Source organism: Dokdonella immobilis (genome assembly GCF_900115085.1).
Classification (GTDB): Bacteria; Pseudomonadota; Gammaproteobacteria; order Xanthomonadales; family Rhodanobacteraceae; genus Dokdonella; species Dokdonella immobilis.
Map to the genome: position 1 here is coordinate 1 of NZ_FOVF01000008.1, position 56,579 is coordinate 56,579.

The window sequence follows — 56,579 nt, forward strand, 5'->3', positions numbered from 1 at the left end:
GCGCCAACCGTTCGCACCGCGCGATCACGTCGTCATCGACGGCAACGAGGGCATCATCCTTTCGATGACCTCGCGGGCGACGATCCTGATGACCCCAGGGAGGCTCTGAACAAGTGGCGCAATCGTCATGGCGTTCAGAAGGCTCGCCACAGGTGCTGCGTGGCGAAGTGAAGGCTGGTTGCCTTGACGAGCCGCGCGGTGCCTGTGGCGGGCCTTCTGGACGCCACCCTTGTTCCATCGGATCAATCGCTTGGGCGACACCTGCCTGCGCGCAGCTCTTTGTTGCGCCGCCTTGAAAGACGGCCAGTCTGTCTGCGTCGGCGCGCCGCGATCTGCACGCAGGCAGGCGCCGTGACGGTTGTGCCACTTGTTCAGAGCCTCCCTAAATGGCAATCACCTGCGCCTACCGAATGCCATGGTGTTCCGCAGCGTGAGTCTGAACTACACGCGCAATCCGAGCCGGCGCTTCGAGATCGATGTCGGCATCGGCGTCAACGAGGACCTGCTCCTGGCGCAGGAGATCGGCTGCGCCGAGCTGGCCGGGGTCGACGGCGTCATGGCCGAGCCACCTCCGCGCGCCTTGATCGTCGCCCTGGGCGATTCGAATGTGCAGATGCGTTTCCATGGCTGGGTCGATCAGCGCGCGCACGATTTCGGCCAGGTCCGCAGCGAGGCGATTCGTCGCGTCAAACTGGCTCTCGAGGCGGCCGGCATGGACATGCCCGAGCCGATCTACCGTGTCCAGCTGCGCGACGAATCGGCCCGCATTCCGGGCCCTCCGTTGCATCACACGGCGGTCGCCGCCACGGCTGAGGCCGATACCCGGATCAACACCGATCTGAGCACGCAGATCGATCGTGAGCAAGAGGAGTCGGCGAACCATGACCTGCTCGATCCGGCCGCTCCGCGCGAGCTGTGACGGAGCAGCCACCAACCGCCGGCCGGGTTGCCCCATGTCGAGAGCGCCGAATGGCTCTTTACCGGGCCATCTCCACGAGGAGAATCGGAACCCTGGCGATGATCAGGCTTCCACCCGAGCCCTGATTCGGCCCCGGCGGCACCGGAACCCCCGGAGTCCGGATCGCGACTCCACTCGACTGACTGCAGGCTCCACTCATGTCCGAACACTCCGCAACCCTCTTCTGGCAGCGAGACAATGCCGATTTTCTCGCCGATCGCTACAGCCGGGCGCACCGTTGGCGCTTCGATGGCGGCGCCGAGATCGCCGCGTCATCCTCCCCTCACGTGGTCCCGGTGCCCTTGTCGGATCCGGGCGCCGTGGACCCCGAGGAAGCCTTCGTGGCCAGCCTGTCGAGCTGCCACATGTTGTGGTTCCTGTCGATCGCACGCAAGCGCGGCTATACCGTCGAGCGCTATTGCGATGAGGCGGTCGGGCGCATGGGCAAGGATGCGCGTGGAAGGATGGCGATGCTCGAAGTGACGCTGCGTCCGCAAGTGGGCTTTTCCGGCGAGAGGCAGCCCGATGCGGATCAGCTCGACGCCCTGCACCACGCCGCCCACGAAAGTTGCTTCATCGCCAATTCGGTGCGTACCGAGGTGCGCTGCGAGCCGATGCGCGCTTCGTCAACCTGAGGAGACGGCCATGCAGGATGTATCGATCCGACTCGAGAACCGGCCCGCCGCACTGGCCGAAATGGGCGAAGCCTTGGCCCGGGCCAATGTCAGCATCGAGGGCGGTGGCGCCTGGGTCGTCGCCGGCCGCGGTACGGCGCACTTCCTGTTCGAGGATGGCGAGCGCGCACGCCGGGCCCTGGAAGCCGCCGGTATCGATGTCCTCGCGGTTCGCGATGTCGTCGTACAGCGCCTCAAGCAGGCCGTCCCTGGCCAGCTGGGTGCCCTGACCCGGCGCATGGCCGAGGCCGGGGTGAATATCGAGGTCCTCTACAGCGACCATGACAACCAGCTGATCCTCGTCGTCGACGACGTCGAACAAGCGCGCCGCATCTCAGCCGAGTGGACGAACGGGCTCTGAGGGCGCCGACCGCCCGCCGCGGTTGCGCGTGTCCTTTCGTTTCCCCCCGGCGAAGCAAAAACACCGGCCCGCAAGCCGCCCTTCAGGCAGACCGACCGGTCCGCACTCGGCATGCGTTGGCGGTGTATTTGTATTCAATGCGCGATATGGGTATCGTTCCATGGCGATTACTGTACGGAGCGTGACATGGGCGAACCGGATACTTCCGCGCTGCAGGCCGCCAGCGATCTCGACCGTGTCGCCATCACCCTCTCGACGATCGCCTATCTGGGCGTCGATGACAGCCCTCCGGATCGCTTCAAGGCGATGGCGAAGGCGCTGCAGATCCAGAGCCTGCCCACGGCCCGGCAATGGGGACTCGTGTGGGGGCCGCACGAACACGACCAGTCGCTGGTCTTCGTGTCGCAGGGGCCGGTGGTCGACGGTCGCCGGCTCTACGCCGTGGTGTTCCGCGGCACCGTGGACTCGATCTACGACTTTTTCTTCGATCTCGATGTCTGGGGCCAGTCGGTCATGCCCTGGACCGACCCGGAATTGCCCGGCGCGAAGCTCGCCGACGGCACGATCGACGATTGGGAGGACATCCGCAATCTCTACCAGAGCCCCGGCGGGCGGAAACAGACGTTGCCGGACTTCCTGCGCGGGGTCGACGCAGGCTCGCAGGTGATCGTCACCGGCCACAGTCTCGGCGGCAACATGGCGACTGCGATGGCCGACTGGCTGCGCGTCGAACTCAACGTGCCGACTCCGCACGTGCGTATCCAGCCCATTACATTTGCCGCGCCGACGTCGGGAAATGCCGCCTTCGCCGCACCGTACATTCGCGTCTTTCCAGGCAGCCGGCACTTCGTCAACGGCCTCGATGTGGTGCCACGCGCCTGGGCCTACGCGGATCTCGAGTCGATCAAGTCGCTCTACCCAGGCCTCGGCGCGCCGAAATGCGATGACCTCAACGGCTGCCACGGTCTGATCGACACCGCCCTGGCCTTCGTCGGCCACGAATACCTGCAACCGGACAAACGCATCGTCCTCAACAGCCGCCTCTACAGCGAATCGGGCCTGCTGGATTTCTACGAAGAAGCCCTGGCCCAGCACAGCAGCCTGCTCTACATGTACCTGACCGGCATACCCCTGGCCGCGATCCGCGCGCTGTATCCCAACCAACCGTGGCAACCACCACCGGGACTCTGACGCGCTTATTCGGCTGGGCGACCATTTTCGGGAGTACGAAAATGGTACCGAAAATACGAGTCAAGGCCGAGCGCCCGCTTTCGGCAAGCAGCGGACGTTCGAGCCCGCCCGAGTGATATTAAGTTTCGACAACTATAGGTTGAGCAACCGGGATCCTCTGTGCAATTGCAGTATATAGATCCACCTCGGTTTGCTGCGTGCGAATTGACACGACCAAGCTATACCGCGCAGGCAGATCGTACCTCTCCAACGCCGGGCGCGTTCGCCACCAGCCATTTGATGGATAGACGGCGACAAACCCTCGGCTGGCCAGTTCAGCGGCCGTGCCCGTCCAAGCATCCTGATGAAGCGATCCACGATGCCGCTTTAGTTCGCCCAGGTACCAGTTCGGGTCTCTTGGATTGACTGGATCGCCTTCGTCTTCGCGCTGGGCTGCCGCATTAATCCGCGCCACGAAATCGTCGGTAGAGGCATCCAGTGGACGCTGGACATCAAAGCGCAGCCGATGCGACGGGTAGTAGAACTTCGATGTCGAACCGCGAGCCGAGGGATTGGGTTCGATGAAATATGAGAGTGTCACGCGCAGCTCGACCTGCGCATTCTGCAGGGCCTCCAGCTCTTGCATGGGCCACGGCAAGGCATGCAAGTTCATGTCGCGCGTAATGATGCCCTTGTCCTTCACCTTCGCGTAGGGATGCACCATGTCTTCCACGACGAGCGTAAGGGAATTGCCTGCGCTCCACAGTGCGCGCTCCAAGTCTGGAGCGCCCCAGCCGCAATGACGGATCAGGTGGATGTAATCGCTCTTGCTGGGTGTGTGGCCAACCGGCAGGTACATCGCACGCATGGCTTCAGTCCACTCGGCCGAATGGACGATGAGCGCTCGGACAGTCTCTGGCCGCAGGTTCGGATATGCCGCCATGATCTGCGCGGCCATGCGCGCGCACAGGGCGGATGCGGCGCTGGTCGCGTTCGTAGTCGTGAACAGACGATCGAGGGGCTCGTTGTGGGCGGTCAAAAGATTCAGGCTTGCCATGCCAACGGCGCCGAAATCATCCTTGGCCGCATTCCCGCCTTCGAACATTACGTCTGGCTTCAGGGGCCATGCCCCATCCCACGTTCTAGATGTCGTGGAGAAAGGACTTGGACCGCCCTCGTCCGCGATCACCTTGAGTGAGGCGTGCCCCTCCGTATCGGTCTTGCGCGTGAACGCTCCGACTGTGAGGGCGTTCCACGCCTGACCCGGATCATGCACGAGATTGGTGGACAGGCTGTCGGGATATGCAGCCCAAGCATTCGGATCGCGGATATTCCCGGCCGACAGCACGAACAGGCGCGGGTAATGGCCGGCACCATCAGGATCGGCAGCCAGTTTGTCCACCGCCGAGGACCAAGACGAGGGGCGCCCGCGATCGCGGTAGTCCGACGCGCTCACCGCCGACGTGAAAACTCGCGCCCGATCCGGAGCGGCTATTTCGGGGCGCGCAACGCCCTCGGTGAAGAGATAGGCGTGATGACGCGTGTCTCCTCCATTCCCGCCGTCTTCATGTATCAGTTTGACGGATTCGAGCCGATGCGGAACCTCAATTGGTCCGGCCAAAGCCAGCGCATCCGTCAGGTCGCCGTAGACGGCGAGTCCGGCAAGGCCGGTGCCGTGGTTGGCGGTATCATCGACGCCCCATGCTGGTTCTACCGTGTGCAGATCCGCTTGATCCATAAAAGGCGCAAGCAGCGGGTGCCCCCGGTTTACGCCGGTGTCCAGGAAACAGATCCTCGGAGCATCACCTCGCCGTATCTGAGCGCGCTGCAATAGTTCGTCTGCCCACTCCTGCTGCTCGGCAACCGTCATCCCGTCGAAGAGCTCGGCGGTTTCCTTGGCGTAGCGGAGCTCTGCGACGCAATTCAACGTCATCACTGAGCGGGAGAATTGCTGCTGCGAGCCGTACATCAGCAGCACGGTTCGCTCGGGAAAGTCGACCTGTTTGTCGCTGACGACGCATTCGGCCAGTCTCGTCAGCTTTTTGAAGTCCTCCACGACGGCCTGACGCTGGCCGCGGACCGGAAGCCAAGCTTCCCACCAAAAAGGAACGTCAACGTCGTCCGGCAATAGGGCTGCCTCGTCAGTCCACAAAGCGCGGAGCTCGGCGGCGCGGATCGAGGCGATTGTATTGAGCAGCGCACGGTGGTCGCGCGGATTGCCGTTCTTGTCCTTCTTTTCCTCCAGATACTCGGTCACGTACTTTTCGAAATGCGCCAGCTTGCCGTCGGGCACGTAAACGTTGGCGTACGTGTATCCTCCTTCCCGGCGCACACTGAGCAGTTCGATCTTCTGGGTATCGTTCGCCAGGCTCTCGAATGCCAGTTCGACATCCGGCTGACTCACGAACTGGATCTGCAGGCCGAGACCGCTTTCCAGCCCCAGCTGCGCCTGGCTACGAACCACGTCGGTGGCGACGAGTTGCAATGCCTCGATCTGTGTGCGCAAAGCCTGTCCGTGCTGTTGCCGAGGCAAATCCGGAACAACGCTGGTTGCACCGCCTCCAGCGGGATGCGCGGTAAAGCCAACCGCCTTGGAAGTGTCTTGCAGGACTAGGTGCGGCCGCTTATCGGCTGGTTGATCCGGCATGGTTCGGGGCTGCCTTCTTCTTATCCGTTCTCAAGCTCAGTTTCCGACGATCTTCCAGGGCGCGGTTCAAAATCTCGCCGTTCACCCGCGACTCGTCATGCATGACAGCCTCCTTGATAGCCTCGTCGACCGCACGCCGTATCTCGGCATAGCTCAAGCCCTCGGCTCTTGACGCGATCGCCTTTAACGGGAATGGCTTGGGCACGAACTTCCCCAATCGCGACTTAATCAGCGTCGCCGCCTGGTCTGCCGTAGGTGGGTGGTACTCGATGACATCGTCGAAGCGGCGGAAGAGCGCGTAATCGAGTAACTCCGCGTGATTGGTGGCCGCGACGATTAGACTGTTTGACTGGTCGCTTTCGATCATCTGCAGAAAACTGTTCAGTACGCGTCTGATCTCGCCCACATCGTTTGCGAGCCCCCGCTGGGAGCCGATCGCGTCGAACTCATCGAAGAAGTACACGCCGCGAACCTCGGCCACCGCATCAAAGATCTGGCGCAACTTGGCCGCGGTCTCGCCCATGAACTTGGTGATAAGCGCGTCGAACCTCACCGTGAATTGCGGCACACCGAGTTCCGCTGCCAGCACCGATGCAGTCATCGTCTTGCCCGTTCCTGGCGGACCGACCAGAAGCAATTTGCGCCGGGGAGACAAACCGTGCTCGCGGATGCGCGAAAGCAGCCGCTGCTCCTTCAAAATGCGCTCGATCTGCGCGGCCACATGCGTATCGAGCACCATGTCGACCAGCCTGCTCTTCGGGTAAGCAACCGTCAGCAGGTTGGCAAGCTCGCCGCGAGGGCGAGCAAGGGGAACCAGCTTGCCTGGCGGCTCGCCAGCCACGGCCCGAGACTTTGCGGCGTCGATCATGTCGCGCAGATCCTCGGCCAGCCGGCCATGGCCGAGCTTGGCTTCATGCGCCGCGACCTGCATGGCAACTGAGTAGAACTGCCGATCGTCCCGGTCGATGTAAGACTTCACCAACGCCTTGAGTTGTTCGGCACTAGCCATGATGCTCGCCCGATTGCGCGGTTGCGTTGGTCGGCTTGGTCAGCGATGAATGAGCACACTGCATCAGCTTACCAGCGGTCTTGTCATCTATCGGCCCAAGGTCGTCCTTCTCCGATGCCAGGACGAATAGCAAGCCAACGGGAATCTGAAGCGCCTGCGCGACCCTGCTAAGAGTAGAAAGCGTCGGATCACGCTTGTTGTTCTCGAGCATCGACAAGTACGAGACCGAGCAGTTGGCCTGGCTTGCGACGGCGCCCTGCGAGGCTCCTCGCTTTATACGGCACAACCGAATTGCGTGTCCGACGTTCATGACTTTTCGCTTTCTCACAGGCCGCGACCACGGGCGACTTCAGAATCCGATCATGATTTTACCACCAGTGAATTATCAGCGTACCGAATCCGCCCGATCCGGGCGCCTGGCATGGCCCGCTGTGCCCGGACGCTGAAGGTCGCATTGTTGAAGTGGTGAGGCATTGGAGCGCGATCCAGCACGAACGGCCGCTTTGGGTCGAAAGCAGTCGCTCGCGAAAAATCGAGTACCACAGCAACCACTCAGTCGAGAGATTCAGCCGGTGATGCTGCGCTTGTATTCTCGGAGGCGTCGGTCTTGAGGGTGTCGGCATCGGGTAGCGGCTCGCCGCGGAAGAATGCGAGTGCGACGGCGTTGCAGGCGGCGACGGCGTCGAACGTTGTGCCGTGGTGTAAGCCGCCGACGGCGGCGCACTGGGCGCCGAAACCTTCGGCGTATTCGCGTTTTTCGGCGAGCGGGGTATAGTCGTGTTCGCCGGCGAGCAGTTCGCTCTGCAGATTGGACATGCGATCGAGCGCGCGCCACCGGGCAAGGGCGCGGGCGGTTTCGAGGTAGGGAGGGCGCCGTGTATTGTCGACGACTTCGAGCACGTCGGCGCATCGGCGCCTGGTGCGGTTCGCGGAACAGCCGCTTGGCGGGATCAGCCGAGGTAGATCGGCGGCGTCGCGTTCAATCCCTGCTTCACGTAGCGGGCCGTATCGTCCGCGAGCACTTCGGGATTGCCGGCCTCGATCGCGGCAATGACGGCTTCGGCCACGTTCTCGGGTTTCAGCTTCGGCGCGTCGACACCCTTGACCATGTCGGTGTCGATGTAGCCCGCGTGCACGGCGATGACGAGCGTGCCCTGGGCGCGCAGTTCGACGCGCAGGCCATTGGTCAGGGCCCATGCGGCGGCTTTCGAAACGGAGTAGGCGCCGCTGTTGGGCATGCTGATCCAGCTCAGGGCCGAGAGCATGTTGACGATGGCGCCGCCGCCGTTGGCCTTGAGAATCGGTGCGAATTCGCGGCTGAGCGCATGCATGCCGTGCAGGTTAGCCGCGAGCACGTCGCGTAGGGCTTCCTCGCCGCCATCGGCCAGCAAGGGCGTGCCGCCGATGATGCCGGCGTTGTTGACGAGGATGTCGAGGTCGCGGCATTGCTCGGCCGCGGCCTTGATGTCCTCTGCGCGCGTGACATCGAGCTTGAGCGGTAAGACGCCGGCCAGGGTGATCGAGGCTGGATCGCGCGCTGCGGCGTAGACCTTCTTCGCGCCGGCAGAAAGCAGGGCCTTGGCATAGGCGAGACCGAGGCCTCGATTGGCGCCGGTGACGAGCGCGGTGCGGCCGTGGATGTTCATCGAGGCTTACTTTGAGTGGGTGGAGGCGAGCGTTTCTGCGAAGCGGTGAGCGCTAGCGATCCATGACGAGCAGGGTCGAGGTGGCCGACGCGAGCAATCGGCCTTCGCCGTCGATGAGCCGGGCCTCGGAAAAGGCGACCCGACGTCCGCAGGTGATGACCTTGCCTTCCGCGCGCACGCGTCCGGTCTGTCCGGTCATGGCCTTGTGCAGGGCGATCTTGAGTTCGAGTGTCGTATAAGCCTGCGTTGCGCTGAGTTTGGTGTGCACGGCGCAGCCGCAGGCCGAGTCGAGCAGGGTCGCGAAGTAGCCGCCGTGCACAATGCCCATCGGGTTGTAGGCATGCGGCCCGGGCGTGCCTTCGAAGACGGCGAGGCCGTCGCCGACTTCGACGAGGTCGAAATCGAGCGAATCGGCGATGCCGGGACGGCGACCGGAGGCGATGAATGCCTGCAGCTGGGCGAGGCCGTCGAGACCCGCGCCGATCGTTGCGACCATGCTCATGTTTCGGTCTCCAGTTCGAGCCTGCGTATCAGGGCGTGTTTGGATGCAGCGAGGATTGCATCGGATTGCTCGTTGTCGGTTTCGATGCGCGCGATCGAAAGGGCGCCGACCAGTTCGGCCACCGTCGAACGCGCCAGCGCCGGAGCATCGCTGCGCCCCAGCGCGCGCAACTGCGCGGCGATGAAGTCGGTGAGGTGGCCGACGCCGCGCGAAAACTTCCGGCGTGCGTCCGCAGGCAAACGCGGCAGGTCGGCGGCGAGGGCGGCGATTGGACAACCGCTTTCGCAGGCATCGCGATGCGCTTTCGACAGGTAGAACGCGACATAGGCGGCGAGCACGCGGGCCGGATCCTTTCCAGCCGCGGATTCGACCAGGCGCGTGCGGGCCTGGTCGAACATGTGCTCAATGGCGTCGGCGATGAGCGCGTCCTTGGACGCGAAATGGGCGTAGAAGCCGCCATGGGTGAGCCCGGCCTCGGCCATCACGCCGGCCACGCCGATGCGATCGGGGCCCGCGGCGCGGATTGCCCTGGCCGCCACGTCGAGGACCCTTTCGCGCGTCTTCTGCTTGTGTGCCTTGTCGTATCGCATCGGCGTTCGGGCTTTGATATGACCAACATCATACTATGAAATCATTGCCCGTGGTGATTCGGTCATCCAGGCTCGATCCAGCGTCGAGGAGGCCGGGCCCAGACGGGCGCAGGCCCTTCCGGGCGGCCTCGTTCCGCCTGGATCCGATGCGATTCGGCGGATCAGCGCTCCGTGCCGGAGCGATCACGCAGCAGCGAAACCTGCAGCTCTATGCGCTTCAGTTCACGCAGCAGCCGGTTCGTTTCCATTCGATTGCCCATGAAGGTCTTGCAGAGCATGGTGACCTGGAACAGGAATAGCGCGGCGACGCCCCATCTGACTGCCGCGATCGCATCTGGAGTTGCGGACATTTGCCATAGCGCATAAAGCCCGGCGAGGAAGGCCATGCCACTGGCCAGCACCAGCACCCAGATGATCCAGGCCAGTGGGCTGCGCAACAATCCGAAGGCCTGCGCGAGATAGCCGGGCTCGGCATGGCTGGCGAGCAGGGCACGGTCTTCGTCGCTCAGGGCCTGGCCAATCAGGTCGTCGATCTTGTTCATCGGTGTTCTCCTTCCAGTAGCGCATGGACTTTGCGCCGTGCATGCATGAGCCGGGTCTTCACAGTTCCCGGTGGAACGTCGGTCGCGATGGCGATTTCCGCCACGCTGAGTTGATCGATGTAGAACAGGGCCAGGGCCGCGCGTTGCGGTCCTGGCAGCGCGTCGATCGCATCGATGACGATGGCCAGCTCGGTTTTGAACTCGCCGCCGACGCTCTCCGGTGCGGGCGAATCGACCTCTGCTGCCGACTCCTCGGCAACCAGCGGCGAGCGGTCACTGCGCCGGCATTCACGCTGGCAGCGGCGTGTCGCAATGCGGTAGGCCCAGGCCGGAAACGCGGCGACATCGTCCAGCCGCGAAAGCCCGCGCAGGATCTCGAGCCAGGCCTCCTGAACCATGTCGCGGGCGCGGTCGGCGTCACCGAGCAGGCGCCAGGCGTGGCGATGCAGGCGCGGCTGCCAGCGTGCGACGAGGCGCGACCGCGCCCTGCGATCGCCCGTCACCGCGGCGGCCACCAGGAACTCGTCATAGATGCGCTCGCTTGGCCGATTCACCGGTCTGCCTTCGAAGCTGTTGTCGTTATTCAAGGTGCGCCGAGGAAGGCATCCGGTTCAATCGAGCCGACGGCGGAGCACTCAGCCAGCATCTCACGCTCGGCCAGACAGGTTGGCCGATCCGATTCGTGCACGACGCGCCACGAGGTGCCCGCAATCGCCTGGGCTCAGTTGCTGAAGGCGGCAGGTGCGGCCAGTGGCGCGCGCTCGGGCGTATCGATCCTGAGGGTCTCCGCGGCCGGCAGCGGCTGGCCCCGAAAGAAGGCCAGGGCAACCGCATTGCAGGAGTTCACGGCATCGAACGGCGTTCCGTGGCGCGAGCCGCCGACCACGGCGAACTTCGCACCGAAGCGTTCGGCGTATTCGCGCTTTTCGGACAGGGGTGTGTAGTCGTGCTCGCCGGCCAGCATCAGCATCTCGCTTTGCAGACCCGGCAGCCGATCGAGCGCGCACCAGTGCGCCAGCGCGCGCACGGTATCGAGATAGGGCACGCGCGGCGCATTGCCGACCACTTCGAGTACACGCCGTCGCATCGGCGCTTGGTGCGGCTCGCGAAAGAGACGCCTTGCGGCGAGACTGGCCAGGCGGCGCATACCGAGGCCGCGTACGATGGCGACCTGGCTGACCAGCTCCATGCGCTTGCGCCAGCTGTCGAGCCGGTATGAAGGCAAGGTGTTGATCGTCATCAGCCGCGCCACCGCGTACGGTCGCTGCAGGGCCATTTCCATGGCCACCGCGCCGCCGAGCGAGAATCCCAGCAGATGGCTGCGCTCTATCCCGAGGTCATCGAGCAGCGCCCAGTTGTCTGCGGCGAACTGGGCGATCGAATACGGCCCCGGCGGCGCGTCACTGCGTCCCGAGCCGCGCAGGTCGGGTGCTATGAGTCGGAAGTGGTCGCCCAGTGGGGCCGCCTGGAAGGCCCAGTCTGCGCTGCTTGAACCGAGACCGTGCAACAGCACGAGGGGATCGCCACGGCCATGATCGCGATAGTGGACGCGCAACCCGCTGATCTGCTGATACGGCATGCGCCCAACTTAACAGGTTGTGATGCACCGCACCATTGGTCGCGCTGACCGGAACGCCTCGGTGACTGCCGTCGCAGGTAAACATCGGTGGCAGTGCCACGGGAAATCCGCTCGGGCCACATCCCTGTGGACGTTGTCCTTGGTCGCGGAGTCTGGCCCCCGAATGCGAACGGCCGATGACAGCTCCGGGACAAGCGTGACGTGGTCGCCATCAAACCCCGCCCTGCCGATTCACGCGGACGCGGGCGGCGCACAGAGAATCGTTGCCGGACGCTCAGCGCGGTAGCTGATAGATCTGGATCAGGTTGCCGCAGGTATCGGAAAACACCGCGATCGTGACCGGTCCGGCATCCGTCGGCTCGCGTGTGAAAGCGACGCCGAGACCATCCAGCCTGGCATGCTCCTCTTCGATGTCATCGACCTCGAAAGCGGTCGCCGGAATGCCCTGGGCAAGCAGTGCCTGTTGATAGGTTTTCGCAGCGGGATTCGCGTTCGGCTCCAGCGACAGTTCGGCATCGCCGCCTTCCGGCGAGCGCACCGTGAGCCAGCGGTATTCGCCCATCGGAATCTCGACGCTCTTCACGAACCCGAGTACCTCGGTGTAGAACTTCAGCGCCTTGTCCTGGTCGTCGACGAAAATCGAGTTGAGCCGAATCCTCATGCGGGTTCCTCGCGTGTTGGCTGGGTAAGCGAGTGTTGCAGGACCGGCGCTCGAATGCTTCTCCAGAAGTGCTCGTCGGTTCGCGCCCAGGCGGCCTCCAGCAGGCTCATGCAGCCTGGATGGAGATCGCGCTCCATGCATGGCGTCAAGGAGCCGGCCGACCAGAGGCGGCGCCGGGCGGCCTGCGGCGACTCGCCCATGCGGCGGCGGTATAGGCTGCTGAAACTGCCGAGGCTCGAATAGCCGAGCTGAAAGCAGACCTCGGTCACCGAAGCGTGCCCCCCAGCCAGCAACTCGCGCGCCCGCAGCAGGCGCTGGCGAATGCGCAGCTGGTTTGGGCTTTCCCCGGAGACGAGCTGGAACCGGCGCATGAAATGGAAGCGTGACATCTGCGCGATCTCGGCAAGCTCGGCAATCCGGGGCAGCGGGCCGTCGAGACCCAGGGCCTCCCGGGCCCGCGAAAGGCGGGTCAACTCGGAATGGGTCAGTACCGGCATCGCTGCGCTTGCCTCAGGGCTTGCCTCGAGCCTGCATCCGACACTCAGGCCCGCTCGAGCATCTGCACGGCGAACCAGTCGTTCGCGTCGGTCCAGCTGTGCACGACGCGCAGACCGGCGCGGGCGGCCATCGCGCAGAACTCGACCTGCGAATACTTGCAGCTGTATTCGACCAGCATGGCCTCTTCGGCCGCGAATGCGATCTCGCGGTTGCCGATTCGCACGCGCTGCTCGATGGTGCTGACGATGTGCGTCTCGATGCGTCCGGCCATCGGGTTGTAGTGGGCGCGATGGCGGAATCGGCGCAGGTCGAAATCGGCATCGAGTTCCCGATTGATCCGCGCCAGCAGGTTCAGGGTGAAATCGCGCGTCACCCCGGCGGCGTCGTTGTAGGCCGCTTCGAGCAGGGCCGGATCCTTCTTCAGGTCGATGCCGACGATGGCGGCACCGTTGCGGCCCATCTCGATGCACATCGTGCGCAGCAGGCCGATCGCCTCGCGCTGCTCGAAGTTGCCGAGCGTGGAGCCGGGAAAGAACACCACAGTGCGGGTCGAGGCCTGTTCCGGGCTCGGCAGCTCCACCGGCTGGGTGAAATCGGCGGTGACCGGCAGCATGTCGACGTCGGGAAATTCCTCGGCGAGATTCTCGACGCTGGCGTTGAGCGCGCTCGGCGAGATCTCGACCGGCACATAGCCGACCGGCTCCTCCATCGCATCGAGGAGCAGGCGCGTCTTGATACCGGCACCGCTGCCATACTCGACGAGCAGGGCGCGCGGTCCGATCGCGCGCGCGATGTCGGCGGCGTGGTCCTGCAGGATCGAAAGCTCGGTACGGGTCAGGTAGTACTCGGGCTGCTCGCAGATCTGCTCGAACAGTTCCGATCCACGCGCGTCGTAGAAATATTTCGAGGCGATGCGCTTGGGTGTCTGGGCCAGCCCGTGCAAGACGTCGGCGGCGAATTCGTCGACGGGCCGCTGTTGCGGTAGCGCCTGCGCAGTGCTCGCTTTGCTCATAGGTCCTTCCCGAGACGCAGCCCCATGAATTGCCAGCGATCGGCCGGGGCAAAGAAATTGCGGTAGCTGGCCCGCATGTGGCTGGCGGGCGTCGCGCATGATCCTCCGCGCAACACGAACTGGCCACACATGAACTTGCCGTTGTATTCACCCAGGGCACCGGCCGGCGGCCGATAACCCGGATAACTGACGTAAGGACTCGCGGTCCATTCCCAGACGTCGCCGAACAGCTGGCGCGGGCCCGCGCCGGCGCCGCCCGAACAGGGATGAAGCTGACCGGACTCGACGAAATTTCCTTTCGTCGGGTCGAAGGTCTGGGCACAGGCCTCCCATTCGGCCTCGGTAGGCAGGCGCGCGCCGGCCCAGCGTGCATAGGCATCGGCTTCGAAGAAGCTGACATGGCAGACCGGCGCGTTGGCATCGATTTCACGCTCGCCGGCGAGGGTGAACTCGCTGTCCAGCGACTCGGACCAGTACAGCGGTCGCGCCCAGCCGCGCTCGCAAACCGTATTCCAGCCTTCCGACAGCCACAGGGTCGGCGTGCGATAGCCGCCATCACGGATGAACGCGGCGAATTCGGCATTGTTGACCGGTCGGTTGGCGATCGCATGCGGATGAAGCAGGGTGCGATGGCGCGGCGTCTCGCAATCGAAGGCGAACCCGGAGCCATCGGCGCCGATCTCGACGATGCCTTGCCGGCCCTCGATGAATTCGAGTTTCGTCGGCCGCGAGGGCGGGCGTTCGCGCGCTGCACGAAACGCGGGGCGCAGCGGGTTCAATGAAAACAGATGCTTGATGTCGGTCAGCACAAGCTCCTGGTGCTGCTGTTCGTGGTTCAGTCCGAGCGTGGCCAGCGCCCCGAGTTCGGCATCGAATTCGCCACCGAGCAGCAGTCCCATGCGTTCGTCGATGCGCGCGCGATAGGCCAGCACCTGGGCCAGGCCGGGACGGGTCAGCAGGCCGCGTTGCGGACGCGCGTGCATCGGCCCGACCGACTGATAGTAGGAATTGAACAGGTACAGCCAGTCCGGATCGAACGGCGCATAGCTCTCGTCGCGCGCCAGCACGAACTGCTCGAAGAACCAGGTCGTATGGGCCAGATGCCACTTGACCGGACTCGTCTCCGGCATCGACTGCGGAACCGTATCCTCGGCACTGAGGTCGGCGATCAGATCCATCGACGCGTGGCGCACGCGGCGGTAGCGCTCGGCCAGCGCCTCGGCGCCGGATCCATTCACTGCCGAGGCCGGCGAGAATGAAGATGAATCGGACTCAAGCATGACGGGCCTCCGCGTGCCGGGTGGATGCATTCTCCACAGGCTGTGTTTACCGCAAGTGAAAGCGCCTCGCCCGAGGCACCCGGGCGCCGACACGTATGCACGGCCGCGAATACGTGGGGGCGTGGTTGCCTGCTTGCAACGCCTTGGGCGGTGTATGCGAACGACGATCAGTGGTCAAGGAACTCGACGACCCCGGTCTCCAGCGAGTATTCGGCGCCGACGACCCGCAGGCCATCGTCATGAATGAGTTGTTCAAGTATTTCCGAACCATGCCGGAGCTGGTTCACCGACATCCGGATATTGTTGCGCACCGATCGACGCACGAGCTCGTCGTGGTCGTGCGCGAGTTCGGTTCCCATCAGTGCCTCGACGGACGGACGCACGCGATCGACGATCGAGCGCAGGTTGCGCGATTGATCCTCGCTGGGGCGGGCGAGCTGGTCAATCGTCGCCAGTATCGCGCCGCATTGGGTGTGGCCGAGCACGACGACCAGCCGCGCGCCGTGCTGTTCCGCGGAGAATTCGACGCTGCCGACCTGCGAGGGCGCCACGATATTGCCGGCGACACGGATCACGAAGAGGTCGCCGAGCCCCTGGTCGAAGACGATTTCCGCCGGCACCCGCGAATCCGAACAGCCGAGGATGATCGCGAACGGTTGCTGGCCGGTGGCCAGCTCGCGCCTGCGCGACTGGCCGGTCAGGGCGCCGCTGCCGCCGATTTCGGCGACGAAGCGGGCGTTGCCTTCGCGCAATCGTTCCAGAGCCTCGTCTGCTGAAATCATGCGCTTCTCATCCGGACACCGGGGAAATCAGTTTGCCATTGTGCGGCATCGAAAGCATTGTAGGAAGCCGCATCGCTGGAGACGCCCTGCACCTGCGTGGAGACGGTCAAAATCAAAATGGATCCCGGCCTGCGCCGGGATGACGGTGCGGAGAGTTGGGGTTCGGCGCGCTGACGTATCGTTGAGCGAAGGAGCCTCGCGGCTGAATCAACAACGAAGCCGCAACGCGTCGAAAGCCATCGAAACCCGCGCCGTCTGTCGCGCTCTTCGTAAGAGCGCCTTCAGGCGCGATGCTTTTGAATACGATGCGAGGAAGAGCATCGCGGCTGAAGCCGCTCCTACAACGGAGCGGGCACGCGGCACCGGCGACCGAAACCCGCGCCGCCTGTCGCGCTCTTCGTAGGAGCGCCTTCAGGCGCGATGCTCTTGATCAACGCCCAGGGATCTCCAATCCGCAAACAGGACCATTGCGGCTGAAGCGGCGGCATCCGGGCGGTCTGTCAGGAAGGGCAAAGTCAAAATGGATCCCGGCCTGCGCCGGGATGACGGTGAGGGGTACCAGCGCGGCCGCGTCGGAATTCCGGCGCGGCGAATGTGCTCGACCGCGTGCCATGAACGGCTTGCGAAATCCGGCGCGAGCTTTGATGGCGTTTACGGCGTTGCCGCTACGTCATAGGCTCACGATCGGCTTGAAGCCGCCAAAGAACATGCGCTTGCCGTCGAACGGCATGGCCTTCGGATCCATCAGCGAGGCGAGTCGCGGGTCCGCCATGACGAGTTTGTTGATGCGGTCGCGCTCCTTGCGCGAGGCATAGATGATCCAGGAGAACACCACGACCTCGTCGGCCTTCAGCTTTACGCTGCGCGGAAACGAGGTGTGCTTGCCTTCGGGAACATCGTCGCCGACACATTCGGTATAGGCCAGGGCGCCGTGCTCCATCCAGACCTTGCCGGCCTTGCGCGCAATCTTCCGATACTCGCCGAGTTTGTCCTTCGGCACCGGGATGACGAATCCGTCCACGTAGCTCATGGTCGCGTCCTCACTTCAGGGAAACCTATTCCACCATCTCGTGCGGTTCCGCGCACGCGTTCATTCGCTTGCTTCGCTTTTTCGCTCTCACGCACAATCCGTCGCCGGCCACGCCGATGCCGGGCGGATTTGCTCCGCGTGGCTTTGAATCAGGCAAAGTGCCCGCATTTGCGCTGTCTGTCGCCCGAAGGCTCCCAAGGGGAACTCGAATGTCCCATTCCGCCCCACCCGTTCCGGATGCCGCTGCGTCCGATGCCATCGTTTCGATCCGCAATCTCGGCAAGACCTACGCCGGCGGATTCGAGGCCCTGCGGGATATCAACCTCGATATCCGCCGCGGTGAAATCCTCGCCCTGCTCGGTCCCAACGGCGCCGGCAAGACGACCCTGATCAGCATCATCTGCGGCATCGTCAACGCGACCCGGGGTACCGTCTACGCCGATGGCCATGACATCCGCCACGACTATCGGGCCGCGCGCGCCGCGATCGGGCTGGTTCCGCAGGAGCTGCATACCGACGCCTTCGAGTCGGTCATGGCGACGCTGAAGTTCAGCCGTGGCCTGTTCGGAAGGCCGCCGAACCCGGCCCATCTCGAGAAGGTCCTGCGCGACCTGTCGCTGTGGGACAAGCGCAACGCGAAGATCATGACCCTGTCCGGCGGCATGAAACGCCGCGTCCTGATCGCCAAGGCGCTCTCGCACGAGCCGAAGATCCTGTTCCTCGATGAGCCGAGTGCCGGCGTCGACGTCGAGTTGCGCCATGACATGTGGCAGATGGTGCGCCAGCTGCGCGAGTCGGGGACGACGATCATCCTGACCACGCACTACATCGAGGAGGCCGAGGAAATGGCCGACCGCATCGGCGTGATCAACAAGGGCGCCCTGATCGTGGTCGAAGACAAGGCCGTGCTGATGCGCAAGCTGGGCAAGAAGCAGCTGACCCTGAGCCTGCAGCAGGCCATGGAGCGGATTCCCGAGGGCCTGGCCGGGCTGCCGCTCGAGCTTTCCGAGGACGGCCTGACCCTGGTCTACACCTTCGATACACAATCGGAGGAAACCGGGATCGCCGGCCTGTTGCGGCGCCTCGGCGAACAGGGAATCGATTTCAAGGACCTGCGTTCGAGCGAGAGTTCGCTCGAGGAGATCTTCGTCAACCTCGTACGCAAGCCGAAGGGGAATCCGGCATGAACATCCATGGCATCCGCGCCATCTATCGCTTCGAGATGGCTCGCACGTTCCGCACCCTGATGCAGTCGATCGCCTCGCCCGTGCTCTCGACCTCGCTCTACTTCATCGTCTTCGGCGCCGCGATCGGCTCGCGCATGGGCGAGATCGACGGCACCAGCTACGGCGCCTTCATCATTCCGGGCCTGATCATGCTGTCGCTGCTGAACGAGAGCATCTCCAATGCATCCTTCGGCATCTACATGCCGAAATGGGCCGGCACGATCTACGAACTGCTCTCTGCGCCGGTGTCCTGGGTCGAAGTGCTGCTCGGCTATGTCGGTGCCGCGGCGACCAAGTCGGTCATGCTCGGCCTGCTGATCCTGATCACCGCACGATTCTTCGTCGCCTACGAGATCGCCCATCCGATCTGGATGTTCGCGTTCCTCGTACTGACCTCGGTCACCTTCAGCCTGTTCGGCTTCATCATCGGCCTATGGGCCGACGACTTCCAGAAACTGCAGGTGATTCCGCTGATGGTGGTGACCCCGCTGACCTTCCTCGGCGGCGCCTTCTACTCGATCAGCATGCTGCCGCCGCTTTGGCAGAAGATCACCCTGTTCAACCCGGTGGTCTACCTGATCAGCGGATTCCGCTGGAGCTTCTACGGCCACGCCGACGTGCATATCGCGGTCAGCACCGGCATGACCCTGGGCTTCCTGGCGATCTGTCTGGCCATCGTCTCGTGGATTTTCCGCACCGGCTGGAAGCTGCGCAGTTGAATGGCATGAATCACTGACGACGATCCAGGGAGGTAGCGACTGCAGCGCTCGTCTGCGCGCCGGAGGGTTCAAGATGCGCGCGCAGGAATCCGGCGATGCCGCGCCACAAGGCGTCCATGTTCGCGAGCTTCTCGATGCCGTGGCCCTCGCCTTCGAGAATGAGACCGACCGGGGGCCGACCGTCGAGTTCGAGCATGCGCTGCATGCGGCGGCTCTGTTCGGGATCGACCCGGATGTCCTCGGTCCCATGGACGAGCATGATCGGGACCTTCATGTCGCGATGGCGATAGACGGGCGAGGCGGCCACGAATGCATCGTCGTCCGCCACCGGATCGCCCCACCACTTCTTCAGCAGCTTGCGCTGCTCTGCGGTACGTCCGGCATCGCTAGCGTTGTACTGAAGGAGGCGATCGGCGACGCCGGAAACCGAAATGGCACAGCGAAAGCGGTCTGGCCAGCGTACCGTCGATATCAGCGCGGAGTAGCCGCCGTAACTGAATCCGACAACGCACATTCGCGCGGAATCGATCGGATATTCGGCCAGGACGCGCGTGAGGGCGGCGTCGATGTCGTCTTCGATCGCACTGCCGAACTGCTGATAGCCCGCCTCGCGGAACGATTTCCCGAAGCCGTCGGAGCCGCGGTAGTTGACCCTGAGCACGGCGTATCCCAACGAGGCCAGGAACTGCGTGTCCCTGTCGAATCGCAATCGGTCGCTGACTCCAACGGGACCGCCATGCGGCATGACGATCAGAGGGCGCTTCTGTGGCCGATCGGGAATCGTAAGGAATGCCTGGATCTTCAGTCCGTCCTTGCTCGTCACGTTGACGATCCGGGTTGGTGCGAATTGAACATCCTTCAACCAGGGTGCCGCATCCATGATCAGCGCGGCACGGTCGGTGTTTACATCGAGATGGTAGTACTTCGGCGCAAAATCACTACCGTCGACTTCCAGGATCAACTGGCTGCCGTCGGTACTCTGGTCGATCACGACGATGGATTTGCCCGGGAAGACTTTCTGCAATGACTGCACGCGGTTGCGCTCGGTCGCATCGAAATAGTCGCTGATGAGACGCCCCTCGGCGTAGTAGCGCACTCCGATCGGACGATGACCGGCACCGAAAATCGCCGATACGACATCGACGCCCTCCTTGCTGAACAGGGTCTTGGCAATTTTTTGCTCCGCTATGTCAAAGGCGATCAGCTCGCGCTGATTGCGCGCATCGTCGGTGATCGCATAGAGCATGCGGCCGTCGCCCGACAGGGCCAGCGGATCGAAATTCGACTCGCCTTCCAGAGTGAGGAACTCCTGCCGTTTGCGACCGTTCTTCCGCGAAAAGATGAACTTGCCGTCGCGCCAGGAGAGGGCCACGGCCAGTTCCCCGGCGCCATCGGCGAACCACCAGTGTTCGCCCTTGTCCAGTTCATTGATGGCCGCCAACGTATCCGGGTTGAATCGGGCGATTGCCTTTTCATTTGAGATGTCGACCCGATGCACGCGCAGGTTGCCGCGGATGCCGGTCGTCGCGAACAGGATGTGGTCCGGATCGTTCTCGAGCACGTCGAGTATCCGGCCTCGCTGCGGCAGCTGGGCTGCGGCGTAGGTTCGCTTGCCATTGGATCCCGAGCCCACGTGCACGATGTGGATGATCTCGTCGGAATCGCTCTGTTTGGCACCGAGAATCAGAAGTTTCGACGCATCCATGGCGAGCAGGAGGTTGCGATCGCCGGACCAGCGCAGACTTTCAAACGCAATGTCGGTGCGCGCCACCCTGTGGGATTCACCCGTCTTGAGGTCGACAAGGTCAACCGCCCACGTCTCCTTGGCATCCGCGCGCACCTGCATCGCGAGCAGGTCCCCCGCCGGATTGAGTGCAATCGACTCCAGACTTTCCCGCTGCCACAAGGTCTTCGGGCTCAAGGCCAGCTCGCCGGGATCGGGAGGCGCGAGCAACTTGCCGGACAAACTGTCGAGTGCGCCGTGGTCGGCGCGCGCCTTGAGATAGTAGGCGGGGAACGGATCCGCATAGGGGCCGGTATAGACCAGGGGCCACTGCTTGAGCAATTCGGGATAGCTCGATTCGAGCCAGTCGATTGCCAGCAGCGCGCGATCCATACGCTGAATGTACGAGCGGCTGGCCGTGATCCTTCGGACAACCAGATCGCCGGGATAATTGATCGCCCCGGCGCGCACATCGAAATACGATTCCGGATCGCTGCCGAGTCGATAGTCCCACCAGGACCAGGAGCGCGCCCAGTTGCCTATTCGCAACTTGTCCCAGCCATAGCGACCCGCAGCAACCCGGACCAGAACAGTGCTGCGCCCGGCAGCGGGGTTCTTGAGCACCCGTGAGTTCAACACGGCGCCTTCGTGCTTCATGTAGACCGCTTCGAGCGGGAATTCCGTGTCGATGGTGACAAGGAGCAGGCCTTCATCAGCGCCAAGCGCTGGCGACTCGCCCGCTTCCAGGGGGTAGATGCCAGCCGCATGGGCGTACTGATTCGCCGCAGGGCCAAAAAGCAGCGCCGCAAACACCAGAACGAATCCGATCGCGACCGCTCGCCCATCCATTCGCTTGTTCATCCAGCCTCCTCCCTTGGCTCGCGCACCAGAGTGCCGCCATCTGAGGATAGCAGCGCGAACGGTGCGGGGACCATGCATGGCAATCGCAGGCAGGTGGGGACGCCATGGCGGCTCCGGCCAGGATCAGCGAATCCATTTTCCTGCAAATGCCGCAAGGCCGGGCACAACCTGTCGTGCCCGGGTCCCGTGGCCCCGGTGCCGGGTGCAGCACGAGCCTGAGCATTTCACGACAGCCGAGCGTCTTGCAGAGAGGCCTGCCATCGTGAGTGCAAGTCGGCAATGCGCTGCATATGCGTTTTCAAGCCTGGGCAGCCCCCTCCGAGGAGGTTCTGCCGCCCGGGCTCGTCAGGCATCTTCTTCTAATCGAATCCGTTGGCGAAGATCTCGTCCGGCGGCAGCACGTAGCTGGCGAGGATGGTGTAGTTGGTCAGCGCCGTGTAGGCATCGACGATGGCCGTATAGGTGCCGGATTGCGGGGTCGGGAAATTGCACTCCTCGTCGGAGGTGCCACCTGCCGACTGGCAGAGGAACTGCGAGCCGCGCAACACGGTCAGGTCGGCATCCTGATTCGGAACGTTGCCGCTGGTTTCGAAATGCAGGTCGTAGGCGCCGATCGGAACCTCGAGCGTGTAGTAGACCTGGTCGCCCTGGGCCGCGCTCTGGTTGGTCAGGGCGATGCCGTTGACGAGGGTGATCGGGGGTGCGGCGATGCGCACGATGCGGCTGTAGCTGCCGGTCAGGCCGCCATTGTCGGTGACCGTGAGCGCCGCGGTGTAGTTGCCCGGACCGGGATAGGCATGCATCGGATCGGTCTCGACCGAAGTCGCGCTGCCGTCGCCGAAGTCCCAGAGGTGGCTGACGATCGATCCGTCGTTGTCGAGGGACTGGTCGGAGAAGCTCGCATCAAGGCCGTCGCGCTCGATGCTGAAGTCGGCGGTCGGTGGCGCGTTGCCGACGCTGCCGGCGAGGACGACACGCCAGGCGCCGCGGCTGTAGGTGCCTGCGGTCAGGACGTGCGGAAGATCGTCGATCTCCAGGTCCGAGACGACGACGCCGAGCGGCAGGCCGGCCGAGTAGGCGGAGAAGTTGTCGCCGCCGTCGGTGCTCTCGTAGACGCCGATGTCGGTGCCGACGAACAATCGATTGGTATTCAGCGGATCGATCGCGACCGCGTTGGCCGGCACGTTCGGCAGGCCGGTGCCGACTGCGGTCCAGTTGGTGCCGCCGCTGGTCGACCGATACAGGCGCGATTGGCCAAAGCCGGCGCGGGTGATGAACACGCGCTGGGCGTCGACCGGATCCATGGCGATATCGGATACACGACCGCCCGGATAATCGCCGGTGACGTTGTTGAAGACCGGAGACGGGATGCCGGCATCGGGACTGGCGTGGATCTGGCCGTTCGCGGTGCCGATATAGGCCGGGGTCATGCTGCCGTGCACCTGCGGCGTGATCACCGAGATCGTGCCGACATTGCCGCTGACCGCAGTCCAGCTGTTGCCCGTGGTATTGGCCCGGTAGAGCACGTTGGACGAAACGAACAACAGGCTGCCGGCCGAGGCCATCGGGGTCAGGAACTGGAAGGCCGAAGTCGCGACCAGTCCGCTGGTCGGCATCGTCGAATAGCTGCCTGGCGAGCCGCCATCGAATGACCGCACGATGTTCGGCAGGTTGCCCTGCGGATAGCTGGTCTGGAACACGATCGACGGCGTGTTTTCGTCGAAGGCGTTCATGAAACCGTCGCCGCTGGCGAAGGTGAGGTCCCAGACCAGGCTGGTGCGCCGCCCGGAGGAGCCGTTGTCCTGGGCGCCGCCGAGGACGATGTTGGCGTCGAGCGGATTGACGGCAATGTCATAGAACTGGGTGATATTGATGTTCGCGTTCATGTTCAGGAACGAGGTGCCGCCATCGTCGCTGCGCCAGATGCCGCCGTCGCTGCCGACCCAGAAACGGTTCGGGTTGCTGGACGAATAACGCACGACGTGGGTGTCCTGATGCACGGCCTGGGCGGTGCCCCAGGTGCTGGTCAGCGGCGTGAAGCTGACTCCGGCGTCGGTCGAGCGGGCCACGCGGATCGTGCCAAGCAGCACGGTGTCGGCCTGGGTCGGATGCACGGCGATGGTCTGGTTGTAGCCGCACTGGCCCTCGCAGGCATTGCTGTTCTGCAAGGTCCAGTTGGCACCCGCGTCGCCGCTGCGGTAGATCTTCGAACCCATCAGCACATAGAGAACGGCGCTGTTGCTCGGCGCCATGGCCAGGCGTAGGCGTGATCCGCTGACCGAGATGCCGGTATTCGCCGGGACCCAGGTCGCTCCGCCGTCGATGGACTTCTGCACGCCTACGCCGACCAGGCCGGCATAGACGGTCGCCGTGCCCGGCACGAACAGCAGGTCCTCGACGTTGTTGTTGAGGACCTTGGTCCAGCTCAGGCCCTTGTCGGTCGAGCGGTAGACGCCGGCCCCCGACAGCGTGCCGGAAGCGTTGCAGCTGCCGGCGCCACCGACCAGGACCACATTGCCGTCGGTCGGCTGCACGGCGACGGCATTGATGATCGAAAGCGGCATGGCGCCGCCGCCGCTGCCGTTGCGGGCGACCCAGCTGGCTCCGGCATCCTCGCTCAGATAGACGCCCTGACCGAAGTAGCCGGCGCAACCGCCGCCGTTCTTGTCGCCGGTGCCGACCCAGACCGTGCTGGCCAGAGAGGGATCCAGGGTGATGGCGCCGACCGGCAGGGTACCGACCTCATCGAACACGGGGGTCCAGCCTTGTCCGCCATTGGTCGTTTTCCAGACGCCGCCCGCGGCACTGCCGGCGTAGACCGTGTCGTCGTCACCCGGCAAGGGCGTGATCGCGTTGAGGCGCCCGGCCACCCGACCCATGATCCAGTCGACCATGTTCATCGAGGATGGACCGATCTGCTGCCAGGTTTCGCCACTGGCGCTGCGCACGGGATCCAGGGCCAGACGCTGCAGATTCAGCGTCGCTGCCGCATCGGCACGCAGCCGCGCGGCTTCCGGATGCTGGCGCAATCCGCGCGACTCCTCGAACCAGCGCTGGCGCTGCTCGATCTGCCAGCTTTCCTCGCGCGGATCTTCGGAGCTCGATTCGGCGGCGACCGCGAGCGTCGGCAACAGTGCGACGAGGAGCCAGCCCAGACGCCTGGCGGTGACCTTCGAATGCATTCGGTATTTCCCCTGGAGTGGCGTTGCGGTCCGAACAGGCCCTCACTCTGCGGCGAGTCCGCATGGCGGGGCTGCCACGCCAGGTCGACGGCCGTAGATTCGCCGGACCCGGGCAAATCGGCGATGGAGATTAGCCGAAATTCAACCGCGGAAGCCAGTTGCCAAGGTCAGGGACGCGCTCAGTTTCCGAAACGCTGGCCGGGCGGAACCAGCGGCGTGATGTTGCCGCTCGGCCGCGCATCGGCAGCACGGCGTTCGAGCCAGTTGAGCAGGGGCGTCCAGTCATCGCGATGGGCAAGCACGGCCTTGCTGTCATTGTCGAACACGCTCTGGCCGCGGTCGGCCAGGCCGACGTAGACCTGCGAATCGCGCACCCGGATCATGGCGGCTTCGGTCAGGCGCTCCAGCGTCGTATCGAGTTGGCGTGCCGAAATCGTGTTCGCGCGCAGCCGGTTGGCGATCATGGCGACGCGCAGGCGGCCTTTGCGCACCTCGTCGAGCTTGCGCACCATGTCGATGAAGCCCAGGGTTGCGCGCAGGTCGATCGGCGACGGGATCACCGGGATGACCAGCGCATCGGCATGCCGGGCGAACTGGGCGAACTCATGCGAGCGCAAGCCGGCCGGCGTGTCGATCAGCAGGACTTCGGTCTTCGCCGGTATGCGCAGCACCCAGCCGGAGCTGAGGCCGTAGGACGGGTCGTTGCTGGCCAGTGCATGCACCTGCGGCAGGTGCTCCGAGCGTTGCGCGCACCAGGCCGACGACGACCCCTGCGGATCGCAGTCGATCAGGGTCGTGGCCCGGCCGCTGCGGGCAAAGTAGCCGGCCAGGGTCGTTGTCAGCGTGGTCTTCCCGCACCCGCCCTTGCTGTTGGCAACCAGAACTCGAAACATGCCTTCGCCGACCCGAAACCCCTTCCCGTGCGCCACTTTACGCTAGTTCGCGCCATTTGCATTCATTCCGGATCGAATGGACGGCTGGACGTCCGGGCTGCGGGGGCATGGCAGCGGCCGACGGCGCCGCGCGCGAAGATCGGCCGTTGCGCGGCGATGGATTCGTTCAAGGTGTCGCGACCGGGCTGGCCTGGATGGTCGGCCTCGCGCTGCCTGGATCGAGGTTCCGGCGCAGGAATCCGGCAATGCCGGACCACAGGCGTTCGGTGTTGGCCATGCCCTCGATGGTATGCCCGCTTTCGTCGAAGATCAGGCCAACCGGCGGATTGCCGGCGAGCTCGAGCATGCGTTGCATGCGGCGTTCGTGCTCGATATCGACGCGCGGATCGAGGCGGCCATGGACGAGCATCACCGGCACGGTGATGTCGCGATAGCGATAGACCGGGGAGGTCTCGACCATCTGGCGCTGTTCGGTCGCCGGATCGCCGACGATCTTCTCGAGCACCTTGCGCCCGTCGGCGGTCAGGGCGGAATCGCTGGCGGTGAAGAACAGCAGGCGATCGCTGATGCCGGACACCGAAATGGCACAACGGTAGCGCTCGGGGGCGCGCGCGACGGCGATCAGGGCCGAATAGCCACCGTAGCTGAAGCCGAGCGTGCACATGCGCGCCGGATCGACCGGGTAGTGCTTCAGGGCCCCGGCCAGTGCCGCATCGATATCGTCCTCGATGAGGGTCCCGGACTTGCCGTAGCCGGCCTCGCGAAAGGCCTTGCCATAGCCGCCGGAGCCGCGGAAGTTGACGCGCAACACGGCAAATCCGAGCGAGGCGAGAAACTGCACATCGCGATCGAAATGCAGGTGGTCGCTGACACCGACCGGTCCGCCGTGCGGCATCACGATGAGCGGTCGCGGGCCATCGCTCGCCGGAAGGGTCAGGAAGGCCTCGATCGGCAATCCGTCCTTGCCGACGGCGGTGATGAGCGATGTCGGCGCAAACCGGTAGGTGCCAAGCCACGGCAGGGTGTCTTCGATCAACACAGCCCGACGGTCCGCCGTATCGAGCTGGTAGACCTTCGGCGTCTCGTCGGCCGCGTCGACCATCAGGATCAGGCGACCACCATCGAGGCTCTGGTCGATCACCGAGACGCTGCGGCCCGGAAAGGCCGCCGCCACCATCGCCGCGCGTTCGCGATCCTGACGGTCGAAGTATTCGTTGACCAGGCGCCCGCCCTGGTAGTAACGCACGCCGATCGCGTCATTGCGCGCATTGAACAGCGGCGACACGATATCGACGCCGGGCTTGCTGAACAGGGTTCGCGAGATGCGTCGTGCAGCGATGTCGAACTCGACCAGCTCGCGCTGCTCGCGATCCTCCCCGCTCAGCCCGATCAGCGACTTGCCGTCATAGGACAAGGCCGATGGGGTGAAACCGGCACCGGCGCTGAGGCGAAAGAATTCGGCGAAACGGTCGCCGTTCCGGTTCATCAGGACGCTTTCGCCATCACGGACCACGACCGCGACGCTGAGCTGTCCGGCGCCATCGGCAAACCACCAGCGTTCGTCCCTGAGGCCCATGTTCAGGCGCTCGGCCGGATCGGCGCGGAAACGGTCGAGGGCCGACTGGTTCGAGACGTCGAGCCTGTGCACGAGCAGGCCGCCGTTCTTCGCGGTCGATGCAAACAGGATGTGCGCGGGGTCTTCGGCGAGCGGATCGAGGACGCGCCCCGTGCGTTTGAAGGCGAGTTGCCGGTAGTGGTGCCTGCCGGTCGCGTCGGTATCGATATGGACCACGGCAACGCGCGGCCCGACCGTCGGTTCAGTGAACGAAAGCAGCAGGGTTTCATCGCCCGACCATTGCATGACCTCGAACGGCAGCTCCGAACGCACGATCTGCTGCGCCTCGGCGGCCTCGAGATCGAGCATGTCGATGGTCCAGTGCTTGCCGTCCGCGTCGACACGATGGATCGCCAGCAGCTTGCCGCCCGGACTCAGGCTGACGCCCTGCAACCGTTCGGACCGCCAGAGCGTCTCCACCGGCAATGGCAGCGGACCGGGGTCGGGTGGGGGCGCCAACGCCGGGCGATGACTCCGGGCATCGCCTGCGGCCCCCTCCGCCTTTCGATAGAACTCGGGGAATGGGTCGGCGTAGTGGCCGGAGTAGGCAAACGGATAGCGCCGATAAAGATCGGGATACGTCGATTCGAGCCAGTCCATGGCGGCCAGGCCACGATTGGTCGCATGGATGTAGGCGTTGTCGAATCCGACCGGCCGGAATGAAAGGTCGCCGGCATAGACGATCTGGCCCGACCTCACTTCGAAGCGGAACTCCGGATTGTCCTTGAGTTTGTAGGCCATGCCCGAGGGCGTGCGCAGGGTGTCCCAGACATAGGTGCCGGACGGCACCCGCATGAGCTGCAGGTTGCGCCCTCGCGGCGTGCGCCGCAGCACGCTGGACTTGAGCATGGCGCCGTCCCTGCGCATGTAGACCCCATCGAGCTGGATGGCCGAATCGACCACCACGAGCAGAAATCCCTCGTCGACGCCGAGCTCCGGCTGCTCACCCGGCTCGACCGGATACATGCCGCCGCCGGCGACCGCCGGCGGCACCTGCAGGATGCTCGCGGCGACCCATGCCATGACCCTGAGGACGACGGCGGTGAACGTCGATGGTCTCTTTGTGGTCCAGTGCATGCGAAGATCCCGCGCAGGCCCGGATAGGAGTCTATGCAATCGCATCGCTGCTGGCGATGCGCTGGCGACCGAGGTCCGCCCGGCCGGGACGCCTGGATTTCCGCCGCGCCGCTGCCCGACCGCTCGCCCTCAGGGAGGACACCGATGAAACGATGGATCCTGCTGTCGCTGCTGGCTTGCAGTTCGCTCCTGCCCGCCGCGCCGCCGCCGGCCGCGGTTCACGCCGAAATCGACGCGCTGTTGCAGGCGCTTTCGAATTCCGATTGCGAGTTCTACCGCAACGGCAGCTGGTATCCGGGCTCCAGGGCCGCCAGCCACCTGCAGCGCAAGCTGGACTACTTCGAGCGCAAGGGCCTGATCAGCGACGCGGCGAGCTTCGTCGATGCGGCAGCAACGCGCAGCAGCCTGAGTGGGGAGGCCTACCAGGTCCGTTGTCCGGGACATCCGGCAGAACCGAGTGCGCAGTGGCTGAATCGGAAACTCGAACAGTTTCGTGCCGGCGCGGGCGCAGCCCGCCACTGAGCTTTCCGACATTGTCCTGAGCGTGGATCATGCCCGAGGGTCGCCCATCCGCTGTGCGGCGTTCCTCCTTGCCGGCCAGCCCGCGGCGGGACGGCAAGTTCGCGGCTCGGATCAGATGGGACAATTGGGCACATGCGTATCGCCATCATCGGTAATTCGGGTTCCGGCAAATCGACCCTGGCTGGACAGCTCGCCAGACGATGCGGTCTGGCCGTGCGCGACCCCGGAAGGATCTGAAAAAGCGGCACAACCCTTCTTGAGGTCCCCTCTTTTCGAACGTGCCACGGTGCGCATAATGCGCTGGCAGCGCCCATGTGATGCGACCCTGCTCGACCTGATCCTGGAGAGCGCATGAACGATTCCACCGGGAAGGCCCTGAGCAAGGTGCCCGAAGTCACCCTGATCTTCTGGATCATCAAGGTATTCGCCACGACCCTCGGCGAGACCGGCGGCGATGCGGTGTCGATGTCGATGGGCCTTGGCTACCTGGTCGGCACCGAGCTCTTTGCTGCAGCCTTCATCGTTGCCGTGGTCGCCCAGGTTTCGGCGCGCCGCTTCCACCCCATGCTGTACTGGGTCACGATCATCGCCACCACCACGGTCGGCACGACCCTGGCCGACTACGCCACGCGCTCGCTCGGCATCGGCTACGCTGGCGGCACGGCGATCCTGTTCGGCCTGCTGCTGGCCTCGCTGTGGATCTGGTATCGCACGCTTGGATCGATCGCCGTCGACACCGTGAGTTCGCCGCGCTCCGAAGTCTACTACTGGGTCACGATCATGTTTTCGCAGACGCTTGGCACGGCCCTTGGCGACTGGACCGCCGATACGGCCGGGCTCGGCTTCGACGGCGGCGCGCTGCTCTTCGGCGCCTTGTTGATGGTGCTCGCCGGCCTTTACTGGTGGACCCGCCTCTCGCGCACGGCGCTGTTCTGGGCGGCGTTCATCCTGACCCGCCCGCTCGGCGCGGTGGTTGGCGACCTGCTCGACAAGCCGGTTGCCGAAGGTGGGCTGGCCCTGAGTCGCTACTCCGCATCGGCCGTGCTCGTCGTTTTCATCCTGGTCTGCATTCTCGTCTTCCCGCAGCGCCCGGCGGCACGCACGCATTGAGGGGACGCGCGGGGTCGCCGGCAACGATGCGTCGACATCCAGCGCGGACCGATTCGGACTCGTCGGCCATACCCGTTATGATCCCCGTTCATTTCAAGGGGAGGACCGCATGAGTCTCTTTTCCACGTTGACCCGCCACAAGACCGTCCAGCAGCTGCAGGCCGAACTCGGCCAGCGCAAGGAACTGCGCCGCGTGCTCGGCGTCTGGCAACTCACCAGCATCGGCCTCGGCGGCATCATCGGTGTCGGCATCTTCGTCCTCGCCGGCCAGCAGGCCGCGGCCAATGCCGGGCCGGCGGTCGCGCTCGCCTTCATCATCGCCGGTATCGCCAGCGGTGCCGCGGCGCTGTGCTACGCCGAGTTCGCCGGCCTCATTCCGGTTACCGGCAGCGCCTATACCTATGGCTATGCCGTGCTCGGCGAGTTTGTCGCCTGGCTGATCGGCTGGGACCTGCTGCTGGAATACGCCCTGATCGTGGCGGCGGTGGCCAGCGGCTGGTCGGGCTACATGCAGAACATCCTCGAACATTTCGGCCTTGGCCTGCCGCTCTGGGCGCAGGGCGCCATCGGCACTGGCGAAGGCCATGTGTTCAACCTGATCGCCGCGCTGGTCGCGATGGGCGTGGCCGTCCTGCTGACCGCACGCACCGAAGTCGGTGCGCGCCTGAACACGATCGTCGTCGCCGCCAAGATCGTCGGCGTCGCCCTGGTCATCATCGTCGGCGCCTTCTACATCGACCCGTCGAACTGGGTTCCGTTCGTGCCCGAGGAGGTCATCCATCCGGACGGCACCCGCCAGTATGGCTGGCATGGCGTCACCGCGGCTGCGGCGGTGGTCTTCTTCGCGGTGTTCGGTTACGACACGTTGACCACGGCGGCCGAGGAATCGCGCGACCCGCAACGCGACCTGCCACGCGCGATCCTGCTCTCACTCGGCATCTCGATGCTGCTCTACCTGACCATCTCGATGGTCCTGACCGGCGTTGCCCACTATACGACCCTGGACAACCCGGCACCGGTTGCCAATGCCTTCGGCAACCTCGGCATGGGCTGGGTCAGCGTGGCCATATCGGTGACCGCGGTGACCAGCATCATCAGCGTGATCTTCGCCTTCATGCTGGCCGCCGCACGGATCTGGTTCTCGCTCTCGCGCGATGGCCTGCTGCCGGCCTGGTTCGCCAAGGTCCATCCGAGCACCGGCACGCCGTACCGGCCGACCCTGATCCTCGGCGTGGTCACGGCCATCGCCGCCGGCCTGCTGCCACTCGACGAACTGGCCAAGCTGGTCAACATCGGTGCGCTGAGCGCGTTCGTCGTGATCTGCAGCGCCGTGCTCGTGCTGCGCTACAAGCAGCCCGACCTGCATCGCGCGTTCCGCACGCCGTTCGTGCCCTTCGTGCCGGTCATCGGCATCGGCTTCTCGATCTGGCTGCTGGCCCTGCTGCCTTGGGCGACCTGGGAGCGCTTCGTGATCTGGCTCGTGATCGGTCTGGTTGTGTATTTCGCCTACGGCATCCGCCACAGCAAGCTGGCCCGCGGCGACTGAGGACGTGGTTGGCGCAGGTCGGCGCGTCGGCCGACCTGCGCCTCGCGTGATGAGCCGTTCGGCGGTGCCGGGCTGCGGGGTGTTGCCGGCCTTGCTGTCCAAGCAAGGCCGCGGGTCAGCCTCGCGTTCGCGGCCGCGGGAAAACGCGGTCGACTCAGGGCGTGGCCGGCACCGGCTCGAAGCCGGTGCGGAAAATCGTGTTGACGATATCGCGGCCGTTGACGGTAAACGGCAGATCGACCAGGTAGGGCGAAGTGCCGTTCTCGAACAGGCGCCATTGGCCGCCGGCCTCGAAGCAATCGTTCTCCGGATCGGTGATGTTCGCAGGACACTTCTTGCGGGCGAATCCGCCGGCCGCCGTATAGGCCTGGCCGAGAATGCTGACGGGCGGGGTGAAGGTTTCACCGGCCTGCGGACCGGTCAGCTGCCAGTCGACCCAGTACTGATTCGATGTCAGCGGCAGGTTCGGGACGAGAATCGTCAGGCGCTGGATCCTGCGCTGGGTGTCGCTCAGCGGGTTGGCCATGGACTGCGCAGCGCGATAGGCATCGGGCTCGGACGAAACGAGGACATTGGTCGCCGAGCCATCGAAGACCTTGGTGCTACCCGAGCCTTCCGGCGGGCCAAGCCAGATACTGACCCGCGCATCGGTGAATGCCGCTTCCGATCCGGTCTGATAGGCAAACAGGGTGAGGCTGTCGATGATGAAGACATGATCGAGCGGTACCACGAAGTCGTCCGCGAGGCGATAGCTCGGACCCGCGGCAAATCCCAGTGCCGTATAGCCCGGGTAGGTGACATCCTGCGCCATGCTGACGTCCTCACCCGACACATGCGCGCCGGGATGGGTGACATAGGGTCCATTGCTGTAGATCTGCTCGGCCGACGCGCCGGTCGCCAGCAACGATCCGGCAATACAGCTCAGAACAGCTGCGAGACTGCGACTCTTCATTCCGCTTTCCTCTATTCAGATGCCGGGCGGACCGGTCAGGGGGACCGGTCCGGGCGGTCGATCGGCGGGGTTCGGCGCCGGCGACCAAACCGCAAGTTTAGCGCGTGGATCGTGGATTGGGTGCGCCCGAGTCTCGACATCGCGAGTGCCAGGACAACGCTGGGTCTGGTGGCGCACGCGACCTGGCGTTCAGAAAGCGTGTCGGTCGTACTGCGTGGCGATCTGGACGGGGCTGACCCCAATGCACTGCGCCGACTGCCGGGCGGGCCTCAGAGGTGCCATCTTTCCCGATACAAACCAAACGGTTAGGTGGGAGCCATCTGCGCTCGTTTCGTTCCGGGGCGGGCCTGGAAGACGGCCGGTCTATCTGCGCCGGTGCCGCGAACCGCAGGCCCCCGGGCGACGCGTCGATCGCGCCGGTGGATCGGCATGGCCCCGGCGAAGGCAACGGGAGCCGGGGCGGACCGGCCCGAATGGCCAGCCTCGAGGGCGCTCAGCCCTTGCCGCTGGATTCGGCGGCCGCCGGCGGACTGGCCGGCCGCCGCTGCAGGGCCATGGCCTTGAGCACATTGAGCGCCTCGCTCAGGGCGTAGTCGCTGGGAGCACCGCGCCGCGCCGCCGGCACGTCGGCCGGTGCAGCGCCTGCCTCGACCTCGCCGTCGCCCTTCAGATGATTGCGCAGGTCGCGTTCGCTGATGCCCGAAAACGGGTCGTTCTCGTTGGCACTGAGGGCAAGGTCGGCCAGTTCGATGTCGGGCTTGATGCCGGAGGCCTGGATCGAGATGCCGCTCGGCGTGTAGTAGCGGGCGGTGGTCAACTTGAGCGCGTGGGTCTCGTCAAGGGTCAGCACGGTCTGCACCGAGCCCTTGCCGAAGCTGCGCCGTCCCATCAGCAGGGCGCGATGATTGTCCTTCAGCGCACCCGCGACGATTTCCGCGGCGGAAGCGCTGCCATTGTCGATCAGCACCACCAGCGGCGCCGCATCGAGGGCATCGCCCGGGGTCGCCTGGAAGGCCATGTCGGCCTCGCGGATACGGCCCTTGGTGGTGACGATGGTGCCGGCGTCGAGCAGCAGGTCGCTGACTTCGACAGCCGAGGAGAGCAAGCCGCCGGGGTTGCTGCGCAGGTCGAGCACGGCACCGGCCAGCGGTTTGCCGTTGTCCTTTTGCAGGCGGGCGATGCGCTTGCGCAGGTCGCTGCCGGTCTCGGACTGGAACTGGCTGACCCGCAGGTAGGCGTAGCCCGGTTCGAGCAGGCGGCCGCGCACGCTGGCGACGCGGATCGTCTCGCGCTTGAGCTTGATGTCCTGCGGCAGGTTGGCGCCGAGGCGCAGGATGGACAGGGTCACTTCCCTGCCCGGCGGGCCGCGCAGCATGTCGACCGCATCGCTGAGGTTGTCGGCCTGGACCGGCACATTGTCGATGCGCAGGATGGTATCGCCCGGCTTGATGCCGGCGCGCGCCGCCGGGGTATCGTCGATCGGTGCGATCACGCGCAGCGCGCCGTCGGCGGTGGTGACCTCGAGACCCAGGCCTTCATAGCTGCCCGAGGTGTCCTCGGTCAGCTGGTCAAGCGCACTGGCCTCCAGATACTCGCTGTGCGGATCGAGGCCGACCAGCATGCCCTTGATCGCGGCCTGCATGAGGACATGGTCATCGACCGGCTCGACATAGGCCTGCTTGATCAGGCTCAGTACGGCCGTGAACTTGCGCACGTCGTCGAGATCGATCTGGCCGGCCGGCGCCGGCGCCGGAGCGGTTTCGGGCGCGTCGGCTTCATCCAGCGCCGCCCCGACGTCCGCGTCGTCCGGCAGGTCGGGCGCAGGGGGCGGGGTGGCGGGCTGGGCCAGGGCGCCGCCGGCAAACAGCAGGGCCAGCAGCAGCGGAAGCGATACGGGGCGAAGGGACATCGGAAACCTCACGGGAATGCGCCGATCATAGCGCGAGTGGGTCTTCGCGCGGTTCGGCATCGGGCTGCTGCGCGCTCAACGCAGCCAGGACTTCGGATTGATCGGCTTGCCCTGCAGGCGCAGCTCGAAATACAGCGCAGGCGACTTCTGGCCACCGCTGCTGCCGCTGGTGGCGATCGTGTCGCCGGCCGAGACCCAGTCGCCGACCTCCTTGCGCAATGCATCGTTGTAGGCATAGAGACTCATGTAGCCATCGCCGTGATCGAGAATCAGCAACATGCCGTAGCCCTTGAGCCAGTCGGCATAGGCGACCCGGCCGCGCGCGATCGCATGCACCTCGCTGCCGCTGTCGGCCCGGATCAGCCAGCCGGAAATGCGCCGGCCACTCTCGTCGGTGCCGCCGAACTGCGTACTAACCTTGCCGCGCACCGGCAGCTTCATTCGACCACGCAGGCTGGCAAACGGTTCCGCGCCGTCGAGCCGGCTCGGAATGTCGGCAAACACGTCGCGCAGGCGTTCGAGCAGGTCGAGCAGGCCTTTTTCGTCCCGGGCCATGACCGCCAGCCGTGCCTGCTGGTCGTTCAGCCGCGCATCGAGCCCGGCCAGCAGCGTCTCGCGCTCGCCGCGCCGTTCCTCGAGCTGGCGGACCTCGCCCTCGCGCTCGCCGCGCGTCGCATTCAGCTCGGCAGTCTTGGTTTCGATCGCCCGCTGCAGGTCGGCCAGTTGCTGGAGATCGGCCATCAGGTTGTCGATGCGCTCGACCCGGGCACGCTGGAAATAGCGGTGATAGGCCAGCACGCGTGCGATCGCGTCGACGTCCTCCTGCTGCAGGAGCAGCTTGAGTTCCTCGTTGCGGCCAAGCGCATAGGCCGAGCGCAGCAGCACGGCCAGGTCCTCGCGTTGCGCCTTGAGCTTGTTCGCCAGCGCCGAGCGCTCGTCCTCGAGCGCGGCCAGTTCCTGTTGCCGGTCGGCCAGCTGCACGTCGATCGCGCGCACCTCGCCGAGGGCCACGGCAATGGCGGTCTCGGCCTCACGCAAGGCGCGCGTTGCCTCGTCCTTCTCGCCACTGGTCGCGCGCAGTTCCGCGGTCAGCGTGCGGATGTCGGCGCGCAGGCGTTCGAGGCGCTGGCGGGCCGCGGCTTCGCTGGCGGCCTTCTGCGGATCCTCGGGCTGCGCGACCGCCAGCAGGCTGACCAGCACGAGCAGGCCCGCAGCAATCCGGGGCATGCGCATCAGCCGAATGCGACGAGGCTGTGGCCGCTCATTTCGGCGGGCGCATCGAGGCCCATCAGGGCGAGCACGGTCGGCGCCAGATCGCGCAGGGCGCCGTCGTGCAGGCGCGCCTTGCGGCCGACGTAGACCAACGGAACCGGACCGACCGTGTGCTGGGTATGCGCGATGCCCTGTTCATCGACCATCTGCTCGAGATTGCCGTGATCGGCACTGACCAGCATTTCGCCGCCACTCTCGCGGATCGCCGCGGTGATCCGGCCGAGCGCCACATCGATCGCCTCGGCAGCCTTGATCGCCGCGCTTTCGATGCCGCTGTGGCCGACCATGTCGGCATTGGCGATGTTGCAGACGATGAAGTCGAAGCGGCCGCCGCGGATTTCGGCGACCAGTCGCTCGGTCAGTTCGGGCAGGCTCATCTCGGGCTTCAAGTCGTAGGTGGCGACCTGCGGGCTCGGCACGAGGATGCGCTCCTCGCCGGCGAACGGTTGCTCGCGGCCGCCCGAGAAGAAGAACGTCACGTGCGCGTATTTCTCGGTTTCGGCGATACGCAGCTGGTGCAGGCCGCGCTCGGCCAGCACTTCGCCCAGCGTGTCGTGCATCGACTGCGCGGCGAACGCGATCGCGGTCACCGGCAGGTCGGCCGCGTATTCGGTCAGGCTGACGAAGGCCGACAGGGCCGGCCTGCGCTCGAGCGCAAAGCCGTCGAAGGCCGGATCGACGAAGACCCGGCTCAGCTGGCGCGCCCGATCGGCGCGGAAATTCATGAACACGACCGCATCGCCATCGGCCATCGGACGGCCGGCGCCGATCACGGTCGGCTGCACGAACTCGTCGTTCTCGTCGCGCGCATAGGCGGCTTCGAGGGCGCCCATGGCGCTCTCGGCATGCTGCGCGGATCGCGCCTCGATGATCGCGTCGCAGGCCCGCTTGACCCGGTCCCAGCGCTGGTCGCGATCCATCGCGTAATAGCGGCCGCTGACCGTGGCGATGTGCGCGCCGGGGTGTTCAGCGCATTTCGCGTCGAGTTGCAGCAACGAATCCGCGGCGCTGCGCGGCGGCGTGTCGCGACCATCGAGAAACGCATGCACGGCAATGCGCGTGACGCCGGCAGCGGCGGCGAGGTCGATCATGGCGAAGATGTGGCGCTCGTGGCTGTGAACGCCACCCGGCGAAAGCAGCCCGAACACGTGCAGGCAGCCGTCGTTGCGACGCGCGGCTTCGCAGGCGCCGAGCAGGGCCGGGTTGCGCGCGAAGCTGCCATCGGCAATGGCGGCGTCGATGCGGGTCAGGTCCTGGTAGACGATGCGCCCGGATCCGATGTTCATGTGACCGACTTCGGAGTTGCCCATCTGGCCATCCGGAAGTCCGACGCTGAGCCCGTGCGTGTCGACCAGGCTGTGCGGACATTCGGCGAGCAGGCGTCGCCAGTTCGGACAGTCGGCGAGGGCGATCGCATTGTGCGCGGTTTCCTCGCGATGGCCCCAGCCATCGAGGATCAGCAGGAGCACGGGTTTTGGTCGGGACATGGGTAGACTCGGGAAGTGAACGGGCGCACCCGGCAGGGCGGCAGCCGGAATGGTAACGGATGCGTGAGGTCGGTACCGTCCGGCGCGCTCGAATGGGCGTCGGGCGACATGTCCAGGCGCGGTTTAAACGCTGCCGGCGGCCGACGCATCAAAGCAGGCGACCCACCCTTCAGGAGTTTCACCATGGTTCGCCCAATCATCAGTTCGCTCGCAGTCGCTGCCCTGGCCCTGGGCCTGTCCCTGCCGGCTTGGGCTGGCGACGACCACAGCAAGGTCAACGGCTCGATCCGCATCGAGGACGGCCGCAGCGTCGGCGACCTCGACACGGTCAACGGCTCGATCCGGCTTGGCGACCATGGCCAGGCCGAGGAGGTCTCGACCGTGAACGGCTCGATCGAGATCGGCGACGACGCCACGATCGAGTCGGCCGGCACGGTCAATGGCCGCATCTCGATCGGTCGCCATGTGCGCGTGGCGCGCGAGGTTTCGACCGTGAACGGGTCGCTGACCCTCGATGACGGCAGCGACGTCAGCGGCGATGTCTCCAACGTCAACGGCGGCATCCGCCTGCGCTCGGCACATGTGGGCGGTGGCATCCGCACGGTCAGCGGCGACATCGAGGTCGGCGCCGATTCGCGCGTCGACCGCGGCATCCTGGTCGAAAAAACCAACAGCTGGTTCAACTTCGGATCGAACCAGCCGCCGCGCGTCGTGATCGGCCCGCGCTCCGTGGTCCAGGGTTCGCTCGTGTTCGAGCGCGATGTCGAACTGTACGTCAGCGACAGCGCCCGGATCGGCGAGGTCAAGGGCGCGACGCCAGTCATGTTTTCGGGCGAGAATCCTTGAGCAGGTTCTGCGGCGGGGTTCGCGCCGCGGCGTGAACCCCGCCCAGGCGTGCGAAGCCAGCCAGCGCGGCCTGACCGATCACCATTCGAGCGTGCGAACGATCCGGTCGGTCCGCTGAGCCTGCTGCGGCCTCGACGTCGTTGCCGCCGGACGCCGCCCGATGCGCGCTGGCCGGTGCCGCCGGCATCGATTCTCGCCGGAATGGGCCGCACGGCCCCTGGCATCTTGCGGGCGCGAGCGGCCCTCACTACTCTGCCTGGATCGCTGCAGCGGGTTCCGTACCTGGTCAGACCCTCCCTTGAGACTACCGATCGGACTCCGACTATTCGCCACGATCGCATCGGCCATACTGATCCTGGCCGCGATCGGGCTGCAATTGATCCGCTGGTCGGTGTTCGACGGTTCCGGCGCGCCCCGCCCAACAGCGGATGTCGCCGTGCTCGACCAACTCGCCAATGATCTCGAACAGCGCTATCGCGAGCACGGTGGCTGGACATTCGTGCCACCCGCAACGGCCTTGCAAGCATCGTGGATGCGTGAACAGGTCCGTCGTGCCATGGATGCGAGGCACGACGCCGAGGATCCCCTGCCCGGCCTTGGCACGCGCATCGCCCTGCTGGATCGTCACGAGGATCGCATCGCCGGATTGCTCGCGCGCCGGGTCGTCGTCGCTTTCGCGTCAATCGACACGATCCGCAGGACTCTCATGATCGACGGAGAGGTCATTGGCCATCTGGTGCTCGCCGAGCCCGGAAATCCGGATGACGCGCTGGCCGTGGCGTTTCTCATCGAACGCCAGGACCGGCTGCTGTGCGTGTTGCTGGCGGGCATCCTGCTCAGCGCCGTGCTGGCCGCCCTTCTCGCCGACCATTTTCGCCGCCCGATACGACGCCTGCTCGAGAGTGTCCGCCAGTTCGAGCGGGGGCGCTTCGAGGCCCGATCCGGGGTCCACCGGACCGACGAACTCGGCGAACTCGCGAATGCGTTCGATCGAATGGCGGCGCGGCTCGCGGAGGTGGAGGCCATGCGCAAGCGCTGGGTGGCCGACACCTCGCACGAATTGCGCACGCCCGTGGCCGTCTTGCGCGCGCAGCTGGAAAGCATGCAGGACGGGATACGCAGCGCGACGCCGGCGAACATCGACTTGCTGCTGCGCCAGGTGGGTGCGCTCGGCCATCTCGTCGATGCACTGCACGCACTGTCGTTGGGTGACGAATGCCAGTCTGCGCTCGTCGCGGAACCCTGTGACCTGTGGTCGATCCTGCGCGAGACCAGCGATGCCTTCTCGGAACGAGCCCGCGCCGCCGGACTGCTGCTCGAAACGCGCACGCCGCGCGAACCGGGCATGGTCCTGGGCGATGCCGAACAACTGCGGCGCCTGCTCGCAAACCTGATCGAGAACAGCATCCGCCATACCGCCGCCGGCGGCCGCATCGACGTCTGCGCCCACACCGACGCTGACGAGTTGCACGTCGTCGTCGATGATTCCGCGCCCGGTGTCGCCGAAGCTGATCGGGCCCGACTCGGCGAGCGCTTCTTTCGTGTCGATCCCTCGCGCCACCGCAACTCCGGCGGTTCGGGCCTCGGCCTTGCCCTGGCCCGGCAGATCGTCACATTGCACGGCGGCCGAATCGAATTCGCGGAATCTCCACAGGGCGGCCTGCGCGTGAGCGTGGTGCTGCACAGGCCCTGATGCCGTGAACCCGACGATCCTGATCATCGAGGACGAGAGCGATCTGGCCGCGATCATCGCGGATTACGTGTCGGCCGCCGGCTACGAGGCGAGCGTGCTGCACGATGGCAACGAGGCACTGGCTCGCGTGCGCCGCGACCCACCCGATCTGGTCGTGCTGGATCTGATGCTGCCCGGACTCGACGGGGTCGCGATCTGCAGGGCGATACGAACGTTCTCGGACCTGCCCATCATCATGCTCACGGCGCGGGTGGCCGAGATCGATCGCCTGCTCGGACTCGAAACCGGTGCCGACGACTATGTCTGCAAGCCTTTCAGTCCCCGCGAACTCGTCGCGCGGATCAAGGCGATCTTGCGACGGAGCCGAATCGACACCGGCGCGCAACTGGTGCAGGTCGATGCGGCCCGGCGACGCGTGCGCGTGGGCTCGCATGCACTCTCGCTCACGCGCAGCGAGTTCGACCTGTTCGCGGCCATGGCAAGCCGGCCCGGGACGATCTTTTCGCGCGCCCAGTTGCTCGACATCGTCAGCTGCAGCAGCCTCGATAGTGCCGACCGCGCGATCGACACCCACATCAAGAATCTGCGGCGCAAGATCGCCGAGGTGTTGCCCGATACAGCCGTCATCCATTCCGTGTACGGCCTCGGCTACCGCGTCGAAACCTGACTCCGGGCGATGCCTGGTCGCCTGCTCACGGTTTCCCCACATTCGCCCGGCACCCTGCGTCCTGCCCGCTTTCGGGCCAGCCGACGAGGATGTGCAAATGAAGAAGAGAACCTGGGCCTGTGCCCTGATCGCGGTCGCCGGGGCGTCCTTGCTCGTCCGGCACGTGGTCTCGGAACCCGCCGCGAATGCTTCCGGCCAGCGCGACAGCGTGATCGACGCCAGTGAGCGCAACACGGTCATCGACGCGGCGATCGCCCAACTCCACCGTGCCTATGTCATTCCGGAGAAGACCGCCGCCATCGAAAGCGATCTGCGCGAACGCCAACGGCGCGGAGAATTCGACTCGATCACGAGTGCGCAATCCTTTGCCGGGCACCTGACCGACGTGCTTCAGGAGCAGACCGGCGACCGCCACCTTGAAGTGCGCTATTTCGAAAAGCCGCTGTCCGTGGGCGAGTCGGGGCAGGGCACGCCCGAGGAACAGGCGATCGAGGATTTGCGCCAACGGCGGCTCAATTATGGATTCGCCAGTGTCGGCCGGTTTCCGTTCAACATCGGCTACATCGACCTGCACGCGTTCGCCCGCCCCGAGCATGCGACCGATCGCATCGCCGCCGCGATGACCCTGGTGAGCGAATCCGACGCGCTCGTCATCGATCTGCGCAAGTGCGGCGGCGGCGATCCCGACACGGTCATGCTGTTCGCAAGCTATCTGTTCGACGCGCCCGAACACTTGAACGACATCTACTTCCGCGACGAAGACCGCACCGAGGTGCGCTGGACCACGAAGGCAGTGCCCGGAATCAAGTATGGGCAGGAGCGCATGGTCTACCTGCTGACCAGCCACGATACATTTTCGGCGTGCGAAGACATCACCTATGCATTGAAGAATGCACATCGCGCGGTCGTGGTCGGGGAGAACACGGGCGGTGGCGCGCATGCGGGAAGTCCGCAGCGACTCGACGCGCACTTCATGATGTTCGTGCCGAGCGGCCGTCCGATCAGTCCGGTCACGCACACCGACTGGGAAGGCGTGGGCATCGCGCCGGACATCTCGGCCCCGGCCAGCGACGCGGCGGATGTGGCCCAGGTGGCGATACTCGGACGGCTGCTCCCGGGCGAAGCCGATCCGGAACGGCAGGGCGAGATTCGCGAGCGCATGTCTGAGCTGGATTGAGCGTTGCTTCGATCGCTGACTCGATGAACGGCCGCTTCACCAACTTCAACCCACGCTGAATTTTGCCGTTGTTCACTATGAGGCAGGAATAGTCGTGTCCGGAATCGCCCCGGTCTGCATGTCGATCGCACTGTGCGCCGCGACATGCGCCGGGCCCGGCCAAGGGAGAACACCATGAAGTTTCGCCTAGCAATACTGTTGTTGACCACGCTGTGGTGCGGCAGCGCATTCGCCTCGCGCCATGATGACGCCGAGATCGCATTCGCCCAGGCACAGACCGCCGTGCAGGCGGCCGAAGCGGCCGATGCGGCCCGCGCCGCGCCAACCGAATGGGACGCCGCGCAGTCCAATCTGACCGCCGCCCGCGGCGCACTCGATCGCCGCGAATGGGAGGCCAGCTCAATGAGCTCGGAGAAGGCCAAGGCCGACGCCGATCTTGCCGCCGCCCGCGCTCGCGAGCAGCGCGCCACGGCAGCGACTGCCGAAATCGAAGCCAGCGTCGAAACGCTGCGCCGCGAACTCGAACGACCGGGGAGCTGAGCCATGAAACCGAAAATCCTGCATCTCACTTCCGTTCTCTCAGTTCTGCTGCTCGCCGCCTGCGCGACCACGCCGAAGGGACCGCCTCCGGAAATCGTGCGTCTCGATCAGACCTTGAGCCGCCTGCGTGCCGATCCGCGCGTCGGACCGAATGCCGTTGAGGAGATCAGCCGTGCTCAGGCAGCGGTCGACGTCATGGGCAGCCAGGGACGCCGACTCGACGAACCGATGTTTCGCCACGGCATCTACCTGGCCGACCGCCTCGTGCAGACGGCCGAAGCCGTTGGCCTGGCGCGTCATGCCGAGGCGCGCGGCAAGGAACTCGGCCTCGAGCGCGACCGCCTGCTCGTCGACGTGCGGACCCGCCAGGCCGCGGAAGCGCGCCAACTGGCCAACGCCGCGCTGGCCACCGCCGATGCGGAACGCCACAACGCCAATCTGGCTCGCGCCGATGCGAATGCGGCACGCATGGAACTGGCTTCCATGCAGGCACGCCTGACCGAATTGCAGACCGCGGAAACCGAGCGCGGACTGGTCGTCACCCTCGGCGACGTGCTGTTCGAGGTCGACCGCGCCGCGATCAAGCCGGGCGCCACGCGCGCGCTCGACCAGTTGTCGCGCGTCCTCGCCGACGACCCTGATGCGCATATCACGATCGAAGGCCACACCGATTCGACCGGATCGCCCGACTACAACATGGATCTGTCCAAGCGTCGCGCCGACGTGGTCCGCGCCTACCTCGTCACCCACGGCGTCGATCCGGCCCGGATCACCGCGCGTGGCCTCGGCCAGGACTATCCGGTTGCCAGCAACGACACCGAGAGCGGCCGCCAGCAGAACCGTCGCGTCGAGGTCATCATCGACTCCAGCGTTGCCCGCTGATCGCGGGCGTCTTGACCCCGCCCAGGGAGGGGCGGGGTTTTTCTTCATCGCCCTGGAGCCCGCTCATTCGTGGGCGTTCGTCGACCTGGCTTACGGTTTGGGTCTGGGCGTCGTGGCAACGCTGGGCGGCAGGATCGGCAACATCACCTGGGGCTGGTCACCGGTTAGCGAACCGAGGAAATCGGTGATCCGGTCGACTTCGCCATCGTTCAGATCGGCGCCGAGTTGGCTGTTGCCCATGATCGCCACCGCCTGGCGCAGATCCCAGACCTTGCCCGAATGGAAATACGGCGGTGTCAGCGCGACATTGCGCAGTGACGCCGCCCGGAAAACGTAGGCGTCACTCGCGGTCTTGGTTACGGCGAAGCGACCCTTGTCATCCGGCGGCAGGATCTCGGCGCCCGGGCGCTCGATCACACCAAATGCGGCATACATGCTGCCGCCCACGTTGATGCCGTTGTGGCAAGCCACGCAACCCTTGCCGATGAAGAGTTCCAGGCCCGCTTTCTGGTTGGCATCGAGCGCCTCTTCGCTACCCTTGAGATAACGATCGAAGGCCGCGTTCGGCGTGATCAGGGTCGCCTCGAACACCGCGATGGCCTTGCGCACGTTGTCGAAGGTCAACGGATCGGCGACACCCGGAAAGGCCTTGGCGAAGGCTGCTGTATAGCCCGGTATGCCCTTCAGCTGTTCGATGACATGTTCCGGCGTGGTGTCCATTTCCACCGGGTTGACCAGCGGGCCACCGGCCTGCGCCTCGAGATCCTTGGCCCGCCCATCCCAGAACTGGGCGACTTCGAACACCGCATTGTAGACCGTCGGCGCGTTGCGGCCGCCGTGCTGCCAGCGATGGCCCAGCGAGGTCTCCTGCAGGTCGACGCCCCCCATGCCGATCATGTGGCAGGAGTTGCAACTGAGGGCATGGCTTTCGGACAAGCGGGTGTCGAAGTACAGCATCTTGCCGAGTTCCTGCTTGGCCGGAGTCGCGGCGTTGCCGGGCAAGGCCGGCGCCGTGGTCGGAATCGGCTTGAACAGGCCCTGCGCCTGCTTCATCAGGGCGGACTGGGCGGATGCCTGGCCGGTGCACAGGCATCCCAGGGCAAACATTGTCGCAATGCAAAGTTGACGCATGGTGATCTCCTGCTTTCATTGATGCGAACCCCGCGCCGGTCGCTCCAGCGCCTGGCAGATCCGGTACTCGGTCGGATACGCCGACGAAGCTTCGACGCGACCGGCATTCGTTGTTCAACTGTCCCTGCCAGGCCGACGCAGGTGGCGCGTGCACTGGCGGAAAACCCGCGGCCGCCCACTGCCGCTTGCGCGTGGCCGGCGTTGACTGCTGCGGATCAGCCGCCGCCCTCGTCCTTCGGCGGCGGAGGTTGCTGGGGCTGTCCACGCGGACCCATGCCGGCTCCCGGACCCATCCCGCCGCCGCGATGCATCGGCATCTCGGGCAGGGTCACGCCTCGCTCGGCAGCGCGCTTCTTCATCTGTTCATGATGTTGAAGGCGCAGGGCCTCGCGCTCCTGGTCCGTCTTCATGCTGCGCATCTGCTGCCTGAACGCATCGCGCTCTTCGGGCGTCATCAGTTGCCAACCGTAGACCTGATTGGCATCCGTGACCGGCGTCTGCTGCGTCGTGCCATCCTGCTTCGCGTTCGTCGCTGCGGCCTTGTCCTGGCCTTGTCCACCGGCGTTGCCCTGCTGATCGGCCAAGGCCGGGAGAGCCAGCGCCAGGGAAAGTGAAAGACCGAGCACGAGCCTGTAATGGATACGCATTGGAAAACTCCTCGTCGACGGGAATGCCACCAAGGGAGGGTCCGATCAAGTAGCAGAGTCGTCATGGCGTTCAGAAAGTTTTCCACATGTGGCGCATGGCGAACTGAAGGCTGGTTGCCCTGACGCGGCGCGCGGCGCATGTGGGGAGCCTTCTGGACGCCACCTTTTCAGCAATCAACAATCGGTTGGGCGACTTTGCTACTTGATCAGCCCCTCCTTGACGATGCGTGACGTTTTCATGCTGCGCCTGCCTGCACTGGCCTTTATTGATCGAGGTCAAGGCGGCAACGACCCGCGCGTTGCCGGGTGCGCACAGCCTCCCCAACCACAAGTTCTTGCAGAAGCGGGCGGGTGCGCAGGCAGCCGGGCCCGTAATCCCGCATCGGTCCATGCACGGAACATCGCTGCCGCCCCGCTTTTGCGCCGCTGAACGATGCAAGGCTCGGAAATCGACGCGGTCGCGGCTAAGATCGCAGGCTTGTTCGCCACCGGAGAAAACCATGATCCGTCCTGTTCTCGTCGGCACCCTGGCCCTGGTCCTGTGCGCCTGTGGCAAGCAGGAGCCCGCGACCGGATCGGCGCCCGCGGTGGCGCCGGCGACCAGCGGCGCAAAGCCGGCGCCGGTCACTCCGACCGCCGAAGGCCGCTTCAGCGGCGCCATCACGGCGGAAGATTTCGCCGCGCGCCTGAAGAAACTCTCTTCCGACCAGTTCGAGGGCCGCGAACCCGGCACGATCGGCGAGCGTGTGACGACCAACTACATCAAGGACCAGTTCGAACGCATCGGGCTCAAGCCGGGCAACAACGGCAACTGGTTCCAGACCGTGCCGATGGTCAAGACCGAACTGATCGATCCGGCCAGCGTGAAGATCGAAGTCAAGGGCAGCACCGGCAACGCGAATTTCGGCATCGGTGCTGACGCGGTTCTCAATACGCTGAATGGCAGCCAGGACGTCAGCATCAGGGATTCCGACATCGTCTTCGCCGGCTACGGTGTCAATGCGCCGGACTGGAACGACTACGCCGACATCGACGTCAAGGGCAAGACCGTGATCGTGCTGGTCAACGACCCGGGTTGGGGCAACAAGGATCCCGATCTGTTCAAGGGTACGGCGCTGACCTATTACGGTCGCTGGACCTACAAGTACGAGGAAGCGGCCCGGCAGGGCGCGGCGGCGCTGTTCATCGTCCATGAGACGCCGGGAGCGGGGTATCCGTGGAGCGTCGTGCAGAACGGCTGGAGCGGCCCACAGCTCGCGCTGCCCGCGAGCGAGGACCCAGCGCCGCGCCTCGAAGCGGCCGGCTGGCTCAGTGAGGATGCAGCCACGCGCCTGTTCGCCACGGCCGGCGAGGATTTCGCCGCGATGAAGAAGAGCGCCGACCTGCGCGGCTTCAAGGCCAGCGTGCTCGGCGCCAAGCTCTCGGTCGACTTCCGCAGCAAGGTCGAGACGACCAGTTCGGAGAACGTCATCGGCGTACTGCCCGGCAGCCAGCGCCCGGACGAGGCGATCGTCTACACCGCGCACTGGGATCATTTCGGCAAGGACGAGAGCCTCGAGGGCGACCAGATCCTCAATGGTGCGATCGACAACGCCACCGGCGTCGCCGCAATCATCGAAATCGCCGAGGCCTTCACGCACCAGGCGCAGCCACCGCAGCGTTCGGTCGTGTTCGCCGCAGTCACGCTCGAGGAATCGGGCCTGCTCGGCGCCCAGTACCTCGTCGCGCATTCGCCGTTTGCGCTCGACAGGATCGCGGCCAATATCAACATCGATGCCCTGGCCATGACCGGACCGACGAAGAACGTCACCGTGATCGGGCTCGGCCAGAGCGAACTCGACGACTACGTGACCGAAGCGGCGAAGGCCCAGGGCCGCGTCATCAGCGGCGACGAAGAGCCCGAAAAGGGCTTCTTCTTCCGCTCCGACCACGTCAACTTCGCTCGCGCCGGCGTCCCGGCCCTGTACGCCTCCGGCGGCCTCGACTGGGTCGAAGGCGGTGAGGCGGCCGGGCGTGCCGCGGCCGATGATTACACGACCAACCGCTACCACAAGCCGAGCGACAACTTCGATCCGGATTGGGATTACCGCGGCGCGGTCGCCGACCTCGAGATGCTCTACAAGGTCGGCCACAAGCTGTCAGACGAGACGCGTTTCCCGCAGTGGAAACCCGGTGCCGATTTCGCCCGGCCGGCAGCCAGGGCGAACAAGGATTGAACTCAGGGATTGCAGACCCTGCAATGCGCCGGATCGGCTTCGGCCGCTCCGGCCGCGGCGCGCTCCACGCGATGCGCGCAACGCACGCAAGCCTCGATTTCGGCAACGGCGAGCTCGGTCGGCTCGCCACACCAGGCGCAAGGCAGGCCCGGGCGCTTTTCGCCCAGCCAGAATCCCGGCGCTGCACATCGTGGGCAGAGCGAACGAAGGCGACGGGCCAGATCCGTGGCCGCCTCGGCGATGCGCTGCCGGCGCCGCGGACTGCAATGCGCGCGCAGATCGGTTTCGGCCAGCACCATCGCCGACGGTGACTGGCTGACCGCCCACTGGAACGCGGCCGCCAGTGTCCCGCAGTCGCCAATGCCCTTGCGCAATCCGGCCCGTGCCGCGTCGAGCGGACGCAGCACGAGTTGCTGGTCCGGAAAGCCCGCAGCCTCGGCGAAGGCCAGCAGTTCGTCCCAATCGCCGGTCTGCCGGTGGCTGTTCCAGGCCGGGCCGTGGGCGACACCGCAGACCTCGATGCGGCGCTCGGCATCGACCAGCACGACCAGCTCGCGATTCCACGGCAACAAGCCACTGACCGGATCGCTGAAGAACGCGCCCTCACTGCCAAGCCCGAACGCGCAATCGCCGAGTTCGAGCGCGAGCCGGGCCTTGTGCCGGGCCGCTTCGAGCTGGCTGCCCGCGCGCGCGACCTCGCGCGTGAAGGTGCCGAGCCGATCGGTGTCGAATTGCTCATTGACCTCGACCGTACAAGCGATCGCCGCTTCGAGCAGCGGGCCGATCTGCGCCTGCTTGCCGTGCCGGGTCAGCAGGACCATGCGTCGGCCGGCATAGGCCGACGCTGGCGACCGCACCGGCTCAGTCATGCACCGGCGCTGCTTCCGTTCCGGCGATCCAGGCACCACCGCTTCGCACTTCGACGGCGTGTCCCTCGGGTTCGATGCGAAACAGGTGCAGCCAGCCGTTGTCGACCAACTGGCGCACGACCGCGTGGCGCTCGATGACCGCATCGATCATCGGTCGCGGCGCCTCGATGAACACCGACAGCCGCAGCGGTTCGTGCATCCAGCGCCGGCCGTCGTACAGCGACTGCAGCGGCAGGCCGATGCGCAGGTCGCCGCTGTTGCCTTCGAAGACGCCGATATGGCCGCCGACCACGTTGTGCAGGAGCTTGTTGCCGCTGCCATAGAGGACCGGATCGACCATCGAGGCGTGGTACTGCATGTTGATCCAGTGCGCGACCACCATCGGCGCGGTCATGATCAGTTCGAGGACCTCGCCGCGGTCGCTGCGCCAGTCGTAGTCGTGCAGGAAGGCGCGGCCGCCGAGGTCGACACCGCGGCTTCGCGCCCGCGGCGCAACGATGAAGGCGGCGTTGCCGGCCAGTCCCCACTCCGGTCGGGTCTCGGCCCAGTGGTTGGCGCGCTGGTGCAGCGCGCGCAGCAGGCGGGCATCGCCGCTCGCTGCATCGAGGCCAAGGGTCGCCGCGCGTTCGGCGCGGGCGCGCGCGCCGGCGGCACGCAAGGCATCAACCAGCCCGCGCACGAGTGGCGCCTGCGATCCGGGGATGGCGTGGTCTTCGAACAACTCGACCTCGTCGGTCGTGGTGTTGTGCAGGGCGGCGACGAACACGGTGTCGTCCGGAATCTGCAGGCCGCGCCCGGGCAGGGCCGCGCGAACCGTCGAATCGTTGAGCAGGTCGGCGAGGACGCGCGCATTGAGGTCGCCGGCCTGGCCGCCGCAAGCACCGCAGTCGAGTCCGGCAGCATGGGCGTTGTTGGCACTCTGGCTGCCATGGCCGACCAGGGCGACGACACGCGCTTCGATGCGGCTCAGGCTCATCGCGCGCAGCACGGTTTCGGCGAGGTCCACGCGCTTCTTCCGAACATCCGACCCCGCGATGACCAGGCGGGGCCGCAAGGAATCGAGCTCATGCTTGCTCAGGCCAGCGTCGGTCACGGCGCAACGCGCTGCGGTCGCCGGCAGGCTGCGTCGCACCAGCTTCAGCGCATGGCCGATGCCGAGGGCCTCGACCAGGCCGAACGCGGCCGCTGGCAGCTGCCAGGTCGATCGCCAGCCGGCGCTCGCCTGCAGGCGCTGGCCGCGGCGACGGCGCAGGTCATCGTCGCTGCCGGCGACCACGCGCTCGCTGACCTCGAGCGCAGGCGCGAGCAGCCCGGGCAGGCGCGGCTCGCGCAATGCGGTGCCAATCGGCGCATAGGCCACTGGAAGGCCGAAGAAGCCGGCGAAGCCGGCCGTGCGCAGGTTCGGGGCGACCGCCTCGAGGGCGCGCCGGAACACCTCGGAACGCACGTCGATGCAGAACACGGCGAGCACCTCGGCGGCCGCCTCGTCACGGTCGGTGCAGGCGGCCAGCGATCGACCCAAACGCTGCTCGTAGGCGATCTCGAGTGCGCGCTGGCAGGTCCGCGCGAAGCGGGAGCCAACCGGCTCGGGATCGCGGCGCTGCCAGGCCTTGCGCCAGTCGGCCCAGCTCGAATGATCGTCGCGGCGGCCATCATCGAGCAGGCACTCCCAGGCCAGACGGATCGCCAGCAGCTCGAGCAGGCAATCGTCCTCGCTGCCGCCCAGGCGGGCCTGCCAGCGCCGGTACGCGCACCAGGCCGCCCAGCCGTTGATGCGCATCAGGACAAGGTGGAGGAAGTCCTCGAGTTCGGCATCCAGGATCCCGAGCGCATCCACCGCCTGGCCGATCATGGCGCGCGCATCGGGCTCCAGCATCGCCACCCGTGCCTTGCGCTGCGGCAGGTGCACGAGCAGGTCGATGCCGCGATCGGCGGCGATGGCCCGGCGCCAGTCCGCGTAGAGGCTGGCGCCCGTCGGCATCGCCCAGTCGGATTCGCCGGCGTCGAACCACGCCGCACAGAACTGGCTGACCTGCTGGGTGACGAGATCGGCCCAGGCGGGCTCGTGGCGCAGGTCGCGGTGGCGGTCGAGGCTGTCGCTGGGTAGCGGCAAGGGCCGACGCTCATCGGCCGGCGCGTGCGCGGACTCGAGCGCCGCGATGATTGCCTCGACTTCGCCGGCGACGCCCTGTTCGGCGACGGCGGTGCGCAAGTGACCGGCATCGAAGCGCCGCTCGCGCCAGGTCTCCCGGAAGTAGTCGAACGGCATCTGCAGTCCGCGCCCGGCCAATCGGCGCTGTCGCGCATCGACCTCGGCGAACGGCCTCTCGATCTGTTCCCAGTAGGGACTGACCGCAATGAAGCGGTCCAGCGGCCAGGTCGGTGCAATCGAGCGACAGGCCGATTCGATGGCCGTCTCGATCGCCGCGGCACGCGAGGCGTCGGCGTTTCTCGGTAGCGCCATGAGGGCGAGGGTCATCGATGTTCTCCGCTCGGTTCGGTGATGGGAATGCGTGACCGCAGCGCCGCGTTCGCGGTCACCCGCGGGGCCGGCCAGATGCGCAGGGTCAGGCGCTGGAAGCGTTCATCGAGGTGCAGGCCGGCGTGAATCGGCGCGTGCAGCGTGCGCGCCAGCCTTCCCTGCGGCGCCGAGCGCAGGACGGTCTGCACGCCGTACAGGGCGACGAAGCAGGCCGCGGCCCACAGTGCCAGAGCGGTCGGTGGCGGGGCCGCGGGCAGCGTCATCAGCGAACCGGCCACGGCATGCCAGGCCAGGTAGGCAAGCACCACGGCGGCCACGCGCAAGAGCCCGCGCGGCAGCTCGCGCAATGTGGCGCCGAGCAGCGGGGTCAGGCCGAGGCCGAGAATCAGGCTGACGATCCAGGGCAGCGGTGTCACCTGCAAGCCGGCGCTCCAGGCCGCGGCGAGGACGCCGACCACGGTCACCGTGAATACCGCCGCAAGCATTCCCGCGCCTATGCGCCGACCGGCACTCCGCCGGTCGGCAGTCCGTTCGCCGAGCAGGCCCTGGCGATAGTCAGCGACACGTCCGCCCGCGCCGAGGAAGGCGTGCGCCTTGTACAGCGAGTGCGCGACGAGGTGCAGCAGGGCGAGTTCATACAGGCCGAGGCCGCACTCCATCAACATGAAGCCCATCTGCGCGCAGGTCGACCAGGCCAGGCGCACCTTGATGCTGATCCGGGTCATCATGATCAGGCCGGCCAGCACCGCGGTCAGGCTGCCGACCACGACGAGCAGTGTCTGCGCCGCCGGCACCGCGCCGATCAGCGCCGCCAGCCGGATCAGCACGAATCCGCCGAGGTTGACGATGCCGGCGTGCAGCAAGGCCGAGACCGGAGTCGGTGCCTCCATGACCTGGATCAGCCAGCCGTGCACCGGCAGCTGCGCGGATTTCAGGATCACGGCCAGGGCGACCAGCAGCGCCGCCGCCTGCAGGCCGACAGGCAGCCCCGCTGCGCCGACCAGCGCATTCGTGATCGCAGGCAATGCCAGCGTGCCGAGCGCGGCGTGGATCAGGGCCAGGGCGCCGAGCAGGCACAGCTCGGCCAGGCGGCTGGCGATGAACTTCTTGTGCGCGACGACGAGCGCCTGCGGGCGCTCGCGGAAAAACGTCAGCAACGGATGCAGGGCCAGGCTGCTCGCGATCCAGGCGGCGACGAGCAGCCCCAGGTGTTGGCTCAGGGCGACCGTGCAGACCGCGGCCAGGGTCAGCAGCGTGGCCGCGACGTAACGGCGCTGGCCACGCTCGCCAGCCAGGTAGCGCGCCGAATAGCGGACGATGACCCAGCCGATCAACCCGACCAGCAGGACCATGGCGAGGCCGATCATGTCGACTCTGGCGCCCTGAGGGACTTCGAACAGCGCCGTGGCCAGCGCAGCCAACGGCGCCACCGCCGCGATGCGGCCGGCGAGGCGCCAGCGGCGCGCGTCGTCGGCAATCGCCAGGGCGGCCAGTGCGCCGGCCACGTAGAGCAACGGCGAGGCCCAGGGCAACACGGTGGCGTCGACAATCATCTTGCGGTCTCCAGGCGGGGCGGCGGCACTTTGCGGCAATGGAGATCGAACGTAAAATAGTTTGTTGTTGACGATTCGTTCTGTTTTGGAGAACAACGGAATGCACACGCCCGCGCTGCGCCAGCTCAACTACCGGCATCTCCACTATTTCTGGGCCGTGGCCAAGGAGGGGAACCTGACCCGTGTCGCGACGAAACTGCATGTCTCGCAGTCGGCCCTGTCGGCGCAGATCCGACAGCTCGAGGAGCAGCTCGGACAACCGCTGTTCGAGCGCGAAGGCCGCCGCCTCGTGCTCAGCGAAACCGGCCAGCTCGTGCTCGGCTTCGCCGAAGGCATCTTCGCCCTCGGCAGCGAGCTCGTCGAAGCGGTCAGTACGGGACAGACCCAGGCCGTGCAGCGCCTGCGCGTCGGCGGGGTGGCGACCCTGTCGCGCAATTTCCAGGAAAATTTCCTGCGTCCGGTGGTCGGCCTGGACGGAGTCCATCTGGTCCACGAATCGGGCTCGCTCGAGGAACTGCTCGAGCGTCTGCGCGTGCACAGGCTCGATCTCGTCCTTTCCAACTCGGCGGTCGCCACCGAGATCGATCGACCGTGGCGCTGCCGTCGGCTGGCGCGCCAGCCGGTGTGCCTGGTCGGGCATCCGCGGCCACGCGGCAAGCCGTTCCGTTTTCCGCGCGATCTTGCCGATGCGCGCTTGCTGCTGCCCGGCATCGGCAGCGACCTGCGCGCCCAGTTCGATGTGCTTTGCGAGGATCTGGACGTGAGCTACACGCTGTTTGCCGAGGTCGATGACATGGCCATGCTGCGCCTGCTCGCGCGCGACTCCGGGGGCATCGCCCTGTTGCCCGAGGTGGTGGTCCAGGACGAACTGCGCAACGGCATCCTGCAGGTCTACTGCACGGTGCCAAAGGTGCACGAAAACTTCTACGCGATCACGACCGCACGCAGGCTGCAGCCGCCCATACTCAAGCAATTGCTCGAAGGCCGGCTGGCAGCCGGTCAAGGCGCAGGATCGGTCCGAAAAAAAGGCGCGGCGCGCTGACGGCGGGCCGCGCCCAAGGGCTGATCCAACGGAGGGAACTGCAGCCGAAGCTGCGGCGAAAGAGTGTGCCGGCGCGGTCTCAGGGATCGAGATCGCGCGACCCGGCGTGCGCACTTGCCGGTATGCTCTGCGGATGAGCAAGCCAGCCGCGCGTTCCCTGGTCATCGTGCTCGGCGACCAGCTCGATCTCGCCGCCAGCGCCTTCGATGGATTCGATGCCGCGCGCGACACGGTCTGGATGGCCGAAGTCGCCGAGGAGTCGACCCATGTCTGGTCGTCCAAGCCCCGCATTGCGCTGTTCCTCGCGGCCATGCGCCACTTCGCCTTGGCCCTGCGCAAGGCCGGGCGAACGCTGATCTACCAGCAGCTTGATGATGCCGACGCAGCGCCCGATCTGGCGACAGCGCTGCGCGCTGCGATCGCGAAGCATGGCCCCGAACGACTCGTGATGACCGCACCGGGCGACTGGCGCGTGCTGCAAGCCCTGCGCGGCGTGGCCCGCGACGCCGGGCTCGAACTCGAGCTGCGCGATGACCGGCATTTCTACACGACCGTGCGCGACTTCGCCGCCCACGCCAAGGGCCGCAAGACGCTGCGGCTCGAATACTTCTACCGCGAGCTGCGCAAGCGCCATGACATCCTCATGGATGGTGGAAAACCGCTCGGTGGCCAATGGAACTACGACGTCGAGAATCGCGGCGCCTTCGATGCCGAAGGACCGCGCGACGTGCCCGAGCCGATCCGTTTCGAACCCGACGCGTTGACCCGTGAAGTCCTCGACCTCGTCGCATCGCGCTTCGCCGATCACCCCGGCTCACTCGATGCGTTCGCCTGGCCGGTGAGTCGCGAACAGGCCCTCGAATCACTGATGCGCTTCGTGCGCGATCGTCTGCCGCAGTTCGGCCGCTACCAGGATGCGATGTGGCCCGGCCAGCCCTGGCTCTACCACTCCCATCTTTCGGCTGCGCTCAATCTCAAGCTGCTCGACCCGCGCGAAGTCGTATCCGCCGCGGTCGAGGCCCATGAAGACGGCAGGGCCCCGCTCGCCGACGTCGAGGGCTTCGTGCGCCAGATCCTCGGCTGGCGCGAATACGTGCGCGGCATCTACTGGACGCGCATGCCGGACTACCTCGAGTCGAATGCGCTCGACGCACACGTCGACCTGCCCGGCTTCTACTGGACCGGCGACACCGACATGCACTGTCTGGCCGATACGATCGCGCAAACGCTCGAACACGGCTACGCCCACCACATCCAGCGCCTGATGGTCACCGGCCTCTATGCGCTGCTGCTTGGGGTCGAACCGAAGCAAGTCCACGCATGGTATCTGGCCGTCTACGTCGACGCGGTCGAGTGGGTCGAACTTCCGAACACCCTCGGCATGAGCCAGTTTGCCGACGGCGGCCTGATGGCGAGCAAACCCTATGCCGCTACCGGCCAGTACATCGACCGCATGAGCGGCTACTGCAAGGATTGCCGTTACGACCCGAAACAGCGCACCGGCGAAACCGCCTGCCCGTTCAGCACCCTGTACTGGGATTTCCTGATCCGCCATGCCGATCGATTGCGCGAGAATCCGCGCATGGCCCTGCAGGTGCGCAATCTGGAACGGCTGGACGACGTCGAGAAGCGAACAATTCGCGATGCCGCGCAATTGATTCGACATGAAAAGGGGACGCCAACGTGACGCCGCTGCGCTGGACCACCTGCGCGACCCACCCGCCTATGCCGCGCTGATGGGCGCGTCCGGCGTGCCGGGCGCTGGCTGGCCGGGTCGATAAACCAAGGAGCCAAGCATGCAGCGCTTCCTGATCTCGTTCGACGACGGAACAATGAAGATTCCCGACACCGATCTCCCCGCCGTCTCCGCCGATCCCTACCCCGAGACCAAGGCCGTCCTTGGCGGTTTCTCGATCCTCGACGGCCCGACCCGAGACGACGCCCTGAAGTGGGCCGCCAAGTTCGCCGCCGCGTGCCGCTGCGCGCAGGAAGTGCGCGAGATCCTGTTCGATCCGGAGTCCGGAATACCAGTATTGGGTTTTCCGAGCCACGCTACGATTCGCCGCGCGCTCGGATCGATTGCTATGGCCGATCGGACCCAGCGCGCCATTGAGATCGCGTGGTCGCCTCCAAAGCGTCACTGCTACATGGACCGCGGCGCATCGGCATGAAATCCAAGACGGCCATCAAATGATGGTCTTCAGCCGCAGTAGCCATTCAATATTCAAGAGGCCTCAGGTCCCGCCTGGATCGCAGGAGCTCGCCATCCACAAATAGCTCTGGTGTACACGCGATTGTTCCAGCAATATCGGTAGACTTTTTTCTGCGGCCTAGTTGGCTTGCCCCAGAGAGCGTAAGCGACGAATGAGAAAGAAGGACCCTGGATTCGAAGTCGGCGCCGCGTGGCTTTTGCAGCAAAAGTACGGGCTCTACGGCGAGAATAGGCCGGAGATCGTGATCGATCCAGCGCAGGTCCCTGAGGAATTACAACCGCTCATCCCTACTGCCGAGCGCTGGGCAATTGGGTGCGACGTCACCCGTCTCGACTACATCCACAAGCAGCCTCTCGACGAGGTGCGCCGCTTCCATGAGTTTGTTCGGCCCTTCCGCGAGGCTATCGACGCATGGCTGGACGCGCTTCCGGGCGATATAGCCGAGTGGCCTGACGCAGCGGGCCACTTCATGTATTTGGCTATAGCTCACGATGAAGCCTATGAGCCTACTCCAGGGGAAATCCGCCTTCGCGATGAGCGTTGGGAGCGCGAGACAAGGCCGAAGCGCATAGAGCAAGCGTCACTCGCGGCAGCAGATGCGTTTCAAAGACGCAAGTACGTTGATGTTGTTGAATTGTTGCAACCCTTTGAGCCATTTCTCGGGCGAAGCGATCACGGCAAATTGGTCTACGCCAGGAAGCATCTGCCAAAGCCATAGCCTGGCGCGGCCTGGGATGAGTCAGGACGTTGCACCCCGCGTACGCGAAGCCATGCGCGCAAATCCCGGGTTCGAGGAAATTGGCGCGCGGATGCTGTTCGCCTGGAATGAAGGGCTGTCCGGCCTTTGCGAGCGGCACACCGATTCGGTGAGCCACATTGGCCTGGGCGATGCACTGGCTAGCCTGCCGGGGCTGCCGCCAGCGCAACCCCAAAGAACCGTTATGGGACGATCTGAGATGCTGGCGAGTGAGTTATGGATCGGATGATTAGATCGACACTCTTCGAACGATTGCACTCGTCATTTTTTGCAGTATTGTGCGACATCAAATTAACGCTAGAAAGGAATTCACATTTCAAGACCTGACCCCGTACCTCGTACCTTGTTGTCTCTACGGCAGCCGCATGCCGGGGCTGACCGTCAGCGGCGACCAGCGAAAGTGGTCGAGCAGGACCAGCGAATCGGAAAATCCATCGCCGCTATCCCAAAGCCCGAATCGCAGCGTGATCGTTTCGCCCGGCACGACGTTGCCACGAATGACCAGCCAGTCGGTGCCGCCTCCGGCCAGCGAATTGGAATCGCACGCACCCGGATGGGCGATATCCATGCCAGTCGATACCAGACCCGCTGTTGATGTACAGGTGTTTATCTGCGCCGCGACACCGCCCGATTCGCAGCCCATGTTGCCATTGATGCATTGCCTGAACAGGCCGCTGTTGGCGTACGCCAGGTAGGCACCGAGCGGCAGCCCGCCCGAGCCGGGCTCGGTGGAAGCGGCAAGATTGCGGTCCGCCGGATTGGCCGGCGACCCTGCGTAGGTGCTGTCGAGCAGGGCGACGAAGACGTCGTTGAGAGGGCTGCACACCCA

Annotated in this window: 51 protein-coding genes (1 of these 51 running past the window's edge); 20 read left to right on the forward strand and 31 right to left on the reverse strand. The window is 65.6% G+C overall.

Annotated elements, in window-relative coordinates; all coding sequences use genetic code 11:
* Nucleotides 1-430 precede the first annotated feature (430 nt).
* The 4 genes from BM125_RS07780 to BM125_RS07795 all read left to right on the forward strand — a co-directional run bounded on the left by BM125_RS07780 (nt 431) and on the right by BM125_RS07795 (nt 3,184).
* Nucleotides 431-919 (forward strand): mechanosensitive ion channel domain-containing protein, encoded by a 489-nt coding sequence (locus BM125_RS07780; protein ID WP_245778843.1) that lies wholly within the window; start codon nt 431-433, stop codon nt 917-919.
* Between the two features lie 197 nt (nt 920-1,116).
* Nucleotides 1,117-1,593, forward strand: coding sequence for an OsmC family protein (locus BM125_RS07785; RefSeq protein WP_092406653.1), 477 nt, complete (start codon nt 1,117-1,119; stop codon nt 1,591-1,593).
* Between the two features lie 10 nt (nt 1,594-1,603).
* Nucleotides 1,604-1,993 (forward strand): amino acid-binding ACT domain-containing protein, encoded by a 390-nt coding sequence (locus BM125_RS07790; protein WP_092406655.1) that lies wholly within the window; start codon nt 1,604-1,606, stop codon nt 1,991-1,993.
* A 186-nt stretch (nt 1,994-2,179) separates the two neighbouring features.
* The gene (locus tag BM125_RS07795; protein WP_175497960.1) at nt 2,180-3,184 is read left to right on the forward strand and encodes a lipase family protein; all 1,005 of its coding nucleotides are present in this window, start codon (nt 2,180-2,182) and stop codon (nt 3,182-3,184) included.
* 118 nt (nt 3,185-3,302) lie between these two features.
* Here the strand turns inward: BM125_RS07795 and BM125_RS07800 are convergent, their stop codons facing one another.
* The 16 genes from BM125_RS07800 to BM125_RS07875 all read right to left on the reverse strand — a co-directional run bounded on the left by BM125_RS07800 (nt 3,303) and on the right by BM125_RS07875 (nt 16,941).
* Nucleotides 3,303-5,669 (reverse strand): S8 family peptidase, encoded by a 2,367-nt coding sequence (locus BM125_RS07800; protein ID WP_245778844.1) that lies wholly within the window; start codon nt 5,667-5,669, stop codon nt 3,303-3,305.
* A gap of 118 nt (nt 5,670-5,787) precedes the next feature.
* The gene (locus tag BM125_RS07805) at nt 5,788-6,819 is read right to left on the reverse strand and encodes an AAA family ATPase (protein WP_092406661.1); all 1,032 of its coding nucleotides are present in this window, start codon (nt 6,817-6,819) and stop codon (nt 5,788-5,790) included.
* Nucleotides 6,812-7,129, reverse strand: a complete 318-nt coding sequence (locus BM125_RS07810) for a helix-turn-helix domain-containing protein (RefSeq protein WP_092406663.1) — start codon at nt 7,127-7,129, stop codon at nt 6,812-6,814. Before BM125_RS07810 ends, BM125_RS07805 begins: the two co-directional genes overlap by 8 nt.
* A 242-nt stretch (nt 7,130-7,371) precedes the next feature.
* The gene (locus BM125_RS07815; RefSeq protein ID WP_092406665.1) at nt 7,372-7,719 is read right to left on the reverse strand and encodes a hypothetical protein; all 348 of its coding nucleotides are present in this window, start codon (nt 7,717-7,719) and stop codon (nt 7,372-7,374) included.
* A gap of 50 nt (nt 7,720-7,769) precedes the next feature.
* Nucleotides 7,770-8,465, reverse strand: a complete 696-nt coding sequence (locus BM125_RS07820) for an SDR family oxidoreductase (RefSeq protein ID WP_092406667.1) — start codon at nt 8,463-8,465, stop codon at nt 7,770-7,772.
* 52 nt (nt 8,466-8,517) lie between these two features.
* Nucleotides 8,518-8,967, reverse strand: coding sequence for a PaaI family thioesterase (locus tag BM125_RS07825; RefSeq protein ID WP_092406669.1), 450 nt, complete (start codon nt 8,965-8,967; stop codon nt 8,518-8,520).
* Complete coding sequence (locus BM125_RS07830) at nt 8,964-9,557, reverse strand: TetR/AcrR family transcriptional regulator (protein ID WP_092406671.1); 594 nt, start codon at nt 9,555-9,557, stop codon at nt 8,964-8,966. The genes BM125_RS07825 and BM125_RS07830 overlap by 4 nt, the downstream gene beginning before the upstream one ends.
* A gap of 161 nt (nt 9,558-9,718) precedes the next feature.
* On the reverse strand, nt 9,719-10,099 hold the full coding sequence (locus BM125_RS07835) for a DUF6768 family protein (RefSeq protein WP_092406673.1): 381 nt from the start codon (nt 10,097-10,099) through the stop codon (nt 9,719-9,721).
* Entirely contained in the window at nt 10,096-10,653 is a 558-nt protein-coding gene (locus BM125_RS07840) for an RNA polymerase sigma factor (protein WP_092406880.1), read from the reverse strand. The genes BM125_RS07835 and BM125_RS07840 overlap by 4 nt, the downstream gene beginning before the upstream one ends.
* Before the next feature lie 167 nt (nt 10,654-10,820).
* Entirely contained in the window at nt 10,821-11,678 is an 858-nt protein-coding gene (locus BM125_RS07845; RefSeq protein ID WP_092406675.1) for an alpha/beta fold hydrolase, read from the reverse strand.
* A gap of 274 nt (nt 11,679-11,952) precedes the next feature.
* The gene (locus BM125_RS07850) at nt 11,953-12,339 is read right to left on the reverse strand and encodes a VOC family protein (RefSeq protein ID WP_092406677.1); all 387 of its coding nucleotides are present in this window, start codon (nt 12,337-12,339) and stop codon (nt 11,953-11,955) included.
* On the reverse strand, nt 12,336-12,836 hold the full coding sequence (locus BM125_RS07855) for a helix-turn-helix transcriptional regulator (RefSeq protein WP_092406679.1): 501 nt from the start codon (nt 12,834-12,836) through the stop codon (nt 12,336-12,338). The genes BM125_RS07850 and BM125_RS07855 overlap by 4 nt, the downstream gene beginning before the upstream one ends.
* 44 nt (nt 12,837-12,880) lie before the next feature.
* A complete protein-coding gene (gene egtD / locus BM125_RS07860; protein ID WP_092406681.1) occupies nt 12,881-13,849 on the reverse strand; it encodes an L-histidine N(alpha)-methyltransferase in 969 nt (322 codons plus the stop codon).
* Nucleotides 13,846-15,129 (reverse strand): ergothioneine biosynthesis protein EgtB, encoded by a 1,284-nt coding sequence (gene egtB, locus BM125_RS07865; RefSeq protein WP_092406683.1) that lies wholly within the window; start codon nt 15,127-15,129, stop codon nt 13,846-13,848. Before egtB ends, egtD begins: the two co-directional genes overlap by 4 nt.
* 167 nt (nt 15,130-15,296) lie before the next feature.
* A complete protein-coding gene (locus BM125_RS07870) occupies nt 15,297-15,911 on the reverse strand; it encodes a carbonic anhydrase (RefSeq protein WP_092406685.1) in 615 nt (204 codons plus the stop codon).
* 670 nt (nt 15,912-16,581) lie between these two features.
* Nucleotides 16,582-16,941, reverse strand: coding sequence for a DUF1428 domain-containing protein (locus BM125_RS07875; protein WP_092406687.1), 360 nt, complete (start codon nt 16,939-16,941; stop codon nt 16,582-16,584).
* Between the two features lie 209 nt (nt 16,942-17,150).
* Here BM125_RS07875 and BM125_RS07880 point away from each other — a divergent pair, with 209 nt between their 5' ends.
* Together BM125_RS07880 and BM125_RS07885 are read left to right on the forward strand one after the other, a co-directional pair.
* Complete coding sequence (locus BM125_RS07880; RefSeq protein ID WP_092406689.1) at nt 17,151-18,128, forward strand: ABC transporter ATP-binding protein; 978 nt, start codon at nt 17,151-17,153, stop codon at nt 18,126-18,128.
* Nucleotides 18,125-18,886, forward strand: coding sequence for an ABC transporter permease (locus tag BM125_RS07885; protein WP_092406691.1), 762 nt, complete (start codon nt 18,125-18,127; stop codon nt 18,884-18,886). Before BM125_RS07880 ends, BM125_RS07885 begins: the two co-directional genes overlap by 4 nt.
* Nucleotides 18,887-18,896: 10 nt before the next feature.
* Here the strand turns inward: BM125_RS07885 and BM125_RS07890 are convergent, their stop codons facing one another.
* The 4 genes from BM125_RS07890 to BM125_RS07905 all read right to left on the reverse strand — a co-directional run bounded on the left by BM125_RS07890 (nt 18,897) and on the right by BM125_RS07905 (nt 28,237).
* Nucleotides 18,897-21,470 carry an alpha/beta hydrolase family protein gene (locus BM125_RS07890; RefSeq protein ID WP_175497961.1) on the reverse strand — a complete coding sequence of 858 codons (2,574 nt, stop codon included), beginning with the start codon at nt 21,468-21,470 and terminating at the stop codon, nt 18,897-18,899.
* 359 nt (nt 21,471-21,829) lie between these two features.
* The gene (locus BM125_RS20800; protein WP_092406695.1) at nt 21,830-24,652 is read right to left on the reverse strand and encodes a PKD domain-containing protein; all 2,823 of its coding nucleotides are present in this window, start codon (nt 24,650-24,652) and stop codon (nt 21,830-21,832) included.
* A 179-nt stretch (nt 24,653-24,831) separates the two neighbouring features.
* Complete coding sequence (locus BM125_RS07900) at nt 24,832-25,545, reverse strand: ParA family protein (protein ID WP_139224901.1); 714 nt, start codon at nt 25,543-25,545, stop codon at nt 24,832-24,834.
* A 166-nt stretch (nt 25,546-25,711) separates the two neighbouring features.
* On the reverse strand, nt 25,712-28,237 hold the full coding sequence (locus BM125_RS07905) for an alpha/beta hydrolase family protein (protein WP_175497962.1): 2,526 nt from the start codon (nt 28,235-28,237) through the stop codon (nt 25,712-25,714).
* Nucleotides 28,238-28,381: 144 nt separating this feature from the next.
* Between BM125_RS07905 and BM125_RS07910 the strand changes: the two genes are divergently transcribed.
* From BM125_RS07910 to BM125_RS07920, 3 genes are all read left to right on the forward strand, one after another.
* Entirely contained in the window at nt 28,382-28,759 is a 378-nt protein-coding gene (locus BM125_RS07910; protein WP_092406701.1) for a DUF5329 family protein, read from the forward strand.
* 351 nt (nt 28,760-29,110) lie between these two features.
* Nucleotides 29,111-29,869, forward strand: coding sequence for a COG4705 family protein (locus BM125_RS07915; protein WP_092406703.1), 759 nt, complete (start codon nt 29,111-29,113; stop codon nt 29,867-29,869).
* Nucleotides 29,870-29,978: 109 nt separating this feature from the next.
* Nucleotides 29,979-31,415, forward strand: coding sequence for an amino acid permease (locus BM125_RS07920; RefSeq protein ID WP_092406705.1), 1,437 nt, complete (start codon nt 29,979-29,981; stop codon nt 31,413-31,415).
* Between the two features lie 154 nt (nt 31,416-31,569).
* Here BM125_RS07920 and BM125_RS07925 read toward each other — a convergent pair whose 3' ends face one another.
* The 4 genes from BM125_RS07925 to gpmI all read right to left on the reverse strand — a co-directional run bounded on the left by BM125_RS07925 (nt 31,570) and on the right by gpmI (nt 37,035).
* Nucleotides 31,570-32,367 carry a hypothetical protein gene (locus BM125_RS07925; protein ID WP_139224902.1) on the reverse strand — a complete coding sequence of 266 codons (798 nt, stop codon included), beginning with the start codon at nt 32,365-32,367 and terminating at the stop codon, nt 31,570-31,572.
* A 493-nt stretch (nt 32,368-32,860) separates the two neighbouring features.
* Nucleotides 32,861-34,276, reverse strand: coding sequence for a S41 family peptidase (locus tag BM125_RS07930; RefSeq protein WP_092406882.1), 1,416 nt, complete (start codon nt 34,274-34,276; stop codon nt 32,861-32,863).
* A 75-nt stretch (nt 34,277-34,351) separates the two neighbouring features.
* Entirely contained in the window at nt 34,352-35,509 is a 1,158-nt protein-coding gene (locus BM125_RS07935; protein ID WP_092406709.1) for a murein hydrolase activator EnvC family protein, read from the reverse strand.
* Nucleotides 35,509-37,035, reverse strand: a complete 1,527-nt coding sequence (gene gpmI, locus BM125_RS07940; protein WP_092406711.1) for a 2,3-bisphosphoglycerate-independent phosphoglycerate mutase — start codon at nt 37,033-37,035, stop codon at nt 35,509-35,511. The genes BM125_RS07935 and gpmI overlap by 1 nt, the downstream gene beginning before the upstream one ends.
* A gap of 183 nt (nt 37,036-37,218) precedes the next feature.
* Here gpmI and BM125_RS07945 point away from each other — a divergent pair, with 183 nt between their 5' ends.
* The 6 genes from BM125_RS07945 to BM125_RS07970 all read left to right on the forward strand — a co-directional run bounded on the left by BM125_RS07945 (nt 37,219) and on the right by BM125_RS07970 (nt 42,840).
* Nucleotides 37,219-37,881: a DUF4097 family beta strand repeat-containing protein gene (locus BM125_RS07945; RefSeq protein WP_092406713.1), complete on the forward strand. Its 663-nt coding sequence runs from the start codon at nt 37,219-37,221 to the stop codon at nt 37,879-37,881.
* Between the two features lie 298 nt (nt 37,882-38,179).
* Entirely contained in the window at nt 38,180-39,574 is a 1,395-nt protein-coding gene (locus tag BM125_RS07950) for an ATP-binding protein (protein WP_175497963.1), read from the forward strand.
* Nucleotides 39,575-39,578: 4 nt separating this feature from the next.
* Nucleotides 39,579-40,241: a response regulator gene (locus tag BM125_RS07955; protein ID WP_092406717.1), complete on the forward strand. Its 663-nt coding sequence runs from the start codon at nt 39,579-39,581 to the stop codon at nt 40,239-40,241.
* Between the two features lie 97 nt (nt 40,242-40,338).
* A complete protein-coding gene (locus BM125_RS07960) occupies nt 40,339-41,418 on the forward strand; it encodes a S41 family peptidase (protein ID WP_092406719.1) in 1,080 nt (359 codons plus the stop codon).
* Nucleotides 41,419-41,592: 174 nt separating this feature from the next.
* On the forward strand, nt 41,593-41,958 hold the full coding sequence (locus tag BM125_RS07965) for a DUF4398 domain-containing protein (protein WP_175497964.1): 366 nt from the start codon (nt 41,593-41,595) through the stop codon (nt 41,956-41,958).
* 3 nt (nt 41,959-41,961) lie between these two features.
* Nucleotides 41,962-42,840 carry an OmpA family protein gene (locus BM125_RS07970; RefSeq protein WP_092406723.1) on the forward strand — a complete coding sequence of 293 codons (879 nt, stop codon included), beginning with the start codon at nt 41,962-41,964 and terminating at the stop codon, nt 42,838-42,840.
* Nucleotides 42,841-42,930: 90 nt separating this feature from the next.
* Here the strand turns inward: BM125_RS07970 and BM125_RS07975 are convergent, their stop codons facing one another.
* The 3 genes from BM125_RS07975 to BM125_RS20180 form a co-directional block, all read right to left on the reverse strand.
* Nucleotides 42,931-43,971: a cytochrome-c peroxidase gene (locus tag BM125_RS07975; protein WP_092406725.1), complete on the reverse strand. Its 1,041-nt coding sequence runs from the start codon at nt 43,969-43,971 to the stop codon at nt 42,931-42,933.
* Between the two features lie 215 nt (nt 43,972-44,186).
* Nucleotides 44,187-44,618, reverse strand: coding sequence for a hypothetical protein (locus tag BM125_RS07980; RefSeq protein ID WP_092406727.1), 432 nt, complete (start codon nt 44,616-44,618; stop codon nt 44,187-44,189).
* Between the two features lie 70 nt (nt 44,619-44,688).
* A complete protein-coding gene (locus BM125_RS20180) occupies nt 44,689-45,120 on the reverse strand; it encodes a hypothetical protein (RefSeq protein WP_175497965.1) in 432 nt (143 codons plus the stop codon).
* Between BM125_RS20180 and BM125_RS07985 the strand changes: the two genes are divergently transcribed.
* Nucleotides 45,119-46,834 carry a M28 family metallopeptidase gene (locus BM125_RS07985; protein WP_175497966.1) on the forward strand — a complete coding sequence of 572 codons (1,716 nt, stop codon included), beginning with the start codon at nt 45,119-45,121 and terminating at the stop codon, nt 46,832-46,834. The genes BM125_RS20180 and BM125_RS07985 overlap by 2 nt on opposite strands.
* Before the next feature lie 2 nt (nt 46,835-46,836).
* On the opposite strand, the gene BM125_RS07990 is transcribed toward BM125_RS07985, so the two are convergent.
* Genes BM125_RS07990 through BM125_RS08000 form a run of 3 tightly spaced genes read right to left on the reverse strand, consistent with a single transcriptional unit; the run spans nt 46,837 to nt 51,738 of the window.
* Entirely contained in the window at nt 46,837-47,703 is an 867-nt protein-coding gene (locus tag BM125_RS07990; RefSeq protein ID WP_092406731.1) for a DUF6671 family protein, read from the reverse strand.
* Nucleotides 47,696-50,182 (reverse strand): YbcC family protein, encoded by a 2,487-nt coding sequence (locus BM125_RS07995; RefSeq protein WP_217647826.1) that lies wholly within the window; start codon nt 50,180-50,182, stop codon nt 47,696-47,698. The genes BM125_RS07990 and BM125_RS07995 overlap by 8 nt, the downstream gene beginning before the upstream one ends.
* Entirely contained in the window at nt 50,179-51,738 is a 1,560-nt protein-coding gene (locus BM125_RS08000; RefSeq protein WP_139224903.1) for an NADH-quinone oxidoreductase subunit L, read from the reverse strand. Before BM125_RS08000 ends, BM125_RS07995 begins: the two co-directional genes overlap by 4 nt.
* A 100-nt stretch (nt 51,739-51,838) precedes the next feature.
* On the opposite strand from BM125_RS08000, the gene BM125_RS08005 reads away from it, so the two are divergent.
* From BM125_RS08005 to BM125_RS08020, 4 genes are all read left to right on the forward strand, one after another.
* On the forward strand, nt 51,839-52,780 hold the full coding sequence (locus tag BM125_RS08005; protein WP_217647827.1) for a LysR family transcriptional regulator: 942 nt from the start codon (nt 51,839-51,841) through the stop codon (nt 52,778-52,780).
* Between the two features lie 133 nt (nt 52,781-52,913).
* Complete coding sequence (locus BM125_RS08010; RefSeq protein ID WP_092406735.1) at nt 52,914-54,467, forward strand: cryptochrome/photolyase family protein; 1,554 nt, start codon at nt 52,914-52,916, stop codon at nt 54,465-54,467.
* 109 nt (nt 54,468-54,576) lie between these two features.
* Nucleotides 54,577-54,951, forward strand: coding sequence for a YciI family protein (locus tag BM125_RS19755; protein WP_139224904.1), 375 nt, complete (start codon nt 54,577-54,579; stop codon nt 54,949-54,951).
* A 193-nt stretch (nt 54,952-55,144) separates the two neighbouring features.
* Nucleotides 55,145-55,711 carry a hypothetical protein gene (locus tag BM125_RS08020; RefSeq protein WP_139224905.1) on the forward strand — a complete coding sequence of 189 codons (567 nt, stop codon included), beginning with the start codon at nt 55,145-55,147 and terminating at the stop codon, nt 55,709-55,711.
* Between the two features lie 391 nt (nt 55,712-56,102).
* Here the strand turns inward: BM125_RS08020 and BM125_RS08030 are convergent, their stop codons facing one another.
* Nucleotides 56,103-56,579 carry the 3' portion of a hypothetical protein gene (locus tag BM125_RS08030; protein ID WP_092406741.1) on the reverse strand. The gene runs 621 nt beyond the window's last position, so 477 of the gene's 1,098 nt are visible here — the last part of the coding sequence; its start codon lies beyond the right edge, outside the window — the gene reads right to left on this strand; the stop codon is at nt 56,103-56,105.

Excerpts from the sequence above, each read along its gene's own strand:
- BM125_RS07785 (WP_092406653.1), top strand. The coding sequence starts at position 1,117 with ATGTCCGAACACTCCGCAACCCTCTTCTGGCAGCGAGACAATGCCGAT.
- BM125_RS07790 (WP_092406655.1), top strand. The coding sequence starts at position 1,604 with ATGCAGGATGTATCGATCCGACTCGAGAACCGGCCCGCCGCACTGGCC.
- BM125_RS07795 (WP_175497960.1), top strand. The coding sequence starts at position 2,180 with ATGGGCGAACCGGATACTTCCGCGCTGCAGGCCGCCAGCGATCTCGAC.
- BM125_RS07805 (WP_092406661.1), bottom strand. The coding sequence starts at position 6,819 with ATGGCTAGTGCCGAACAACTCAAGGCGTTGGTGAAGTCTTACATCGAC.
- BM125_RS07810 (WP_092406663.1), bottom strand. The coding sequence starts at position 7,129 with ATGAACGTCGGACACGCAATTCGGTTGTGCCGTATAAAGCGAGGAGCC.
- BM125_RS07820 (WP_092406667.1), bottom strand. The coding sequence starts at position 8,465 with ATGAACATCCACGGCCGCACCGCGCTCGTCACCGGCGCCAATCGAGGC.
- BM125_RS07825 (WP_092406669.1), bottom strand. The coding sequence starts at position 8,967 with ATGAGCATGGTCGCAACGATCGGCGCGGGTCTCGACGGCCTCGCCCAG.
- BM125_RS07830 (WP_092406671.1), bottom strand. The coding sequence starts at position 9,557 with ATGCGATACGACAAGGCACACAAGCAGAAGACGCGCGAAAGGGTCCTC.
- BM125_RS07835 (WP_092406673.1), bottom strand. The coding sequence starts at position 10,099 with ATGAACAAGATCGACGACCTGATTGGCCAGGCCCTGAGCGACGAAGAC.
- BM125_RS07845 (WP_092406675.1), bottom strand. The coding sequence starts at position 11,678 with ATGCCGTATCAGCAGATCAGCGGGTTGCGCGTCCACTATCGCGATCAT.
- BM125_RS07850 (WP_092406677.1), bottom strand. The coding sequence starts at position 12,339 with ATGAGGATTCGGCTCAACTCGATTTTCGTCGACGACCAGGACAAGGCG.
- BM125_RS07855 (WP_092406679.1), bottom strand. The coding sequence starts at position 12,836 with ATGCCGGTACTGACCCATTCCGAGTTGACCCGCCTTTCGCGGGCCCGG.
- egtD (WP_092406681.1), bottom strand. The coding sequence starts at position 13,849 with ATGAGCAAAGCGAGCACTGCGCAGGCGCTACCGCAACAGCGGCCCGTC.
- egtB (WP_092406683.1), bottom strand. The coding sequence starts at position 15,129 with ATGCTTGAGTCCGATTCATCTTCATTCTCGCCGGCCTCGGCAGTGAAT.
- BM125_RS07870 (WP_092406685.1), bottom strand. The coding sequence starts at position 15,911 with ATGATTTCAGCAGACGAGGCTCTGGAACGATTGCGCGAAGGCAACGCC.
- BM125_RS07875 (WP_092406687.1), bottom strand. The coding sequence starts at position 16,941 with ATGAGCTACGTGGACGGATTCGTCATCCCGGTGCCGAAGGACAAACTC.
- BM125_RS07880 (WP_092406689.1), top strand. The coding sequence starts at position 17,151 with ATGTCCCATTCCGCCCCACCCGTTCCGGATGCCGCTGCGTCCGATGCC.
- BM125_RS07885 (WP_092406691.1), top strand. The coding sequence starts at position 18,125 with ATGAACATCCATGGCATCCGCGCCATCTATCGCTTCGAGATGGCTCGC.
- BM125_RS07890 (WP_175497961.1), bottom strand. The coding sequence starts at position 21,470 with ATGAACAAGCGAATGGATGGGCGAGCGGTCGCGATCGGATTCGTTCTG.
- BM125_RS20800 (WP_092406695.1), bottom strand. The coding sequence starts at position 24,652 with ATGCATTCGAAGGTCACCGCCAGGCGTCTGGGCTGGCTCCTCGTCGCA.
- BM125_RS07900 (WP_139224901.1), bottom strand. The coding sequence starts at position 25,545 with ATGTTTCGAGTTCTGGTTGCCAACAGCAAGGGCGGGTGCGGGAAGACC.
- BM125_RS07905 (WP_175497962.1), bottom strand. The coding sequence starts at position 28,237 with ATGCACTGGACCACAAAGAGACCATCGACGTTCACCGCCGTCGTCCTC.
- BM125_RS07910 (WP_092406701.1), top strand. The coding sequence starts at position 28,382 with ATGAAACGATGGATCCTGCTGTCGCTGCTGGCTTGCAGTTCGCTCCTG.
- BM125_RS07915 (WP_092406703.1), top strand. The coding sequence starts at position 29,111 with ATGAACGATTCCACCGGGAAGGCCCTGAGCAAGGTGCCCGAAGTCACC.
- BM125_RS07920 (WP_092406705.1), top strand. The coding sequence starts at position 29,979 with ATGAGTCTCTTTTCCACGTTGACCCGCCACAAGACCGTCCAGCAGCTG.
- BM125_RS07925 (WP_139224902.1), bottom strand. The coding sequence starts at position 32,367 with ATGAAGAGTCGCAGTCTCGCAGCTGTTCTGAGCTGTATTGCCGGATCG.
- BM125_RS07930 (WP_092406882.1), bottom strand. The coding sequence starts at position 34,276 with ATGTCCCTTCGCCCCGTATCGCTTCCGCTGCTGCTGGCCCTGCTGTTT.
- BM125_RS07935 (WP_092406709.1), bottom strand. The coding sequence starts at position 35,509 with ATGCGCATGCCCCGGATTGCTGCGGGCCTGCTCGTGCTGGTCAGCCTG.
- gpmI (WP_092406711.1), bottom strand. The coding sequence starts at position 37,035 with ATGTCCCGACCAAAACCCGTGCTCCTGCTGATCCTCGATGGCTGGGGC.
- BM125_RS07945 (WP_092406713.1), top strand. The coding sequence starts at position 37,219 with ATGGTTCGCCCAATCATCAGTTCGCTCGCAGTCGCTGCCCTGGCCCTG.
- BM125_RS07960 (WP_092406719.1), top strand. The coding sequence starts at position 40,339 with ATGAAGAAGAGAACCTGGGCCTGTGCCCTGATCGCGGTCGCCGGGGCG.
- BM125_RS07965 (WP_175497964.1), top strand. The coding sequence starts at position 41,593 with ATGAAGTTTCGCCTAGCAATACTGTTGTTGACCACGCTGTGGTGCGGC.
- BM125_RS07970 (WP_092406723.1), top strand. The coding sequence starts at position 41,962 with ATGAAACCGAAAATCCTGCATCTCACTTCCGTTCTCTCAGTTCTGCTG.
- BM125_RS07975 (WP_092406725.1), bottom strand. The coding sequence starts at position 43,971 with ATGCGTCAACTTTGCATTGCGACAATGTTTGCCCTGGGATGCCTGTGC.
- BM125_RS07980 (WP_092406727.1), bottom strand. The coding sequence starts at position 44,618 with ATGCGTATCCATTACAGGCTCGTGCTCGGTCTTTCACTTTCCCTGGCG.
- BM125_RS07985 (WP_175497966.1), top strand. The coding sequence starts at position 45,119 with ATGATCCGTCCTGTTCTCGTCGGCACCCTGGCCCTGGTCCTGTGCGCC.
- BM125_RS20180 (WP_175497965.1), bottom strand. The coding sequence starts at position 45,120 with ATGGTTTTCTCCGGTGGCGAACAAGCCTGCGATCTTAGCCGCGACCGC.
- BM125_RS07990 (WP_092406731.1), bottom strand. The coding sequence starts at position 47,703 with ATGACTGAGCCGGTGCGGTCGCCAGCGTCGGCCTATGCCGGCCGACGC.
- BM125_RS07995 (WP_217647826.1), bottom strand. The coding sequence starts at position 50,182 with ATGACCCTCGCCCTCATGGCGCTACCGAGAAACGCCGACGCCTCGCGT.
- BM125_RS08000 (WP_139224903.1), bottom strand. The coding sequence starts at position 51,738 with ATGATTGTCGACGCCACCGTGTTGCCCTGGGCCTCGCCGTTGCTCTAC.
- BM125_RS08005 (WP_217647827.1), top strand. The coding sequence starts at position 51,839 with ATGCACACGCCCGCGCTGCGCCAGCTCAACTACCGGCATCTCCACTAT.
- BM125_RS08010 (WP_092406735.1), top strand. The coding sequence starts at position 52,914 with ATGAGCAAGCCAGCCGCGCGTTCCCTGGTCATCGTGCTCGGCGACCAG.
- BM125_RS19755 (WP_139224904.1), top strand. The coding sequence starts at position 54,577 with ATGCAGCGCTTCCTGATCTCGTTCGACGACGGAACAATGAAGATTCCC.
- BM125_RS08020 (WP_139224905.1), top strand. The coding sequence starts at position 55,145 with ATGAGAAAGAAGGACCCTGGATTCGAAGTCGGCGCCGCGTGGCTTTTG.